This window comes from Paraburkholderia sp. RHO2, from assembly GCF_050955445.1.
Classification (GTDB): Bacteria; Actinomycetota; Actinomycetes; order Mycobacteriales; family Mycobacteriaceae; genus Prescottella; species Prescottella agglutinans_A.
Genome location: NZ_CP162617.1, coordinates 4,823,199 through 4,880,869 on the forward strand (window position 1 = coordinate 4,823,199; position 57,671 = coordinate 4,880,869).

The following is a 57,671-nucleotide window of genomic DNA, read 5'->3' on the forward strand; positions in this document are numbered from 1 at the left end:
CATCGGGATCGGTTGCGTCGCATGCCAGGTGGAAGCCACCGATCCCCTTGATCGCGACGATGCCACCCCGCGCGATCTCCAGCTGCACGCGCGCGAGGACGGCGTCGTCGCCGTCGATGCGAGCGCCGTCGGCCTCCGCGTGAATCCGGGGTCCGCAGTCACGGCAGCAGATCGGCTGTGCATGGTATCGGCGGTCGGTGGGGTCGGCGTACTCGCGTGCGCACCGCGGGCACATCGGGAACCGCGCCATCGTGGTGGCCGGCCGGTCGTACGGCAGGTCCGTGACGACCGTGAACCGGGGCCCACAGTTCGTGCAGTTCACGAACGGGTGCCGGTACCGCCGGTCCGCCGGGTCGGCCAGTTCCCGCGCGCAGTCGTCGCAGATCCCGACGTCGGGCGGGACGAGGGTCCGCGCCCCCGCGGTGTGCACGCTCGGCACGATCCGGAACGTGTCGTCGCCGCGGGGCCGCGACGGTTCCACGGTCACGTCCACCACCACCGCGAGCGGCGGTGCATCGCGACGCAACCCGATCACGAACTCCGCCAGCGCCTCCGGCCGACCCTCCACCTCGATGAACACGGACACCTCGTCGTTGCCGCAGTGCCCGGTGAGTCCCAACTGCTCGGCGAGCCGCGCGACGAACGGCCGGAAGCCGACGCCCTGCACCACCCCGCGGACGGTCACCCGGCGCCGCTGCAGCGTGGCCCGGTCGGTGAACGCCTCGGTCGTCACGGTGCCCCGCCTCCGCCGCCGTCGCCGCGCGGCTCCCGCGGACGGCCCATCAGTTCCAGACCGGCCATGGCCCGCTCGGCGCCCTCCCGGTCGACGCGCTCCACCGCGAACCCCATGTGGATCACGATCCAGTCGCCGGGTGCGAGCACGGTGTCCTCAAGCATCCCGATATTGACCTTGCGTTCCGTCCCCTCGACGTCGACCAGCGCGAGCTGGCCACCGTAGCCGTCGAGCATCCGGACCACCTGCCCCGGGATTCCCAGACACATCGCTCAGCCCTCCGTCCCGTCGATCGGGCCACCGACCGCCGCCGCGGCGGACCCGGTCCGGCACGCGGACAGCACCGCCAGCACCTCGTCCGCGGCCGCGTCCACCGCCGCGGCAACCGTTGCGGACAGCCCGATTCCCTCGTCGACGCATCCCGCCTGACAACCGACGACGAACGTGCGGGGGAGCTGTCCGCCGAGCGCGGCGAGGCTCGCGAACACCGCACCCGGATCCATGCCGTGCGCGTCGAGGCGTGGGGCCGGGCCCGGGTCGTCCGGATCGACCTCGAACACCCGGATGTCGCCCGGCCGGCCCCGGTCCGGGACCGCGTCGACGAGGACCAGCACGTCCCAGCCGTCGAGCAGGTCGTAGGCCAGGTGCATCCCGCGGATGCCGTAGTCGACCGCGCGGACGCCGTCGGGCAGCGGGGCGGACGCCCGCCCGGATACCAAGGAGCGCAGCACTTCGGGGCCGAACCCGTCGTCGCCGAGGAAGATGTTGCCGATTCCGGCAACCAGGATCCTCGGCGGCGACGACGCGGGCGGCGCGGGCGTCATCTCGTCACATCCGACGCATACGTAGGTACCGCTGCATGTCCGGGATCGACCGCACCCCGATCCACACACCGGCCGCCGCGATCGCCGCGAACAGCACGGTGGACACCATTCCGATTGCCCTCATGACCGATTCTCCTCTCGCTCGTCCGCCGCCGGTGGCCGCGAATCGAGTGGTTCCACTTCGTCGGGCGCGAAGTACAGGTAACGGCCGTACCAGTCGTGCAGTTCGGAGGCGGGATCGTCGACGAGCACGACACCCACGTGTGTGCCGCCGTCCACGTCGGCATGCACGGTGGCGACCCGGGCGACCTGGCCCGTGAAGAACAGGTCCTGCGCGTCGGCACGCCGGGACGGCCGCAGTCGCACCAGGCTGCCCTTCGCGATCCGGACGCCGTCGACGAGGACGCCGTCGGCGTCGGGCCGAACGCTGGTGTCGGCGGCCGGATCCCACCAGGGCACGTCGTCCGGCACCTCGGGGACCAGGCCGGGTGTGACGAACGTCGGGGGCGCCGGCAGTCCGGTATCGATGGCGCGCGGATCGCGCAGCGCGCCGTGCAGCTTCTCCATGTCCGACGCCGACATGTCGTCGCAGCGGTCGATGATCTGCGCCGCCAGCGGATCGGTCGCACGGGCCTGCGCCTTCTCCTCGTCCGTCAGCGTCATCACCCGCAGGGTGAGGATCTCGTCGATCTCGGTGGCGTCGAACAGGTCTCCGTCGCTCTCCTCGGCGACCCGCGGATGGTCGTACAGGATGATCGGCGACGCCAGGACGACGTCGCTCGTACCGGGTGCGCTCGGGTCCCCGGCCAGGACCGGGTAGCAGCGGTGCTGCCGGCACCCGGCCGCGGCGGCCGCGAAGCGGTCGGGCGGTTCCAGCAGCGACGTGAAGCGGGTGCCGCGGGCCACGAGGAGCAGATGCGCGCCGATGAGCGAGTGGCGGATCGCCGTGTCCTTCACAGGAACACCCGGGGCTCCGACCTCCTCGAGGACGGTCTCGTTGCGCACGTCGACGCTCAACCGCACCGCGTCGCCGATGCGCGACACCGCCAGCTCGACCCGGCCGTGCACCGGGAACCGGGTCCGCACCAGACGGCCGGACGGCCCGAGCTCCTCGACGTCCGTGCCGCCTGGCACCCGGACGTCCCGGCCGATGCCGCCCTGCAGGTCCGCCACCTTGAACGCCCCGAGCGGGACCTCCACCTCCACGGCCTCGTCCCAGCTCACCCACGTCCGCCCGTCGGTGACAAGTTCGGGAACTGCCTCGAATCCACCCCCGCGGGCCGCCTCGACGGTCCGGACCTGCAACTGCAGGAACCGCAGCACCGGCTCGACGACACCACCGTCACGGTCGAGCACGCACTCGACGCGCATCGTGGCGTCCTCCCCCACCCCGCGGTCGTCGGCGCCGACCGGCCCGAGCACACCGAACTGCCAGCGCGACTGGTTCTTCCGCGACGTCGAACGGTACGGGTACAGCAGGTAGCCCTCGTACAGGACGGCGTCGGCCACCGCCCGCAGCCGGGTCAGGTCGTCGAGGCCGGTCACGTCGCCACCTCCCCCGCGGCGTCGAGCAGTGCGGTCACGGCCTGGTCGATGCCCGGTATCCCGCGGGCGGCCTTGAAGCGCATCAGCGCGGCGATGGTGTCGTGATCCAGACGCAGCCAGCCCGTCGACGGGAAGTTCTGCCGCACCGTCTCGCGCCACACCTCGACCGGCAGGTCGAACTGCGCCTCGCGGTCCCACGGTACCTGCTCGACGCCGAATCCCTTGGTGCCCTTGGTGAATACCGTGCCGCTGAACAGGAAGCTCAGCGGGACCTTGGCGTCCGCGCCGCCTTCCAGCGCGTGCAGGTACTTCGACGCCGTGACCTCGAAGTCGTACGTGCACGGCATCACCAGTTCGGTCACGCACTCGCCGGTGAATCCCGGCACCATCGCGGTGCAGTGCAGCCACGGGAACGTCGAGAGGGTCGACCCCCACCGATCGCGGGGCCCGAACAGGTCGAGCAGCCCGGCCTCCTCGGAGTCCGAGTAGCGGCGGCGGCGCGGTTCGATACGGATCTGGCATCGCAGGGCGAGGGCGTGCACCGTGGCAGCGGTGGACTCGGCGATCCGCACGCGGGCGATCAGGTTGGGTGTCACTGCGAACGGTTCGGGACCGACGGAGAGCACGGAGAAGTCGAGCGCGGTCACCTCACACCTCCGGTCCGCTCGTCACGGGCACGCTGCGCCGCTCGATGCGCTCGAAGAAGCTGTCGAGTTCGCGGTGCGCATCCCGCCCGCCGTCGAACCCGCGCCAGCACCGCCGCAGCCGCCCGACCAGTTCGTAACAGGCGTCGATCGGCAGGAGGTGGCACTCGGCACCGGACGGACCGGTCTTCGGCACGCGGATCAGTAACGCCTCGACGTCGGCGACGGCGGTGCCGAGGGCCGGGTTGGCCTGCCGCACCGCGTCCCACGCCTCGATGGACAGTTCCGACTCGGTCGCGCCGGCAGGTCCGGGATAGAACGCGACCGTGCGACCCTGCTCGGAGTTCCGGAAGAAGAACGCGAGCCCCACCGGGATCTCGAGCCCGTCCCACTGTCCCGGTCCCAGCCGGAAGTCCGGGAACGACAGGTACCGGTCGGGTACGGCACGGTACTTCAGTTCCGCGTCAGGTTCGGTGAACAGCAGGTAGCACGGCCGGCACACGCACATCAGTTGTCGCCCGGCCATGTTCACGACGTGCGGATGCTCGTCCGCGATCGGCAGCGCGCACATCTCGCACCGTTCCCCGGCGATCGGCTGCGGCCGGGTCGCCGCGATACGCCGAAGCACCCCCAGCGCCGGACCGGTGGGGGTGCCGTGGTTCGACGGCGCGTTCACCCCGTCACCGCCGTCGGCACCGCCACCGAGAGGACCCCGTCGCGCACCAGGACCGGAAGCGGGTCGAGGTGATCGCCCGACGTCTCCACCGCAGCCCCCGCGCGGCGGACGTCGTAGTGGGCGCGGCAGGTGGGGCAGCGCACCACCGCGTCCCCCACAGCGCCGCCGGCCCGGCGCTGCATCACCGCCCCGGCCATCGAGTTCCCACACGCGGGACACCGGTCGCGGTACGCGAAGATCTCGTCCCCGATCCGGCACACCAGCAGCGCCAGACCGCCCACGGTGAATCCGCCCACCTCACCGGGCCCCAGTTCCTCGAATTCCGGTGCAGAAACCCATGTTCCGGGTTGCTGGCTAGTATCGTGCACGTGCGACATCAGCGAGTCGACGCTGAACACACCCGGCGTCGCCGCGGTGGTCTCGGCGGGGTCGGTCTCCACCTCGATCGCGGTGGTCTCGGGCGCCGCGGCCTGCACCGCCCCCTCCACCGCGAACTGCAGGGTCACCACCGACGACGGGCACCCGTGACAACTGCCCAGGAGCCGCAGCCGCACGACACCGTCGTCCGACACCTCGACCAGTTCGACGTCACCGCCGTGCGAGCCCAGGTAGGGGCGGACGTTGTCGAGCGCGGTCCGCACCCGGGTCTCGACGTCGTGCGGGTGCAGCCCGCTCACCAGCAGCATGCTCGACACCAACTCGTCGCGGGCCAGTTCGTCGACCATCCCGGGGGTGCGCGCGGCCACGGCGACGACCCGCCCCAGCGCCTCACCGTAGAGGTCGATCACCTCGCGGACCAACTGCTCGGCCCGCTCCCGGGCCACCGGTCCGCCGGCCGAGGCGGCATCGAGCAGCGCCTCGATCCGATCGCCGGCTCCCCGCCAGCGATCGGATTCGGACGTCTCGCTTCGTGTCTCGTCGTGTACCGACGCCATCCGTCACCTCACTCCCCGGTCATGGACTGTGTGGGCGAGTGGACCTGCTCGAGGGTCTGGCCGTCCCCGAGGTACATGTGGACACCGCACGGCAGGCAGGGATCGAAACTGCGGACCGTGCGCATGATGTCGATGCCCTTGAAGGTGTCGCGGTCGTTCTCCTCGAAGATGTGCAGATCCGTCACCGCGTCCTCGTAGGGACCCGGAACACCCTCGGCGTCACGTGGACTCGCGTTCCACGGCGTCGGCGGGTACGGGTGGTAGTTCGCGATCTTGCCGTCGCGGATCACCATGTGGTGCGAGAGCACCCCGCGCACGGCCTCGGTGAACCCGCACCCGATGCCCTCGTCGGGGACCTCGAACGCCTCCCACGTCTTGTTCCGGCCGGCGCGGATCTCGGTGAGCGCCTTCTTCGCGAAGTGCAGCGCCATCGCCGCCGCGTAGGCCTGGAAGTACGTCCGGGCGCGGTTGCGCTCGATCGTGTTGCTCCACTGCGGGATCTTCCACTCGAGACTGACCGGTCCCTTCAGCGCCGTCTTCGGGAAATCGATCTTGACGCTGTGCCCGGTGGCCTTCACCTCGTCGGTCTCGACCAGCCCCGCGAGCGCGGTGGACCACATGCGGGCCAGGGCCCCGCCGCCGGTGTCGAGGGCCAGATTGTCCTTGCCGTCGAACCATCGCGGCGACATCACCCAGCTGTACTTGTCCTCGAGGTCGCGCTTCTGCGGCTTGGGGTTGGTGTGCTGGTTCCACGGGTGCCGCCGGTCCACCGGATTGCCCAGCGGGTCGGTGGTCACGAACATCTCCTGCTCGGACCAGTCGTCGTAGTACGACGAACCCAGCATGATCCGGATCCCCAGGTTGATGTCCACCAGATCCGTCGTCACCAGCTTGTTGTCGACGACGACACCCGGGGTGACGAACATCTTCCGACCCCAGTCGGTCATGTCCTTGTACTCGAAGTTGCACGCTTCCGGGTCCTGGAACGTACCCCAGCAGCCCAGCATCACTCGCCGCTCGCCCACGTGCTCGTAACCGGGCAACGCCGTGTAGAAGAAGTCGAAGAGGTCGTCGTGCATGGGGACGACCTTCTTCATGAACTCGATGTAGCGCATCAGCCGCGTCGTGTAGTCGGTGATGAGCTCGACCGTCGCGACGGTGCCGACCCCACCCGGGTAGAGCGTCGACGGGTGAACGTGCCGCCCCTCCATGAGGCAGAACATCTCGCGGGTGAGGCGACTGACCTGGAGCGCCTCGCGGTAGAAGTCGCCGGTGAACGGGTTGAGCGCCCGCATGATGTCGGCAATCGTCTTGTATCCGTGAGCGTCCGCGTGCGGCGCCGCAGTCTTCTCCGCCTGCGCGAGGACGCCCGGGTTGGTCTCCGAGACCATCTTCTCGCAGTAGTCGACGGCGACCAGGTTCTCCTGGAAGATGTTGTGGTCGAACATGTATTCGGCGGCCTCGCCGAGATTCATGAGCCACTCGCCCAGGTGCGGCGGCTTGACCCCGTAGGCCATGTTCTGCGTGTAACACGAACACGTCGCGTGGTTGTCTCCGCAGATCCCGCAGATGCGGCTGGTGATGAAGTGCGCGTCGCGCGGGTCCTTGCCCTTCATGAAGAGCGAGTAGCCCCGGAAGATCGACGACGTGCTGTGGCATTCGGCGACCGTCTTGTTCTTGAAGTCGACCTTGGTGTAGATCCCGAGGCTGCCGACGATACGGGTGATGGGATCCCAGGCCATCTCGACGAGGCCCTTGTCGTCGACTGCCCCCCGTTTCGGCTCGGGCACTGTGGAAGTCATCGAGAACCCTCTCTTCTCTCGGCAATCGCCTGTCGTCGGTCTCGCGCTACCAGGTGCGCACGGCGCCCGTCCTCAGCAGGCGCCCGGGTACACGCCAGCTGGGCTCCTTGTCGAGCGTCCGTCCCGTGATTCCGCGCAGTGTGCGGATCATCGTCCCGTACACCTCGACCGCCGTGCTCGACAGTTTGCCGCCCGGCGGCTCGTCCATGAACGGCATGAACTTGTCGGGAAATCCGGGCATGGTGCAGCCGATGCAGATGCCTCCGACGTTGGGGCATCCACCGATGCCGTTCATCCAACCCCGCTTGGGCACATTGCATTTCACGACAGGACCCCAGCAACCGAGTTTCACGATGCACTTGGGTGAGCCGTACTCGGTAGCGAAGTCGGCCTGCTCGTAGTAGCCCGCACGGTCACACCCCTCGTGCACGGTCTGCCCGAACAGCCACTGCGGTCGGAGCATTTCGTCGAGTGGGATCATCGGCGCCTGATCGGTTACCTGGTACAGCAGATACGTCAGGGTTTCCGAGAGATTGTCCGGCTGGATCGGGCACCCGGGCACGCACACGATCGGCAGGCCCGCCTTCGATTTCCAGTCCCACCCGAGGTAGTCGGGCACGCCCATCGCACCGGTGGGATTGCCGGCCATCGCGTGGATCCCACCGTACGTTGCGCATGTGCCGGCGGCGACGATCGCGGTCGCCTTGGGCGCCAGGCGATCCAGCCATTCGCTCGTCGTGACGGGCTGTCCGGTGTCCGGATTGTTCCCGAACCCGCACCAGTAGCCCTCGTCGTGCAGTTTCTCGTTCGGGATCGATCCCTCGACCACCAGAACGAACGGTTCGAGTTCGCCACGGTCTGCTTTCCAGAACCATTCGAGGAAGTCGTCGGCCCCGCCCTGCGGACCGCATTCGAAATCGATCAGCGGCCAGTGCACGGCCACCTTCGGCAGTCCGGGAAGCGCCCCGAGCGCGATCTCCTCCACACTCGGCTGAGTCGCCGCGGTCAACGAGACCGAATCGCCGTCGCAGCTGAGTCCCGCATTGATCCACAGGACGTGGATGACACCCTCGTCCGTTTCGTCAGATTTGGCGTGTTCCGGCTTCTTCGCAGCTTTCGTCGGTGTCGACATAGCAGCCACTCCCCGGGGCTCCAACGCCCCTGCGTCACCGGAGTCGACCCTCGGCCCACTTGCGTGACGCCCACCACAATTAAGGCGCGACGACGGTGGGTCTGTCAACGCCGGACGATCATCCCGCGCGGCGCTCGGCCACCCACCGATACCACTCCCCGAGCCCCTCTCCGCTGGTCGCCGACAGATTGATCACGCGCACATCAGGATTCACCGATCGAGCGTTGCGTTCACACGCCTCCGTATCGAATTCGACATAAGGGAGGAGGTCGGTCTTGTTGACGATCACGAGATCGGCCACCGCGAAGATGTGCGGGTACTTGAGCGGCTTGTCGTCCCCCTCGGTCACGGAGATGAGGACAACCTTGCCTTGCTCTCCGAGGTCGAACAGTGCAGGGCACACGAGGTTTCCGACATTCTCCACGAACACCAGCGAGTCGTTCGCGGGGCTCAACGCATCCAGCGCACTCCGCATCATCTCGGCGTCGAGATGGCATCCCGACCCCGTATTGACTTGCACCACAGCACATCCCGTCGACCTGATCCGATCGGCGTCGAGCAGTGTCTCCTGGTCTCCCTCGATCACCGACACCGGACTCGAGTCCTGCAGGTCCCGCACGGTGCGCTCGAGCAGTGTCGTCTTGCCCGATCCGGGCGAACTCATGAGGTTGAAGGCCCGCACCCCACGTTCGGCCAGCCACGACCGGTTCTCCGCGGCCAACCGGTCGTTCTTGTCCAGGATCTTCTGTTCGAGCGTCACGGTCTCGGTCGCGACGGGCGCATGGTCGTGCCCGTGCCCGTGTTCGTGAGTGTGCCCATGACCGTGTTCGTGAGTGTGCCCGTGGCCGTGGTCGTGCTGGTGTTCGTGCTCGGAGGCCCCGTCTGCCGGAACCGTGATCCGAGCCCCGGCCGGCTCGTCGACCTTGCCGCATCCACAGGTCGCGCACATCGCTCAACCCACCTCCATCGACATGATCCGCAGTTCACGACCCGAGAGGACCTCGACGTCGGCGCTGCCGCACGGACACAGAAGCACCAGGTCGAGCAGGGGAAAGTCCTCGCCACAGCCGCGGCAGTGCGCGCGGCCGGGCGGCTCCTCGATGTCGAGACGAGCCCCCTCCGCGACGGTGCCCTCCGTGACCAATTCGAAGCAGAACTGCATCGCGTCGGGCACCACCGCGCACAGTCGGCCCACCTGCAGTCGGATGCTGTGCACGCTGCGTCCGGCGGCACGTTCGCACACCGCGTCGACGACGCTCTGGGTGATCGCCATTTCGTGCATCACGGGTGTCCGTTCGGACGGAGGCTGTCGATCACACGATAGGACGCCCCCGCGACGGGGAACAGGGGATTCGGCGAAGTGCCGTCAGCTCGCGTCGTGCTCGTGGAAGTGCGTCGCGCCGATCGTGTGCAGCAGTTCGTGCACGGTGTCGTCGACCAGGCGGTAGCGCACGGTGCGCCCCGACCGCTCGGCGGCCACCCACCCCTGCTGCCGCAGCAACCGCAGTGCGTGCGAGACCGCCGTCCCGGTCATCCCCAGGGCCGCCGCCAGGTCCGTGACGCAGATGTCCGGCGCGTGGTGCAGGCACAGCAGGAGGCGCAGACGATTGGGGTCCGACAGTAGTTCGAAACGGCCCGCCCACGCCGCGATGTCCGGCGCGACGAGCGCCTGCGCGGCTCGGCGCACGTGGTCCGGGTCGATGGCCGGAGTCGGGGGCACGGCACCAGTGTAGGTCCGGGACCGGCCGTAACCTGCCGAATCGGACCCCGCGGTGGCGCGATTTACCGTGTAGGGGTGGTGATGCAGCAGGCAATCAATCCCGTCGACGGCGTCGGCATCGCGTATCGGGTGATCGGCGACGGCCCGCCCCTGGTGCTCGCGCACGGGACCGCGCTCTCGAGCGCGATCTGGCGGGCGTTCGGCTACGTCAAGGCCCTGCGCGACGAGTACCAACTGGTCCTGCCCGACATGCGCGGTCACGGCCGCAGCGACACTCCGCACGATCCGGCGTCGTACGCGATGGATCTCGTCGTCGGCGACGTCCTCGCGGTGCTCGACGACCTGGGTCACGAGCGCGCCCACTACCTGGGCTACTCGTTCGGCGGCCGCGTCGGGCTCTCGCTCGCGGTCTCCGCGCCCGACCGGCTGTGCACCCTCACCGTCGGCGGCGGCAGCGGCCGCCCGCAGGCCGGTTCGTTCGACAAGCTCTTCTTCCCGGGCTGCATCGACGTCCTCGACCACGAGGGCATGACGGCGTTCCTCGACCGGTGGAACGCGCATCGTGCGTGGCCCCTGGATCCGGCGACCCGGGCAGCGTTCGACGCCAACGACACCCGCGCCCTCGTCGCGTACCTGCGTCGTTCCGAGGAGGAGCCTGGTGTGCCCGACGCGGCGCTCGAGGCACTGGACGTCCCGACGATGCTGTTCGTCGGGTCGGAGGACCGGCCCCGGTACTCGGACACGCAGAAGCTGGCGTCGCTGATTCCGGGTTCCCGGCTCGCCGTCATCCCCGGTTTCGACCACGCCACCACCGTCGCGGCATCGCCCGAGGTCCTGGCGGTGGTGAGGCCGTTCCTGGAGGAGCATCGAGTGTCTTGACGTCCTCCTCGGCCTGGAGGCCGGGGATTCCTACCAGCGCCGTCGGCGCTCTCGGTGGGTTCCTGTTTCACAGAGTCGTGCTCCCCACTCACGCGGGGAGGCTGACCGTCTCTCCGCAGGCGTTTCGTCTCTCCGCCCGTCCGGCGGCGAGAATGCTCCCCGTACCGGGGACATGAGCTGATCAGCGCGTGAACGCACCCTCGAGACGGTTGCGCGAGCCCGGGTGGATCAGGCGCGCCGCGCTCACCAATCCACGCTCGGACCAGGTTCGGCGGCGGATCAGCAGGCACGGTTCGCCGCGGTCGATCCGGAGCAGGCGGCATTCCTCCGGGCTGGCGAGGACGGCCTCGACGACGTGCTCACCGCGCACGAGGGGCGCGACGCGGCTGAGGTAGTCGTTCGGCGTGATCGTGGTGAAGTCCTGGTCGAGGTAGTCGGGCGCCTCGGCGGGATTGACCAGACGGTCCTCCACCTGGATCGGCGTGTCGTCCTCGTAGTGCACGAGCACCGAGTGAAACACCCTGGCGCCGACAGCATCCCGAAGGAAGACCTGCGAATGATCGGTCTCCTCCTCGCGAACGAAGACTACCTCGGTGCGGTGCCGGTGCCCACGCTCCTGGATCTCGTCGGCGATGTTCTTCACCTCGAACAGCGGTGACGGGGTCTTGGTGCTGGCGACGAACGTTCCGATACCCATCATCCTCACGATGAGGCCGTCACTCGTCAGCTCGCGCAGCGCGCGGTTGATCGTCATCCGGGACAGACCCAGCGCATTGACGAACTGGTTCTCGGACGGCAACTGGTCGCCCTCGGACCAACGGCCCGAACGGATCTGCTCCGCGACCAGCTTCTTGACCCGTTCGTACGCGGGCACGGACTCGCCGCCGGCCTCGCCGAACAGCGCGGCAAGTTCCGCGTCGACGTCAACCACTGCCATCCGCTGCCCCTGTTCCTCGAAATCCTGCCGCTCCGATGGTCGACTCGGCCCACGAAGTCTACCGACCAGTGACCTCGGCCCGGACGGCGAGCGGTTGCCGATCGGGATCGAGGAGAACGTGTCGGTGAACGAACGCCCCGACAAGCCGAATGTACTTGCTGCACAACATTCCGTCATCGAGGACGTCGCCGCTCATGTCACCGGTCCCGACTGCCCGCACCACCTGCCGACCGGCTCCCGCGAACCACCCGGTGCAACTGGCGCTCCAGACCGAGTTCCGACCATGCCGCGAGACGTCGAGGAAAGGGGTTGGCGGAGTGGTCGTCGAGACATTCCAAACACATAAGCCGAAGTAATGACCTCGATCACTAATGCGAGCTTGCCGCGGGCGACAGGCACGACCCAGCATGGATTGCGCATGATCCGTACGAAAGGCAGATGAATGACTTCAGAGCTGGCGGCGGTCGCCTTCGATGCGACTGCAATTGCAGAGATTATCGACCTGGATCGGTATCCGATCGATCGCCTCGATTCCGAGGAAGGGCGCCGACTGATCGAGCGTTGCCGGAATGATCTGCGGACTCGCGGCGCATGCCAGCTCGACGGATTCATTCGACCGAATGCCGTCGAAATCCTCGTCGCGGAGGCGCTCGAAAAGTCAGCGGACGCCTACCGGACCGACGACACACACAACGTGTACTTCGAGGACATTCCCGAGGACGCGGCGGCGGACGACCCGCGAGGGATGCTCCAGCACTCCTCGAAGCTCACGATCGCGTGGGACCAGATCGCCGAGGAATCCGCCCTGCAAACGGTCTACAACTGGGATCCGCTGACCGATTTCATCGGACAGGCGTTGGAAATGCCCAGCTTCTACCGCTACGACGACGCACTGGGCGCCTGCTCGGTGGCGCTCTTCGAGCAGGGCGACGAACTGGGCTGGCATTTCGACCGATCCCATTTCGCAGTGACTCTCATGCTCCAGCCCACCGACGAGGGCGGAGAGTACGAGTACTTCCACATGCTCCGATCCCCCGAATCGGAGAACTACGCGGCAGTGGCGGAGCGGCTGAACGGATCCCGATCCGGCGTGATCACCCTGCCGAACGAGCCGGGCACCCTCAGCTTCTTCCGTGGTCGATACTCCATGCACCGCGTCACTCCGGTGGCGGGCGAGAAGACCCGCGTCAATGCCGTCCTCGCCTATTCCGAGAAGTCGGACGACAAGCTGAACAGCATCACCCAGAAACTCTTCTACGGACGCACAACGTAACCGCGCGACAGCGCCAGGGGCCGGAGGCATGCGAGCGAATCGCGCAAACATGCCGCCGGCCCCTGGCGCTTTTCATCGCCGACTGCGCGCCGTCGAGGAACATGCTCTCGCTCAGGATCGTGGGCTACTCGACCGGCTCGGACCGGGAGGTCGACGCGCTCGACTCCGCCGTCGCAGACGGGCTGTGGGCGATGAGCAGGCGATCGGCTGTATCGTGCACAGCGACCGCGGATCGCAGTCGTTCCCGCAGGTTCGCCCAAGTGTCGGTTCGGACCGCGATCGCCTCCGGGCCGAACAGGCCTATCACCGACGCCCTACCAGGCCCGCCTAGTTGACCCGTCGAATACGAGACCAGCTTGACCACACCAGCCACTCGGGCTGCGCAACCGAACCTGCCACCCGATCGCTCAGCCGCCCGGTTCGACTCGCCCCATCGAATACCGAACGGTATCCAGATCAAAGTCAGGTCCACCCGGCAAGCGGGCCTAGCTGCGCCGAAGGCCGGTCGGAAGCCGCTCCCCTTGACATCAGCTTGTATAGACCGGAATATACAAGCCGCGCTCATGGAACGTGAGCCAGCGCACAACAGCTGCGGACGCCGGATGCGGACGACAACAGAGTCGCTCGACAGCCTCGTACCGCGGGCAGTGCTCTCACCGCCCGATCACTAGGAGCACCCGATGGACATCACCTCACCCGGCGGCGAGGCACGCGCGATCAGCGCCCCGGCGTCGCCGAGCGTGCTCCGCGTGGACAACCCCACGGTTGACGGGGCCAACTGGGCGCAGTTCCGCGAGCCCGAGGCCGAGGGCCGGATGCTCCACCCCGCCGGGCGGGAATGCGGACGCTTCCACATGCTCCGATCCCGGAATCGGGGAACCACGAGGTGGTGGCGGAGCGACTGAACGGGTCTCCAACCGGCGCGATCACCCCGCAGAACGAACCGGGCACCCTCGGTTCTTCCAGGATCGGCACTCCAAGCATCACGTCACTCCGGTGGCAGGCGAGAAGACGCGAGCCAATACAGTTCTCGCCTGTTCCGAAAAGCCGGACGACAAGCTGAACGACATCAACCAGAAGCTTTTCTACTGAGACGCAATGTAATTGCGCGACAGCGCAATGCCGCTGGAGCATGCCAGCGAGTGGGGCAATCATGACTCCGGCCCCCTTCGTTTCTCGTCGACATGATCGCGCCGGAGTTTGCAGTGCTTCTGAATTGATCAAGTCGGCATGACGAACACGGACGAAAAAGGGAATTTCCAGTGCACTACACCAACCCAGGCCATAACTTGACCGGAAAAGATCTGACAGCTCTCACGGAAAATTCCATGAGCCCGTTCGAACTGGATGCGGCCTCCCTTGATCTCATGGAACGGTCGTGGAAGACGGCGACGAGTGCAGCTGAACGTCGGCAGGTCTACGGTCGGACGACCGGAGTCGGCGCCAACCGAGAGGTGCAGATCGACCAAGCACTCGAGCAGGATCTCCGGCTGCTACGCAGTCACGCGACGGGTGCCGGGCCCTATCTCTCCCATGACACCGTCCGCGCTGCGATGATCGTGCGGCTGAACCAATTGCTGGCCGGCGGCTCGGGCATGCACCCGGACATCGTCGAGGCGATCTCGAAGTCGCTCAGCCACGACGACCTGCCGCGAGTACACGCTTCGAGCGCCATCGGAACCGCGGATCTCAGTCAGTTCGCCGAGATCGCGCTGGGGCTGATGGGCGAGGCCGACCTCGAGAGCGGTCGACGGGACCCGATCTGGCGCCCCCACCCCGGCGACGCTCTGGCGCTGATCTCGACAAATGCCATGGGCGTCGCCCGCGGTATCGCTGCCTGCCAGGCGATGGAGCGCTACATCGCGCATTACGAGGCTGTCGCCGCGTTGTCGCTGATCGCGACCCGCGGTTCGACCGAGGCGTTCGACGAGTTCGTCCATGCGTCGCGCCCGCAACCACACCAGGCGTCGACGGCCGCAAGGATCCGGGCTCTCGTCGCAGGCCACCAGTGGACCCCACGGCGGGTGCAGGATTCGTACGGGTTCCGCGCCCTCCCGCAGGTTCTCGGCCCCGCGCGGCATGCGCTCGAATCCTATTCGGCTGCACTGGATATCGAGTTGAACTCGGCAGCCGAGAACCCGGTGGTCAGTGTCGATCGGGACGATGTCTTCCACAACGCGAACTTCCACGTGCAGGCCCTGGCCCTCGCATGCGACCACTCCAAACTCGCCCTCTTCGGCGTCGCGAATCTGTCGATGCGGCGACTGGCGAACCTCACCGAGCCCTCGTTCACAGGCCTGGATCCGTTTCTGGCGGTCGGGCCGGCCGGCAGCAGCGGCGTCATGCTGCTCGAGTACATCGCGGCAGCGTCCCTGGCGAGGTCTCGGAATTCGGCGACCCCGGCAACGCTCGGAACAGTCACCATCTCACGCGGGACCGAGGACCACGCGAGCTTCCACTCGCAGGCTGTCGAACAATTGCAGGACTGCATTCAGTCTGCAAACGAGATGCTCGGGTGCGAACTCGTCGCCGCGGTGAGGGCACTTCGCATCCTCGATGTTTCGCTCGATCCGGAAACCCCGCTCGGCACCTACCTCCAGCGAGTATCGAGCGTTCTCGATCCGAACAGCCTCGACCGTCCACTCACCCAAGACCTCGAGAGCGCGGTCAACTTCCTCACCCAGTCTCATGGACTGAAAGGCATTTGATATGTCCGAAAACTCAGTGATCACCGAACCCAGCGACGCGCCCGCCCAACCAACCGCGCTCGACCAAATTCCGTTCAGCCGATTCCACGCCAAGATCACCGCGATGACACTCGGCGCCAATTTCTCCGACGGCTACACGCTCGGAATCATCGGCGCGATCCTGCCCACGATCAGCACACAAATGGGACTGTCCTCGTTCTGGGAAGGGATGATCGCCAGCTCCGCCCTGATCGGCCTCTTCCTCGGCAGCATGATCCTGGGACGAGTCGGAGACATCATCGGGCGGCAACGCCTCTATGTCCTCAACTTCGTGCTGATCGCAGCGGTGTCGCTGCTGCAGCTGTGGACCCCCAACGTGTTGATACTGTTCGCCCTGCGCGTTCTCATCGGCTTCGGACTCGGTGCCGACTACGCAGTCGGACCCACCCTGATGTCGGAGTTCGCGCCGCGCAAGCAACGCGGAGCCATGCTCGCCTCGCTCACCGTCGCGTGGACCGTCGGCTACGTCGCCGCCAACGTGATCGCAACCTACCTCAACACCGGCGACGACTCGTGGCGCTGGCTCCTGGCCAGCGGCGCGATCCCCGCCGTGATCGTGCTGGTCGTTCGAATCGGCACCCCCGAATCACCCGGATGGCTGATCAGCAAGGGACGAGTCGACGAAGCACGCGCAATCGTCCGCCGCTGCTTCGGAGTGGAACTGGATACCACCACAGTCGCGCAGCAAGAGGAATTCACCGCGTACAAGGAACTCTTCAGCCCGACCTACCGGAAGCGCACCTGGTTCGCCGTTCTGTTCTACAGCGCTCTCGTGCTCCCGTACTTCGCGATCTACACGTTCGTTCCCACGATCCTGTCCGGGCTCAACGTCGAGGACGCCGATCTCCAGTACCTGATCCTCAACATCTTCCTCCTCGTCGGAGGCATCGCCGGAATCTGGTTCGTCGCCAAGATGCCCCGTCGCTCGTTCACCATCTGGTCGTTCGGTGTCCTCGCCGTCTCCCTCGTGGCACTGGGCGCGCTGAGCGACATGTCGGTCACGGCAATGATGATTCCGTTCGTCATCTACACGTTCGTGATGTCGGCCGCCTCGAACATCACGCAGGTCTATCCCGCCGAGCTCTTCCCCACGAGCCTCAGGGCCTCCGGCGTCGGATTGGCCAACGGGCTCAGCCGGATCGCCTCGGCCGCCGGCACCTTCATCCTCCCTGTCAGCCTCACGAACTGGGGAATCTCCGCCACGATGTACTGGCTCGCCGGGGTACTGCTCCTCGGCATGCTGATCTCCATCCGATGGGCACCCGAGACCAGATCGCAGCACCTGGTCTGAGCGCCGGGAAATGAGATTACTGTTGCCGCACTTCGCGATCCGCGCGGAGTGCGGCAACTGTCATTGCCGGAAAGTCAGTCCAGTGCAGATATGCGAGTCGAATAGAAGCAATTCATGAGTAGGCCACCGTGGACGTCGATCGAATTTCGACACTTCCTCGCATTGGCCGAGGTGGGTCGGGCGGGTTCGTTCACGGCCGCTGCCAATGCACTCGGTTATACCCAATCCGCGGTCAGTCAGCAGATAAAGAAGCTCGAGTCCGTGGTGGGGCGACGCCTCGTCGATCGTCCCACCACCACTCTCCAATCGGTCACGTTGACCGATGAGGGAAAGATTCTGCTGGAACACGCGAAAGCGATCCAGGCACGACTCGAAACAGCGTGGGCCGATGTCAACGCGCTGTCCGAGGGCGCCGTCGGAACCCTGCGAGTCGGCAGCTACGAGAGCGTCGGCACGAAGATCCTCCCGCACACCCTGAAGCTGTTCAAGGAAACCTGGCCCCGTATAGACGTCGTGCTCGAGGAGCACGACGACGACGAGATCCTCCTCCAGCGGGTCGAGGGCGGCGAGTTGGATCTGACGTTCATGGTCTTTCCCCTGACACCGGGTCCATTCGAATCCGCTGAGCTGCTTGTCGATCCGTACGTTCTCGTCGTACCTGACAGTTCACCGATCGCGACCGGGGAAGTCCCGATGCAACTCGACCGGATATCCGACATTCCCCTCATCGCCTACGGAAAACTGCGCGGGATCCATGACATCGCCTCGCGACTGGGGCGGCCCAGCCTGAATGATCACGTGGTCTTCCGCAGCAACGACAACGGCACGATCCTGGGCATGGTCGCGGAGGGTTTGGGCGCGGCAGTCATGCCGCGGCTGTCGGTGGACGTCAACCAGTCCGGATTCCGGATCGTCGACTTGATCCGGGTCAGCCCCAGGATCATCGGGATCGCGTGGCATCGGGGTCGCAGGATCACTCCCGTCATGCAGTCATTCATCTCGGCTGCGACGAGCAGTGCAGGTCTGCTCGCCTCATAGGGACGCCGGTTCCGCGTCATCACGCACTCCGATCGTCGAATCGATCTGCAGGCGAGCGCAATACGTGTCCGAGCGCGAAACAGTCACCGTGCCCGGGGTGGACACGCGTGTCGCACGGAAGGCCCCGGAGGGCTTCGTGAACCGGGGTGGGGACTCGAGGCTGCCCTCGCCCGCCGGTCGGCCGGCGTCTCCAGGGCATCACCGGCGATCAGGACGCCCAGACGCGCGACGTACAGGGACACCGCCCCGGCCGTAGGGGAAGGGGTGTGCACCACCTGGATCTCTTCGCCGGCCACCGCAATACGCTGTCCGTCGTCGAGCCGCCAGTAGCGGTGGTCACCGTGAAACGTCTGCCACAGGGCGTGGTCGGCCGGATGCAACAGAACCGGGGCGTACAAGCCGCACGCGACATCGACCGCCAGACGGTGGTCCGGATGCGCGTTCGTCCCCGTTCCAGCCGTGGAACGGGGACGAACACGGTTGTGTACCTTGTTATCGGCTCACTACACCCCAGCGCCTTCGAGGAGATCGGTGCGGTACTTCCGGGCGCGGTCGAGGATCGCCTCGGCCGCACGCAGACGCGGAAGGTAGCTTCCGTCGATGCTGTCGGGGCGGTTGGCGAGAAGTTCCCTGGCGCGCTGGACCTCCTCCGTGCTGGGCGCGAACCCGGTATTGATCATCCGAATGTGATCCGGCTTCACACAGAGCATGCCGCCCATCCCGTTTGCCACGGAACGGCGGCAGTAGTTGCGCAGTCCGTCCGCGTCGGATGCGAGAGACGGCCCGTCGATCGGAGCGGGGAGCCCGGCCGATCGGCTGGCCAGGACGAGGTGGGACCGCGCCCCCATGACGGTGGCGGAGTCGTCCGTCGCCGCCGTGTCGTGACGGAAGTCGCCGCTGCCGAATGCCAAGCGGGTCAACGAGTTCGCGCGCGCGATCGAGACCGCGTTCAGAACCCCCGTCGCGGACTCGATCAGAGCGATCACACCACCAGCGAAGTCGCCGAGCCCGGCCGAGGTCGCGTCGACCTCGGCCGGGTCCTCGGCCTTCGCCAGTACAACCCCGAGAATCCCCGGGCAGTGCGCCGCGAAGTCGAGGTCCACTTGCCAATCCGCAGTGGTGGCTGGATTCACCCGGATCCAGGCCTTCCCACCCCTCGCTGCCCAATCGTGGATCTCGTCGCGGGCACGCGGCCTGTCTCCGGGCACGACGCCGTCTTCGAGATCGAGGATGACGGCGTCGGGGCCATACCCTCGAACCTGGTCTTCCAGTCCGTGCGTGCGGGTTCCGGGCACCAGCAGCCACGAACGCGCGTCACGCGGAGCGACCGCCCCGACGGACTCACTGATGTTGCGGCAGTTCAGGGTAGTGATGACTTTTCCTCTCGTGGATGGAGCACAGGTCAGTTTCTGCGGATCAGCCGACCATCCGCCGCAGCTGACGCGACGCGACGGACAGCGCCGCCAGGTCCCGTCGGCCGGATGCGGCGATCTCCGCGAGCGCCTCGCGAGCCCGGCGCAGACGGGACTCGTTGCGTTCCTGCCAATCCGCGATCATCCGCTCGCTGTCGTCGCCCGGAGCCCTCTGCGCGAGGACGTCCAGGGTGAGGGCGCGCACGCTGTCGTACAGCTCGTCGCGCAGAGCCAGGCGCGCGAGCGCATCCCAGCGTCCCTCGTTGGGCAGATCGGAGACCCCGTTGAGCAGCGGGACGAGCCCCACCCGCTCGCACAGGCGGAAGTAGAGCTCACCGGCGACCGCCGTGTCGCACTCGGCCAGCTCCGCGATCTCGACGACGTCGAGCAGACCGAACCGGTCGAGCGCCAGTTCGACGTCCTGAACAAGGTCCTCCGGTGCGCCGCGCTCCGCGACCGCACGCGTGCGGTCCCGGAGGTTGGTGCGGTCGGCGCCCACCAGCCACTCTTCGAGATGCGCCGACGCGTCCTCGATCCGGTCCCGGAACCGCGCGATCTCCGCGCCCACCGCGAGCGGCTGCGGCCGCCGGTGCAGCATCCACCGCGACGCCCGGTCGAGCAACCGCCGCGTCACCGAGACAAGTTCGTCGGCGACCGCGCTCGGAACATCGGCTGTCGCGATTTTCGACCACAGTTCGGGCAGCCCGAACACCTCGCTGACCACACTGAACGCGCGGACGGCGTCATCGGGAGTGGCGCCCGCCTCCTCTGCGAGGCGGAAGACGTAGCTGATGCTGCCACGGTCGACGACCTGGTTCGTCAATGCGGTCGCGACGATCTCGCGGCGCAGTGGATGCCGGTCGATGGCGTCGGCGTGATCGCGCCGCAGCGGCTGCGGGAAGTACTCGCGCAGGATCGGCAGGAACACGTCGTGGTCGACGAGGTCGCCGGCCAGCAGGGCGCTCTTGAGCTCGAGCTTCACGTGCGCCATCAGCGTCGCCAACTCCGGCGCCGACAGCCCCGCCCCGGACCGGCCCAGCGCCGCGATCGCCTTGCGATCGGGCAGCACCTCGAGCCTGCGATCCAGCGCGCCGGCCGCCTCGAGCGCTGCGATCTGGCGTCCGTGTACCTCCAGCATCGAGGGTGCGGCGGCGATCGCCGTGCCGATCAACTCGTTCTGGGAGACGTTGTTCGCCAACACCAGTGCGGCGACCTCGTCGGTCATCTCGGCCAACAGGTGCGACCGCACCTCGGCATCGACGCTGCCGGCACCGACCAGATCGTCGAGCAGGATCTTGATGTTGACCTCGTGGTCGGAGCAGTCCACACCGGCCGAGTTGTCGAGCGCGTCGGTACCCACGCGGCCGCCCGCACGGGCGAACTCGATCCGCGCCGCCTGGGTCAGGCCGAGGTTGCCGCCTTCGCCGACGACTCGAGCGCGGAGATCGCATCCGTCCACCCGCACAGCGTCGTTTGCCTTGTCCCCCGCGTCGGCGTGGGATTCGGTCGAGGCCTTGACGTAGGTGCCGATGCCGCCGTTCCACAACAGGTCCACCGGAGCCCGGAGGATCGCCTGGATCAGTTCGGGCGGAGTCATCTCGGTGACTCCCGCGTCGAGTCCCAGGACCCGGCGGACCTCGTCGCCGATCGGGACGGACTTGGCGCCGCGCTCCCAGACACCGCCGCCCGGGCCGATCAGCGACCGGTCGTAGTCGGCCCACGACGATCGCGGCAGCGCGAACAGCCGCTCCCGCTCCGCGTACGACCGTTCCGGGTCGGGGTTCGGATCGAGGAACACGTGTCGGTGGTCGAACGCCGCCACGAGCCGAATGTGCCTGCTGCACAACATTCCGTTGCCGAAGACATCACCGCTCATGTCGCCGATGCCGGCAGCCGTGAAGTCCTCCCGCTGGCAGTCGACACCCAGTTCACGGAAGCGGCGCTTCACGCTCTCCCACGCGCCCCGCGCGGTGATGCCCATCGCCTTGTGGTCGTACCCCACCGACCCGCCGGACGCGAAGGCGTCCCCGAGCCAGAAGTCGTACTCGGCCGCGACCGCGTTCGCGATGTCGGAGAACGAGGCCGTCCCTTTGTCGGCGGCCACCACGAGGTAGGTGTCGTCACCGTCGTGGCGGAGGACCCCCGGCGCCGGCACAACCGCCCCGGTGCTTCGGTCGATGTTGTCGGTCAGGTCGAGCAGACCGCTGATGAACGTGCGGTAGCCGGCGACACCAGCCTCCCGCAGGGCCGCGCGGTCGGCTTCGGCGTCACCGGTCGGCGCGGGCGGGCGGCGCAGGACGAAGCCGCCCTTCGCGCCGACGGGCACGATCACCGCGTTCTTGACCGCCTGCGCCTTGACCAGGCCGAGCACCTCGGTGCGGAAGTCCTCCCGACGGTCCGACCAACGCAGCCCGCCGCGCGCGACCGACCCGAACCGCATGTGCACACCCGCCACGGCCGGCGAATACACGAAGATCTCGTGCCGGGGCCGCGGCTCGGGCAGTTCGCCGATGCCCTGCGAATCGAGCTTGAGGGCCAGCGCCGCACGAGTGGGCGTGGCGAAGTGGTTGGTGCGCACGGTGTTGCGGACGGCGCTCAGGAGGGCCCGGAAGATCCGATCCTCGTCGAGGCCCGACACCTGCTCGATCGAGGCCGACACCTCGGCGGCGTCGGCGTCGCCGCCGTCGTCCGACGGGGTCGCCGGATCGAATCGCGCCGCGAAGCACCGCACCAGTCCGGCCGCGATCTCCGGATAGCGACACAGCACGTCCGCCACATACGCACTGCTGTAAGGCAATCCGCCCTGACGCAGAAACTCGGCGTACGCGCGCAGTACCGAGACGTCACGCCAGTGCAGGCCCGCCCGGGCGACCAACTCGCCCAGCCGGTCCGCCTCGGCGGCACCCACCCACAGCGCCTCGACCGCTGCACCGAAGCGGTAGGCGAAGTCGTCGAACCCGTCCTCCGGCGCGATCGGGTACCGGACGGTGAACTCGTACACCCAGCACGGCAGGTCGGCCGGAGAGACCAACGCGTACGGACGTTCGTCGAGGACCTCGACGCCGAGGCTCTGCAGCAGCGGCATGAGATCCCCGAGCGATGCCGGGCGCCCGCCCACGTACAGGGACAGGCGGTGCGTGCCGCGCGCCGTCACCTCGGGAACGAGTCGGACGCCGACGCTCCCGTCGGCGAGCCCCGCGAGGATGTCGAGGTCGATGCGCGCACGCTCGGGGGTGATGTCCTGCTTGTATCCGGCGGGCAGGCCGGAGACGAATCGCACGAGATGCTCACGCGTCGCCGGGTCCGCGTCGGCGAGCACACGCTCGTCCCAACTGCGGAAGATTCGGGCGAGAGCGTCGTCGATCTCGCGGGGGTTCGGCATCGGATCGGTCTGGGTGGGGACGGTGTTCATCTGGGAACCTTCCGCCGGGTGCCACGCTGCACCCGACTGGTCGTTGTGTCCGTTCAACTGGTCGAACACTCGACATCAGGGGGCTGTATCGCTGGATGCCCCTTGACACGAGCTTGTATAGACAGGAATATACAAGTCATAGTTACAGAACGTGAGCCAGCGCACAACACCTACGACAGACCGGATGTGGACGACAACGGAGTCGCTCGACAGCCGCACATCGCAGCAGCGCCCTCACCGCCCGATCACTAGGAGTTACCCGATGGACATCACCTCACCCGGCCACGAGGCCCGCCCGGTCAGCGCCCCCCGTGGCGCCGAGCTGAACACCCTCGGGTGGCAGCAGGAGGGCGCGCTGCGCATGCTCATGAACAACCTCGACCCCGAGGTTGCCGAGCACCCCGACAACCTGGTGGTCTACGGCGGCACCGGCCGCGCCGCCCGCAGCTGGGCCGCGTTCGACGCCATCGTCGCCACCCTCAAGACGCTGAAGAACGACGAGACCATGCTGGTGCAGTCCGGCAAGCCGGTCGGCGTCTTCCGCACCAACGAGTGGGCACCGCGCGTGCTCCTCGCGAACTCCAACCTCGTCGGTGACTGGGCCAACTGGGAGCAGTTCCGCAAGCTCGAGGACGAGGGCCTGATGATGTACGGCCAGATGACCGCCGGGTCCTGGATCTACATCGGCACCCAGGGCATCCTCCAGGGCACCTACGAGACCTTCGGCGCGATCGCACGCAAGCGCTTCGACGGCACCCTGGCCGGCACCATCACCCTCACCGCCGGCATGGGCGGCATGGGCGGCGCGCAGCCCCTCGCGGTCACCATGAACGACGGTGTCGCGATCTGTGTCGACTGCGACGTCACCCGCATCGACCGCCGCATCGCGCACAAGTACCTCGACACCAAGGCCGACAGCATCGAGCACGCGCTGCAGCTGGCGACCGAGGCCCGCGACGCCCGCAAGCCGCTGTCGATCGGCCTGGTCGGCAACGCCGCCGAGATCTTCCCGGCGCTGCTGGAGATGGACGCCCCGATCGACATCGTCACCGACCAGACGTCGGCGCACGACCCGCTGTCCTACCTGCCGCTCGGCGTCGACTTCGCCGACATGAAGGCGATGGCCGAGAAGGACCCGGCCCAGTTCACCGAGGATTCCCGCAAGTCGATGGCCGCGCACGTCGAGGCGATGGTCGGCTTCATGGACAAGGGCGCCGAGGTCTTCGACTACGGCAACTCGATCCGCGACGAGGCCCGCAAGGCCGGCTACGACCGCGCGTTCGCGTTCCCCGGCTTCGTCCCGGCCTACATCCGTCCGCTGTTCGAGGAGGGCCTCGGCCCGTTCCGTTGGGCCGCGCTGTCGGGCGACCCGAAGGACATCGCCGCGACCGACAAGGCGATCCTCGAGCTCTTCCCGGAGAACGAGCACCTCAAGCGCTGGATCGAGATGGCCGGCGAGAAGGTCGCCTTCGAGGGCCTGCCCGCCCGCATCTGCTGGCTCGGCTACGGCGAGCGCCACAAGGCCGGCCTGAAGTTCAACGAGATGGTCGCCAACGGCGAGCTGTCCGCCCCGATCGCGATCGGCCGTGACCACCTCGACTCCGGCTCCGTCGCCTCGCCGTACCGCGAGACCGAGGCGATGAAGGACGGCTCGGACATGATCGCCGACTGGCCGCTGCTCAATGCCCTCGTCAACACCGCTTCCGGCGCCTCCTGGGTGTCGATCCACCACGGTGGCGGCGTCGGCATGGGCCGCTCGATCCACGCCGGTCAGGTGTGCATCGCCGACGGCACCGAGCTGGCCGCGAAGAAGATCGAGGCCGTGCTCACCAACGACCCGGGCATGGGCGTCATCCGGCACGCCGACGCCGGCTACGAGCACGCCATCGACACCGCGCGTGAGCGCGGCGTGCGCATCCCGATGTCCGAGAACAACTGAACCTCACACCTGAACAAGGGCTCACGACGACCAGCGTGAGCCCGAACCGGCGGCACTGACGTCGGCTCCGCGACGAGCGGCAACGCGCAGGACGATCCCCCCTGCGTGTTGCCGCTCGTCGTCGTTTCCGGGTCCGGGAACGACGGGGAACCGCCCCTGGACAAACGGCGGGGTGTGATGCCATAGTCATCGCATGCCACTAGATGGCAATCGACTTCCACTAGATGAAATCTAGCGATTCCCCCTCTCGTTCATCCAGGAGTTACCCATGACCGCTCAGACCCTCGACGACGCGATCGACCTGTCCGAATTCCGCAGCACCGTGCGCGCATTCGCGAATGCGGAGATCCTTCCGGGCGCCGCCGAGCGCGACGAGTCCAAGGAGTTCCCCGCGCACCTGATCCGACGCCTCGCCGAGCAGGACCTGATGGGCATCTCCGTGCCGGAGGAGTACGGCGGCCTGGGCCTGTCGACGCGCGCCCAGCTCGTCGCGATCGAGGAGGTCGCCCGCGCCGACGCCGCGCTCACGTCGATCTACACCGCCCACTACCTCGGCCTTGAGCCGATCCTCGTCGGCGGCACCGAGGAGCAGAAGAAGCGCTGGCTGCCCGGCCTGGCCTCCGGTGAGGTCCTCGCCGGCTTCGCGCTCACCGAGCCCGACGCGGGCTCGGACATCGCCTCGATGCGCACGGTGGCGCGCCGCGAGGACGACGGCTGGCACCTGTCCGGTTCCAAGACCTTCATCTCCAACGCGCGCGAGGCCGACCTGGTCGTGCTGTTCGCCAAGACCGACCCGTCCGCCGGCTTCCGTGGCATCACTGCCTTCGCGGTCCCGAAGGGCACGCCCGGGATCAGCTACTCGGAGCCGCAGGACAAGATGGGCATCCGCTCGGCGCCCACCTACACCGTGTACCTCGACGACGTGGTGCTGCCGCACGACGCTGTGATCGGCACGGAGGGACGCGGCGGCAACATCGCGCTCACCGCACTCAACCGCGCCCGCATCGACGTCGCCGCGATGGCCAACGGAATCGCCCTGCGCGCGTGGGAACTCGGCCGCGAGTACGCCTCCGAGCGCAAGCAGTTCGGCCACCCCATCGCCGAGTTCCAGGCCATCCAGCTGCTGCTCGGCGAGTGCGATGCCAAGCTGGTGTCGTCGCGCGTGACCGCCGACTGGGCCTCCGACGTCAAGGACGCCGGACAGGACCTGCGCCGTGCCGCCTCGATCTCGAAGTACGTCGCGACGGAGGCCTGCTTCTCGATCGTCGACAACGTCGTCCAGATCCACGGCGGCGCCGGGTTCATGCGCGAGTCCGAGATCGAGCGCCTCTACCGCGACTGCCGGATCCTGCGCATCTTCGAGGGCACCTCGCAGATCCAGCTGCTGACGATCGCCGGCAACGCCCCGTCGATCCGGTCCACCGAGTACTGAGAGTCGAGGCAGCGATGACCACCCCCGCACTCCCCCCGCTCGACGGCGTCCGCGTCGTCGACCTGTCCCGCGTGCTCGCCGGACCGTTCTGCACCGCCCTGCTCGCCGACGCTGGCGCCGACGTCGTGAAGGTCGAGTCGAAGGCCGGCGAGGATTCTCGGCACCTCGGCCCGTTCCGGGACGGCGAGAGCATCTACTTCAACGTGCTCAACCGCGGCAAGCGCTCGATCGCCCTCGACCTCAAGGATCCCGAGGACCGAGAGTCGTTGCTGCAGTTGATCGCCGACGCCGACGTCGTCGTCGAGAACTTCCGCCCCGGCGTCACCACCCGGCTGGGCATCGACTACGAGGCGGCTCGGGCCCGCAATCCGCGGATCGTCTACGCGTCGATCTCCGGCTTCGGCCAGCACGGTCCGATGGCGGGCGCCGCGGCCTACGACCTGGTGGTGCAGGCGCTGTCCGGCGTCATGAGCATCACCGGCACCGAGGAGTCCGGCCCGACGCGTCTCGGAGAGTCGTTCGGCGACACCGTCGCAGGGCTGTTCGCCGCGTGGGGCATCAGCACCGCGCTGCTGGCCGCCCGCACGACCGGCCAGGGCCAGCACCTGGACGTCGCAATGTTCGACAGCATGCTCGCGATGCTGCCCACCGCGCACAGCCAGCTGCAGGCCACGGGCGTGACGCCGGCGCGGGTCGGCAACCGCCACCCGGTCTCGACGCCGTTCGGCACCTACCGCGCCGACAACGGGCTCTTCGTGCTCGCGATCGCGACCCAGCAGGGATTCGAGAAGCTGGCACGGACGATGGAGCGCGAGGACCTGATCACCGATCCGCGGTTCGTCGACGACACCCTCCGCACCGAGAACGAGCCGGCGGTGCGCAAGGAGATCGAGGCGTGGGCCGCGGGCCGAACCGTCGCGCAGGTCCTCGAACTGCTGGACGCGGCCGGCCTGGCCGGCTCCGAGGTGTGGAACGTCGAGCAGGCGCTCGGTTCGGAGCAGGCCCGGTACCGCGGCGTCGTCGAGTCGTTCGAGCATCCGGCGGCCGGTACGGTGTCCTACGTCCGGCAGCCGGTCGTGTTCGGCGACAGCACACGTCCGGCGGTCCGCCGCAGCCCGCTGCTCGACGAGCACCACGACGAGATTCTCGGCGAGGCGCGGGCGCGATAGATTCACCGCACGGTCGACCGTTCGGTCGACGCCCTCGGCATGGGAGACACGCATGGCCCCCGGTGACGTGACACGCAGTGTCAGTCGCACCTTCGAACTGCTCGGCGCGATCATCGAGCACGGCGGGCTGACCCTCGCCGACGCGGCGAAGACGACCGATCTCGCGACCAGCACGGCGCTGCGGCTGATCCGCAGTCTGGAGCAGACCGAGTTCGTCCTGCGCGGCGAGGACAACGTCTACCGGGTCGGTCCGCGACTGTTGCAGATCGGCGCGAAGGCCATCGCGGACAACCAGCTGCTCCTCCGCGCGCAACCGGCCATGGTCGAGATCGCCGAGATCACCCGGGAGTCGACGTACCTGTCGGCTCCCGGGCCTCGCGGTACGGCGTTGTACATGGGGCAGATCGAGGGCACCCACGCCATCCGGCACATGGGATGGGTGGGCCAGACGGTGCCGCTGCGGGGAACCGCTGTCGGCGCGGCCCTGCTCGGCGAGGTGGGCGCGGACGGCTACGCCATCGCCCACGACACCATCGAGGACCATTCCACCGGCGTCGCCGCCCCGATCTACGACGCGATCGGCAGGATCGTCGGCGCCCTGAGCGTCGTCGGACCCACGTTCCGACTCGACGACGACGTCTGCGCCCAGCACGGGCAGGTGCTCGTCGAGCGCTGCGCGCGCCTGTCCGCCGAGCTGGGCGGCACCGCCCCCTCGGCAGCCGGCGACGGCCGGAACTGAGAAGGTTTGGTGCCGCGGTCTCGTATTCGAGAAAATGACGCGGCACTCCGGCCGATCGGCCGGGGCCGAAAGGGGACGTTTCGATGTCGACGAGTCGGATCAAGTCCGCGGAGCGGGTGCTCGACGTGCTCGACCTGCTGGCCCGGCGGGGCATGCCCATGGCGGCGACGGAGATCTCGAGCGCGCTCGACCTGCCCAAGAGCACCACGCACCACCTGCTCAACGTGATGCGGGACCGGCGCTTCGTCTCCTACTGGCCCGATCAGCGGGCGTGGACGCTCGGCGTCTCCGCGTTCGAGGTGGGCGCGTCGTACATGCGCTCCGGTCCGCTGCACCGCGAGGGGCAGCGTCACATGGTGGCGCTCACCCAGGCCGCGGACGAGACGTCGCACCTGGCGGTGCTGCAGGGCACCGACGTGATCTACCTGGACAAGCGTGAGCCGCTGAAGCCGGGCGTCCGGCTGGTGACGGAGGTGGGCACGCGCCTGCCGGCCCATCTCACGGCTGTCGGACGCGCGATCCTCGCTCGCCTCGATCCCGAACAGCTCAGCGCGCTGTACGCCGGCTACAGCTGGCCGACGCGCACCGGCGAGGGCCCCACGTCGCTCGACGAGCTGCGGGCCCTGCTGAAGGCGGACCGCGAACTGGGGTACGCGGTGGAGCGCGATTCGACCACCAACGGCGTCACCTGCATCGCCTGCCCCGTGGTGACACGGGAGGGACGTCCCGTCGCCGCGCTGGGCGTCGCCTACCTGACCGGTGCGCGTTCCGACGCGGAGATCGGCGAGCTGGCCCAGCTGGTCGCGGAGGCGGCCGCGCACTTCTCCGACAGCCTGAGCGATCGCATGGTCGAGGCGTCGACGGAGTCCTGAGCCCGCCGTCCGGCACGCCGTTTCCCGGCAAACCTCAACCCGACTCTTGTCTTACATACGAGACTATGGTCTCGTATACGAGACCACTTCCTGCGTCACGGCCGCCGCTCCCCCTCCGGCGGCCGAACCGTTCACGCCCCGGAGCTCCCATGACCCTCACCGCCCAGTCCACCGTTGCCGACTTCGTCGACGTCGGTCTCGGACCCGTCACCATCCAGGACGTCGTCGACGTCGCGCGCCGCGGCCACGGTGTGCGCCTCACCGACGACGCCCTCGCCGAGATCGCCCGCTCGCGCAGTCGGATCGAGGACCTCGCCGCCGACCCGCGGCCGGTGTACGGCGTCTCGACGGGCTTCGGCGCGCTCGCCACCCGCCACATTCCACAGGAGCTGCGGACCCAGTTGCAGCGCAGCCTGGTCCGATCGCACGCGGCCGGATCCGGACCCGAGGTGGAGCGCGAGGTCGTGCGGGCGCTGATGCTGCTGCGCCTGTCCACGCTCGCGACCGGACGCACGGGTGTGCGCCCCGAGGTGGCGCAGGCCTACGCCGACCTGCTCACCACCGGCATCACTCCGGTGGTCCACGAGTTCGGCAGCCTCGGCTGCTCCGGCGACCTCGCACCGCTCGCACACGTCGCGCTCGCCGTCACCGGCGAGGGCACGGTCCGCACCGCCGACGGCCGACTGCTCGACGCCTCCGTCGCGCTGGCCGAGCACGGCCTCAGCCCCGTCGTCCTCGCCGAGAAGGAGGGGCTGGCCCTCATCAACGGAACCGACGGCATGCTGGGCCAGCTCGCGCTGGCCGTCACCGATCTCGACCACCTGCTCAAGCTGGCCGACGTCGCCGCCGCGATGAGCGTCGAGGGCCTGCTGGGCACCGACCGCGTGTTCGCGGCGGACCTGCAGGCGCTGCGCCCGCATCCCGGCCAGGCCGCCGCGGCCGCCAACATGGCTCGGCTGCTGGCCGATTCGCCGATCGTCGCGAGCCACGCCGGTCCCGACGACACCCGCGTGCAGGACGCCTACTCGCTGCGCTGCGCGCCGCAGGTCGCGGGCGGCGCGCGCGACACCGTCGAGCACGCCCGCACGGTGGCGCTGCGCGAACTCGCTGCTGCCGTAGACAATCCCGTCGTCACGCTCGACGGACGGGTGGAGTCCAACGGCAACTTCCACGGGGCTCCGGTCGCGTATGTCCTCGACTTCCTCGCGATCGTCGCGGCCGACGTCGCGAGCATCAGCGAGCGCCGCACCGACCGGTTCCTCGACGTCGCCCGCAGCCACGGCCTGCCGCCGTTCCTCGCCGACGACCCCGGCGTGGACAGCGGCCTGATGATCGCGCAGTACACTCAGGCCGCGATTGTCTCCGAGCTCAAGCGGCTGGCGGCGCCGGCCAGTGTCGACTCGATTCCGTCCTCCGCGATGCAGGAGGACCACGTCTCGATGGGCTGGTCCGGCGCCCGGAAGCTGCGCCGCGCGGTGGACGGACTCACCCGGGTTCTCGCCATCGAGATCCTCACCGCGGCACGCGGAATCGACCTGCGCGCCCCGCTGCAGCCCGCGCCGGGAACGGGCGCGGTGGTCCGCGCCGTCCGCGAGCGCGTGGCGGGCCCCGGCATCGACCGGTTCCTCTCGCCGGAGATCGAGCAGGTGGTCGCGCTCGCGGCGTCGGGCGCGCTGGTCGCCGCCGCGGAGCACGCGATCGGGGCCCTGCAGTGACCCGTCCGATCGCCCTGCCCCGACCCCGGCCCGAGATCGACGCGCTGCCCACGTATTCGAGGGCCTCGGGCGCGGCGACGGTCCGCTGGCGCGCGTCGAGCAACGAATCCACCATCGCCCCCTCCCCCGCCGTCGTCGAGGCGATCGCCCGCGTCGGCGCCCACGGGCACCTGTACCCGACGCTGTTCGCCGACGACCTGGTCGCCGCCCTCGCCGAGCGACTGTCCGTGCCCGCGGACGCGGTGCTGACGGGCGCCGGGTCGCTGGCCCTCCTGCAGCAGGTCCTCACGGCGTTCACCGGACCCGGCACCGAGGTGGTGCACGCGTGGCGCAGCTACGAGGCGTACCCGATTCTCATCGGAATCGCGGGCGCCACAGCCGTTCCCGTCCCCCTCGACGGGCAGCACCGGCACGATGTCGACGCCATGATCGCGGCGGTGACACCCCGCACCCGCGCGGTGCTGGTGTGCAACCCGAACAACCCGACGGGCACCGAACTCACCGAGAGCGAGGTGCGACGGTTGCTGGACGGCGTGCCGTCGCACGTGCTGGTGGTCCTCGACGAGGCCTACCGCGAGTTCGCCACCGAGGGCGTCGACGGCGTGGCACTGTTGCGGGAGTACCCGAATGTCGTGGTGCTGCGGACGTTCTCGAAGGCGTACGGTCTGGCCGGTCTGCGGGTGGGCTACGCGATCGCGGACTCCGCCGTCGCCGCCCCGCTGCACGCCGCCGCGCCGCCGTTCGGTCTGAGTTCGGTCGCGGAGGCCGCGGCATGCGCTGCGCTCGCCGACTCCGGGCACACCGACCGGATCGTGGAGTCGGTACACTCGGGACGCCGACACCTCCGATCGGGACTCGCCGCCCGGGGAATCGAAACCCCTTCCAGCGGAGGAAACTTCGTCTGGATTCCGGTGGGCGAGCGGGCCACGGCACTCGACGCGGCCTGCGTGGCGCACGGAGTGTCTGTCCGCACGTTCCCCGGCGAGGGCGTGCGGGTGACCGTCGGCGACCGCGACGCCGAGGAGGCGGTCCTCGCCGCCGTCGAGGAATTCACCGGGTAACCCACCGCTCACCGACCACGACGTCCGACCGATACCACGAAGGAACACCGCATGTCCCTCACCGCACTGGCCGACGCCCTCGGCTCGAGTCGACTCGTGACCGATCCCGACGTCATGGCCGCGTACACCCGGGACGAGGCGCACCTCGCGGAGCCCGGCCGCCCCCTCGCCGTGTTGATCGCGGACAGCACCGACGATGTCGCGGCGGCCATGAAATGGGCCACCGCCCATCGGGTTCCGGTGGTCCCCCGCGGCGCGGGCAGCGGTCTGGCGGGCGGCGCCACCGCGATCGACGGCTGCCTCGTGGTGTCCACCGCGGCGATGCGTCGCATCGTCGAACTGAACGCGGCCGACCAGCTCGCGGTGGTGCAGGCCGGTGTGGTGAACGCCGATCTCGACCGGGCGGCCGCCGAGCACGGGCTGATGTACGCCCCCGATCCGAGCAGCTTCCAGATCTCCACGATCGGCGGGAACATCGCCACCAACGCCGGTGGGCTGCGCTGCGTCAAGTACGGCGTCACCAGGGACTCGGTACTCGGCCTCGAGGTGGTGCTGGTCGACGGCCGCGTCCTGCGGACCGGCCATCGGACCGTCAAGGGCGTCGCCGGCTACGACCTCACCGGTCTGCTGGTGGGCTCGGAGGGCACCCTGGGCATCGTCACGAGCGCGACCGTCCGCCTGCGCCCGCGGCCGCGCCGGGAGCCGGCGACGATCGTCGGCAGCTTCGGCTCGCTGCGCGCGGCCGCGGACGCCGTCGCCGCCGTGGTGCGCGCCGGGATCGGACCGAGCCTGCTGGAACTGATCGACCGCGCCACGCTGACGGCCATCGACGAGTGGAAGCGCATCGGCCTCGAGTCCGGCACCGAGGCGATGCTCATCGCGCAGGCCGACGGGCCGGACGCCGACGAGGCCGCCGCGGCGATCGAACGGCACTTCACCGCCGCGGGCGCCGACTTCGTCGCGGTCTCCCAGGACCCCGCCGAGTCGGCGCAACTGCTCGAGATCCGCCGGCTGGCGTACCCGGCGGCCGAGCGACTCGGCCAGTGCCTGGTCGAGGACGTCGGCGTGCCGCGCTCGCGGCTGCCCGAGATGGTCGAATCGATCGAGGAGATCTCGCGACGCCACGGGGTGACGGTCATGACGGTCGCGCACGCCGGCGACGGCAACGTGCACCCGACGTTCGTGTTCGATCGGCTCGCGGACGGCTCGGTCCCGAACGCCGTGTGGGCCGCCGCCGACGAGGTGTTCCGACGCGCTCTCGAACTCGGTGGCACCCTGACAGGTGAGCACGGCGTCGGCGTGCTGAAGCGGCGCTGGATGGCGCTGGAAGTGGGAGAGGCGGGTTTGGACATCCATCGCGCGGTGAAGGCCGCGTTCGATCCGTTCGGTCTGATGAACCCGGGGAAGGGCTTCTGACCGCGACCAGGCGAAACAATCCGGAGACAAGCCGAATGTTGACAGACCTGTATATACAGGCCTATACATTTTGCACTGATATGGCGTGATCCAGCGCACAAGCACGAAGAAGGTGGGCATCACCCCCGGATGTCGACCCCGCCGCACGGTGGGATCAACGCAGAAAGAACAGGCTTCATGACACACGACGGCAGCACATCCGAGGTGCTCCTCACCCCCGAGCGACGCACCATCGACGTCGTCCCCGACAACGAGCGCCACGGCACTCCTCGTAGCCAGTTCACGCTGTGGTTCGGCGCGAACATGCAGATCACGGCTGTCGTCGACGGCGCGCTGGCCGTCGTCTTCGGCGCCGACGCGCTGTGGGCCATCCTGGGCCTGCTGATCGGCAACGTCTTCGGCGGCGCCGTCATGGCGCTCCACTCGGCGCAGGGCCCCCGTATGGGTCTGCCGCAGATGATCTCGAGCCGCGCCCAGTTCGGCGTCAAGGGTGCGGTCATCCCGCTCATCCTCGTGATCTTGATGTACCTCGGCTTCGCCGCCACCGGTTCGGTCCTGGCCGGCCAGGCCGTCAGCAAGGTGCTCGGCATCGACAACGCCACGGTCGGCATCGTGATCTTCGGGTTGCTCACGGCGTTCGTCGCCGTCACCGGCTACAAGATGATCCACGTCGTCGGCCGCATCGCGACCATCGTCGGCGTCATCGGCTTCACGTACCTCGCCGTCCGACTGTTCCTGGAGTACGACGTCGCGAACTACGTCGGCACCGTCGACTTCGACATGGTGACCTTCCTGCTGGCGATCTCCCTCGGCGCCGGATGGCAGCTCACGTTCGGCCCCTACGTGGCCGACTACTCCCGCTACCTGCCGCGTGAGACCAGCGAGCGCACCACGTTCTGGTCGACCTTCCTCGGCAGCGTCGTCGGATCGCAGTGGTCGATGACGTTCGGCGCGCTCACCGCCGCCGTCGCGGGTGACGCGTTCCTCGGTAACCAGGTCGGCTTCATGGGCGACCTCGCCGGCCCCGCGATCATCGCGTTCCTGATCTACCTGGTGATCGTGGTCGGCAAGCTGACCGTCAACGTCCTCAACGCGTACGGCGGATTCATGTCGATCCTCACCACCGTCACCGCATTCGACGGCCGGTCGCAGATCTCGACCAAGGCCCGCACGGCGTACATCCTGGGCTTCACCGTCGTCTCGATGTTCATCGCGATCGCGGCGAGCGCCGACTTCCTGGCCAACTTCAAGAACTTCGTCCTGGTGCTGCTCATGGTGTTCACGCCGTGGAGCGCGATCAACCTGATCGACTACTACCTGATCTCGAAGGAACGCATCGACATCCCGGCGCTCTACGACCCGAAGGGCCGCTACGGAGCCTGGAACGTCCCGGCGCTGATCGTCTACTTCGTCGGCGTGGTCGCCCAGATCCCGTTCCTGGCGCAGAAGATGTACACCGGCCCGTTCACCGACATGCTCGGCGGCGCGGACATCTCGTGGATCGTCGGCATCGTGTTCACCGGCCTGATCTACTACCCGGTCGCCAAGCGGACGAACAACCCGCCCGCCGAGATGATCTACCCCGCCCACACCGCGATGGTCGACAGCCGGGTCTGAGCCCGGGCACCGACCACCGCACCCTCCACGACAGTCACCTAGGAGCCTCACGTGACCACGACCGGTCCCCGGACCACCGCACTGACGAACATCGGAACCCTCGTCACCAACGACCCCGCTCTGGGTGAGGGGGCGCTGGGTGTCCGACACGACGCAGCGGTCGTCTTCGAGGACGGCGTGGTCGCGTGGGTCGGTGACTCCGCGGACGCCCCGGCGGCCGACACCGGCCACGATCTCGGCGGCCGCGCCGTGCTGCCCGGCTTCGTCGAGAGCCACTCACACCTGGTGTTCGCGGGCGAGCGGGCCGAGGAGTTCGCCGCTCGCATGTCGGGCGAGAAGTACGCGGCCGGCGGCATCCGCACCACCATCGAGGCGACGCGGGCCGCGAGCGACGAGCAGCTGGCCGCGAACGTGCGCCGCCTGCTCGACGAATCGCTGCGTTCGGGCAGCACCACCGTCGAGATCAAGAGCGGTTACGGCCAGAGCACCCGGGACGAGCTGCGCAGTGTCCAGGTCGCGGGCCGGTTCACCGACGAGGTCACGCTGCTGGCCGCGCATGTCCCGCCGCCCGAGTACGCGGGCCGCGGCGACGAGTACGTCGCAATGGCCATCGACGAGATGATCCCGGCGTGCGCCCCGCACGCGAAGTGGATCGACGTGTTCTGCGAGCGCGGCGCGTTCACCCTCGAGCAGTCCCGCGCCGTCCTCACCGCCGGCGTCGCGCATGGCCTGATCCCCCGTGTGCACGGCAACCAGCTCGGTGAGGGGCCCGGCGTGCAGCTGGCCGTCGAGATGGGCGCGGCCTCGGTGGACCACGTCACCTACGTCACCGACGCCGACATCGACGCGCTCGCCGGCAGCAACACTGTCGCGACACTGCTCCCGGGCGCGGACTTCTCCACCCGCAACCAGTACCCCGGCGCCCGCGCGCTGATCGACGCCGGTGTCACGGTCGCGTTGGGTGCGGACTGCAACCCCGGCACGTGCTACACCACCAGCCTGCCGTTCTGCATCGCCATCGCTGTCCGCGACATGCACATGACGCCGGCCGAGGCCGTGTGGGCGGCTACCGCGGGCGGTGCGAAGGCGCTGCGCCGCGACGACGTGGGCAGCCTGCGGATCGGCGCCCGGGCCGACGCGATCGCCCTCGACGCGCCGTCGTACCTGCACCTCGCCTACCGTCCGGGCGTGCCGCTGATCCGCGAGGTGTTCAAGGACGGCGTCCTCGCGACGACCACGAACTGATCGAGGGAACAGGCATCTGACATGACGAACCACATCGACGTCGACATCGCGCCCCGGCCGTGGTCGGGCCGCACCGACGGCACCGGATCCGAGCACCTCCGCTGGCACCAGGCCGTCACGCCGTACCGCCCGGGCACGGGCGCCGGCACGGTCCTGATCGGATTCGCGAGCGACGAGGGTGTGCGCCGCAACAAGGGACGCCAGGGTGCCTCCGCCGGCCCCGACGCGCTCCGCAAGGCGCTGTCCTCGATGGCTCTGGAGAACGAGACGACGCTGTTCGACGCGGGCACCGTCGCCGTGACCGGCGACCGGCTCGAGGCCGGCCAGGAGGCGCTCGGCGCCGCCGTGACGACCGCGCTCGATGCCGGACGACTGGCAGTCGTCCTCGGCGGTGGCCACGAAGTGGCCTACGGCACCTACCTGGGCGTCGCCGGATCGCAGCTGCGACAGCAGCATCCGCGTCTCGGCATCCTCAACCTCGACGCCCACTTCGACCTGCGCAGCGACCCGATCCCGAGTTCCGGCACGCCGTTCCGGCAGATCGCCGAGGACGAGGATGCCGCGGGCACGAGCCACCGCTACGACGTGATCGGGATCAGCCAGCCGAGCAACACCAACGCCTTGTTCGAGACCGCGCACCGACTCGGCGTGCGGTACCTGTTGGACGAGCACTGCGGCGTGGTCGATCGCGAGCGGGTCGACGAGTTCGTCAACACGTTCCTCGACGACGTCGACCTGGTGTACCTGACGATCGACCTGGACGTCCTGCCCGCCGCCGTCGCCCCCGGCGTGAGCGCACCCGCGGCCTACGGTGTCCCGGTCGAGATCATCCAGCGGGTGTGCGATCTGGTGAGCGTGAGCGGCAAGCTCGCGGTTGTCGACGTCGCCGAGCTGAACCCGGCGCTCGATGTCGACAATCGGACCGCGCGAACCGCGGCACGGCTCATCCACCGCATCGTCGCCGGGCACGTTCCGCCGACGGCCTGACTCAGGACTGTCACCGCTCGAGTCGATATTCCCCCTCCCCTGTAGCCGGCGCCCTCTTCCTGGGTGCCGGCTACAGCGGTTCCAGGGAGCTGTGCGGTTGTCGGTCGTGCCGTCGTCGCGGTCAAGCCGCGTGCGGTCCGGCGCGATAGTTGGAGGGAATGGGTTTCTTGTAGGGGTCGACAGAGCTGGGTGGTGTGAACCACGGCTGTCGGTCTGCGCCTATCTGCACTTCCCAGTGGCTGTGGTGGAGAAGCCTGTGGTGGTAGCGGCAGAGTAGGACGAGGTTGTCGAGGTCGGTGGGTCCGCCGTCGGCCCAGTGCTTTACGTGGTGACCTTCACAGTGAGCGGGCGGCGCTCCGCATCCGGGGAAGGCGCAGCCGTGGTCGCGGGCGATCAGGGCTCGTCGCTGCTTCTTGGACACGGTTCGGCTGGCGCGGCCCAGGTTGAGGGGAACTCCGTCGTCCATGACGATCGGGGTGAGGTGGCAGTCGCAGGCGATGCGTCTTGCGGTCGCGATGGTCAGTGGCCCCATGTGTGGCATGCGTGCGATCGCCGAACAGGTCCGACTCTCCGTCCGAGTCGATGAGCTCGTGATCGGTCTCGGTGTGCGCGAGGTCTTGCGCATTCACATGCAGTGACAGGTGGGGTCGTTCGCCGCCTTCGATGGGTGCGTCGCCGGAGTCGAGGTAGCGGCGCAGGATCTCGGCGAACGCGTCGGCGCGCCGCTGAGCCGGGTTGCGGACGTCGGCTTGGGCGTCCACCGGGTTGCGCGGTTTGGTCAGCGAGGACAGCGCCGTCAGCAGCATTTCGCCGGTCACGGCATCGAGATCGCCTTTGACTGCAACCCGCCCGTTCAACGTCTTCGACGCGTGGAATTCGTTGCGGTCGGCATCCTCGCTCGGCGGGAGTTCGTCGGATTCGAAGATCCGCTCGAGCCGGGCGATGCAGGTGCGGACGGCCATGGTGGTCGCGGCCGGCCCGGCGGCGTTGTCCAGCAACACTTTCCGGCACGAATCGAGTGCCCCGTTCGGCATGCCGCGCGGCGGTGTCTCGCAGAACTTGCCGACCAGCGCTGCGTGGTCGCCGGAAACGGTGCCGGCGTTGAACGCGTCGGCGATCTGGGGTTGCCGATCGAGCATGCGGCCCAGTGCGAGGATCCGTGCGGCGGCCGGCACTTCCAGCAGGGTGTTGGCGGCCAACCACTGTTTGATGCTGCGAAACCCGAGGGCGTCGAACGAGACTGCGCGCTTGTCGACTTCGGCGACCATCGCGACCCGCAACGCTTCCAAGCGTTCGATCTCGCGGGAGACGTCGATGGTGTTCTGCAGCAACGAGTTCTCGGCGAGAAGACGCACGTCGTCGGGCCGCAGCGCGGTGGCTGCGATGCCCGAACTGTTGAGTCCCCCCGGATTCATACCGCAAAGTCTAGTTCGAACTTATGTTCGAGTCAATGGTTTTCTCGTGCGTCAGACTTTCCGGCAGGGGCCCGGCGTTTACGATCCGCGGCAAAGGCCGGAAGGGGTGGGCGCATGGCGAGGTCACGGCGAACGAAGATCCCGGTCGAGGTGAAGATGCGGGTGGTGCTGGCGGTGCTGTCCGGGGAGATGTCCGGTGCCGAGGCCGCCCGCCGGCACGGGGTGCCGGACATGTCGGTATCGAAGTGGAAGCAGCAGTTCCTCGACGTCGGCCGACAACGGCTCGAGGAACAACCCTCCGACCCGGCCGAGCAACGTCGAAAACCGGTCTGCAACGGTTCCTGAGCGACATAGCCCTACTCGTGTCGCTGGCGTTGGCTCACTTGGTGAAGGAGTGAGAGGCCGCCGGCGGGAGCGGTTTGATCCTTGGTGGTCAGCCTGGCGTATCCCATTGCGAGTGCTGCCGCCGGAACGGCTGTCACCGCAAGCATCATCGCTACTCCGCCCACCGTCACGAAGGCCAGAATGGCGCCGACAGTGAGCGCAGCCACCGCGCCCCACACCACGCTTCGCTGCGGGACAACCACCGGCACCGCACACAGGACCGCCGGAGCCAGCAATGCCGCGACATACCCGGAACCGCCGCGGTCGATCAGGGACTCGCCGCATCTGGCCGGGTCGTAACCCGGATCGATCTCGCAGCCCGTGAATTCTGACATTGGCCAGGACGCCAATGTTGTCGCGATCAACCCGAGACTGCCCACCCCGAGAGCAAGAAGCAACCATACGAGCCTGATGTTCCGCATAGGAGGAGCGTGCCAGCGGACCACGATCAGTCGATGCTGACACTCCGCCGCGTCGATATCCACCCGAACTGTCGCGACTTCCGGCCAGAGTCTTGACGCAAGACAGGCTTTCTTGTCAGACAGACCATCCCACCGAATTCCTGGACGCGCCCGTCGGCCGCCGTCGATCGCGCGACGATGTTCGCCGCGCGATCGACGGGGCTCTCGTCGGGGGTCCTAGAGCCAGCGCGGGGGCTGCAGCTCGGTACCGGCGGTGAGCCCGCTCGCGCCGCGGCCGGAGGCCCACCGGACCACGGCCGCGAGCGGACCGGCGACCGTGTCGATGATCGGTGGACCGTCCTCCACGACGACGAACCGGCGGTCGCCGACCTCGAGGACCAGGCCCGCGCCCTCCCCCTTGCGTCGCCACATCCCGACGATGTCGTCGAGCAGGGAGTCGAGCACCACGTCCGGGAAGTCCTCGAAACGCCCACCGTTGCCGAGGTCGACGGCGTGGATCCACACCTCACGGCTGCGCATCCAGGCCGTCTCCGACGCCGGGACCATCCGCCCCTGCGCGGTCCTCACCTCGGCGCCCCACGCATCGGCGGGCAAATTCCGCCACTTCTCGTCGAGCCGGTTCGCGGTGTGGGTGAACAGGTTTCGCAACGATCCGACGCTGAGCGTGGCGCCCTCGTCGATCTCCCGGGCCCGGGCCTCCATCGACTCGTACATCGGCGTCTCCACGCCCGTCGCCGCCCAGTCCACGAGTCGGCACAGCGCCGCGCCGTTGTAGGCAACGTGCGCCACGAGGTGCCGTCTGGTCCACCCGTCGAGCAGGCTGGGCCCGTCGAACTCTTCGTCCGCCAGCACCGCGAGCCGCTGCGCGAAGTACGCGGTGCCTTCCCGCGCGATGTCCAGCCGCCCGGCCAGGTCCAGATCGTTGAAAGCCACGAGCGCTCCTACTCGACGACGGTCTTGTTGCGCACCGAACCGAGTCCCTCGATGCTCACCTCGACCGTATCGCCGTTGCCGATGTAGCGCGCAGGCTTGCGCGCATGGCCCACACCGCCCGTGGTCCCGGTGATGATGACGTCACCGGGCTGCAGGGTGACGATGTGCGAGATGTACTCGACGAGCTTCGCCGGGGTGAACACCAGGTCGTCGGTGGTGGCCGACTGCATGAGCTCGCCTTCGAGCCGGGTCTCGATCCTCGTGCCGAGCCGGTAGTCGGTGTCGAGGACCGGGCCGAAGCCGCTGGTCTTCTCGAACGTCTTGCCCTGGTCCCACTGCAGCGTGCGGTACTGGTAGTCGCGCATCGTGTAGTCGTTGATCACCGAGTAGCCGGCGATGTACGCGTCCGCGTCGGCCTCGGACACCTGATACGCCGGCGTGCCGATGACGACGGCCAGCTCGGCCTCCCAGTCCAGCTGCGACGCCGCGTACGCGGGCACGATCACGTCGTCGTACGCGCCGGTCAGCGCCTCCTTGAACTTCGAGAACAGAGTCGGGTACTCGGGCAGCTCCCGCCCCATCTCCTTGATGTGGGTGCCGTAGTTGAGACCCACGCACACGATCTTCCCGGGGTTCGGCACCACCGGAGCGTAGTCGGCATCGGCCAGGTCGACGACAGCGCCCGACGCCTCCTCGGCGACCGTCTTCCAGTCGGGGTCGTTCAGCAGCGCCGACAGATCCCGGTATCCGTCGACGACGGTCGCGGAGGTGTCGGAGTCGACGCGGACAGCCGCGGTACCGCCGTCGAGGCGCAGAGTGGCGAGACGCATGAGGGGTCAGGCTCCTTCGGAGATATGGGTGCGATGAAAGTGCAGGCGCTCCACGATCGGAGCATCCGAGAAGGCGAACAGGTCTATGCCGCCGCCGGTTTCGAGGTTCCACGGCACCCACGAGGGAACGACGATCATGTCGCCCTTCGCGACGTCGTGGGCCCGGTCACCGAGGTGGAAGCGACCTTCACCCTCGAAGACCTGGAAAACCGTTCCACCGACGTCCCGGCGGGTGCGGGTCGAGGCGCCCGGGCGCAGCCGGTGGAACTCGGCGCGGATCGTCGGCATCACGTCGCCGCCCGTCGTCGGGTTGGTGTACCGCACGGCGGCGTGGCCGGGTTCGGTCGTGGCCGGGTACCCCTCGTCCTCGAGCGCGAGTTGCTCGTGCAGCGCGGCGTCGGTGTGCTCCCAGCGGTAGCAGGCGATGGGCGAACTGATCCGAGCGTCGACGCCGACCAGCGGCCGCAGGCCCGGATGTGCCCAGAGTCGCTCCGAGCGTGAGATGTCCGGCGTCGACATGTCGGTCACCCCGTCGGCACCGAACTCGAAGAACCCGGTGTCGGTGTAGTTCACGAACGGGATGTCGAGTCCGTCGATCCACGCCATCGGATGATCGGTCTCGTTGTGGTGACCGTGGAAGGCCCAGCCGGGTGTCAGCAGGAAGTCCCCACGGCGCATCGCCACCGGGTCACCGTCGACGACCGTCCACACGCCCTCTCCCTCGACGACGAAACGGAATGCGTTCTGCGAGTGCCGGTGTTCCGGCGCGGTTTCACGTGGACCCAGGTACTGGATCGCCGCCCACAGGGTCGGTGTCACGTACGGGACGCCGCCCAGTCCCGGGTTGGCCAGCGCGATCGCCCGGCGCTCGCCGCCGCGCCCGACGGGTACGAGGTCACCGGCTCGCTGGGCCAGCGGGTACAGCGTGGACCACTTCCACACGAAGGGAACAGCTTTCGACGTGGGCGCCAGCGGCATCAGATCACCGAGCTGCGTCCACAGCGGATTCAGATTCTCGGTCGCGAAGTCGGCGTAGAGCTGGTCCAGGGCGGGATCGGGTGTTTCTGCGGCAGTCATCGACTCTCCTCGTGAGCACTCGCGTTCGACATCCGCATCAACGTACGGAGGCGCCACCACGGAACCCCACCCAATTCTGCTCTGCGGAACTTGCGCCGATTACTGCGCAAAGCGGCCTGCGGGGCTGCGCTTCGCGCATAGTTCCGACGTCTTCGCCCTGCCTACCGTGCCTGCACCCCCACCGAACCGCCGGCCGACGACACGGCCGGTGCCCTGTCCCCCCGCAGAGGAGAACGACATGTCCACCCCGACGATGAGCTACGACGAGCTGCTCGAGGCCCGCCGCGCCAGCGGCGTCGCGATGTTCAACGACAACCGGATGAAGCTCGGCATCTTCGGCTCGAACGTCAGCCACGGGCTCATGGCGACGCACGCCGAGACCACGTACGAACTGACGTGGGAGCACGGCAAGAAGATCGCGCAGCTGGCCGACCGCCTCGGCTTCGAGGCGATGCTGCCGGTCGCCCGATACCGCGGCATGGGCGGCGAGACGAACTTCAACGGCTCCAACTACGAGACCCACGCGTGGGCGGCCGGCATCGCCGAGGCGACCGAGAACATCATGGTGTTCACCACGATTCACGTGCCGACCAAGCACCCGATCGTGGCTGCGAAGGAGTCGGTCACCGTCGACCACATCTCCGGTGGCCGGCACGGACTCAACATGACCATGGGTTGGTACAAGGCCGAGATGGAGATGTTCGGCGGCACCCAGCGTGAGCACGACGTCCGGTACCGCTACGGATCCGAGTGGATCGAGGTCGTCAAGCGGATGTGGACCGAGGGTGAGGGTGTGAACTTCACCGGCGAGTTCTTCGAGATCAAGGACGCGTTCTCCTCCCCCAAGCCGATCCAGCAGCCGTACCCCGTGCTGGTGAACGCCGGCAACTCCCCCGCCGGTCTCGAATTCTGCGCCCGTGAATGCGATTTCAACTTCATCGCGTTCTCCGACCCCGCCGAGGCGAAGGACACCGCGTCCCGGGTGCGCGGCATCGCCCGCGAGCAGGGCAGCGATCTCGGCATCCTCAGCTACGGGAACATCATCTGCCGCGACACCGAGAAGGAGACCAAGCAGCTTCTCGACCACATCCTCGAGCAGGGCGACTGGGACGTCGCCCGGCAGGTGTCCGGTGGCCTGGGTTCCGAGAGCGGCTCCTTCGACAAGATCAAGGCCATGCAGGAGCGGTTCATCCTCGGCTACGGCGGCTACCCGCTCATCGGCACGCCCGAGCAGATCGTCGACCAGCTCCTCGAGCTCGAGCAGGCCGGCGTCGGCGGCATGATGGTCGGCTTCCTCGACTACGTCCAGGAACTGGAGTACTTCGGCGAGCGGGTGCTGCCGCTCATGCGCGAAGCCGGCCTGCGTCAGTGACCCGAAAGCGGTTGTGACATGAAGCTTCTCACCGTCTACGGGAGCCCCACACCCCCGGGCAAGCTCGCTCGCGCGCTCGGCCTGATCGAGGACGACGTGCGGGCGCGGCATCCGGGGTGGACCGTCGACCGGCTGGTCCCCGAACCCACCGCGGATCCCGTCGTCGCGCTGTGGGGCGACGACGCCGTCGAGCGCGTGCATGCAGCGGACGCGGTGGTCCTCGCCTCGCCGGTGTTCCGCGGGTCGTTCACCGGCACGCTGAAGCTGTTGATCGACGCCTTGCCCAACGACTCCCTGCGGTCCAAGCCGGTCGGGATCCTCACCGTGGCGGCCGCCCCGCACCATTTCCTCTCCGCGGAGCGGCACCTGCGCGACGTCCTGGCCTGGTTCGGCGCCCTCACCGCCCCCAACGGCGCGTTCTTCGTGGACCGCACGTTCGCCTCCGACGACGTCCCGGTCGAGGCCCGTGCCGACCTGCGCGAGTTCGTCGAACAGGTGACCGTGCTGGCCGAGAGACTCCCCGGGCACCACTTCGGTCCCGACCCCCTCCACGTCCGATTCACCCGGTCGAAGGCGTCCGACGCCTCGGCCCCGGCGACAAGGAAGACCACATGACGACGATCGAGTCGGCACTGCGAGCCGACACCGCCCGCAACTACATCGGCGGCCGCTGGGTGCCGTCGAGCACCACCGGCACGTCGCACTCACCCGCGACCGGGGAACCGCTGGGCACCTTCTACGAGACCGACATCGACCAGGTGCACGACGCGATCCGGATCGCCAAGGACACGTTCGCCACCCACTCCTGGCGGCGCGACCGGCACCTGCGCGCCAAGGTGCTCGAGGAGATGGCGGACCGGATCGAGGCGGCGTCCGGTGAACTCGCGATGCTGCTCGCGCGCGAGAACGGAAAGATCCTCCCGGAGGCGGACTTCGAGCTCAGCCTGACCCCGTCGAAGCTGCGGTACTACGCGGCGCAGGCCCTCACCGATTCCGGCCGCGGCGGGCGGGTGCGCGACGGCGTCTACTCGATGCTGCTGTCCGAGCCGATCGGCGTCGCCGGGGTGATCGTGCCGTGGAACTCGCCGGTGGTGCTGTCGGTGCGGTCCTTCGCGCCGGCACTCGCGGCCGGATGCACGGTGGTGATGAAGATGGCCGCACAGACCGCACTCGTGAACGCGCGGCTGGCCGAACTGCTGGCCGACTGCCCGTCCCTGCCGGACGGCGTGCTCAACATCTTCACCGAGTCCGGCAGCGACGGCGCGAAACTACTGGTGTCCTCGCCGGATGTGAACGCCGTCAGCTACACCGGCAGCACCGCGGTGGGTCGGCAGATCATGGCCGCCGGCGGCGCCACCCTCAAGCGCCTGTCGCTCGAGCTCGGCGGCAAAACACCGATGATCGTGTTCGACGACGCCGACCTCGATGCGGCGGTCGGCACAATCGTCGCCGGAATCACCACGTTCACGGGACAGTTCTGCATGACCGGCAGCCGGATTCTCGTGCAGCGCTCGATCGCGGACCGGGTCCGGGAAGCGCTCGTTCCGGCCCTCGAGAAGGTGCACGTGGGCCCGGGTGACGCCGACACCTCACACATGGGTCCGATGATCGACGTCACCTCCCGTGACCGGCTCGAGGCGCTGCTCGCCGAGCACGCCGACGACGCGGAGGTCCTGGTCCGCGGCGGGCGGCCCGACGATCCGGGGCTCGCCCGGGGCGCCTACTTCCGGCCCGCACTGCTGGCGGTCGACGACGTGAACTCGCCACTCGTGCAGCGCGAGCTGTTCGGCCCGGTCGCGACGTTCGAGGTCTTCGACACCGAGGACGACGCCGTCCGCATGGCGAACGCGACCGAGTACGGGCTCGCCGCATCGGTGTGGACCCGCGACGGCGCGCGCGGGCTGCGCATGGCCGACGCATTGGACGCGGGAACCGTGTGGACCAACGGGTGGGCCGTTGTGGTCGACCAGTTCGAGGAGGGCGGCTACAAGCAGAGCGGCCTCGGCCGACTCAACGGTCACCGGGCCCTCGAGGAGTTCCAGGAGTACAAGCACGTGGTTCAGGTGATCTGAGCCGCACGGGTGGGGCGTCGACACACCGCGCGGCGCCCCACCCGATCACCCGCAGCACCGCCGCAGTATCACCCGCGGCACCGCCGCAGTATCACCCGCGGCACCGCCGCAGCGTGTCCGACGGGGACTCCCCGTACGTCTCCCGGTACAGCGAGGAGAACCGGCCGAGGTTGTAGAAGCCCCACGACGTCGCGACGTCGGTGACCGTGACGTCGGGTGACGATGGGTGCAGCAGATCGTCGCGAACGCCTCGCATTCGGACATCCCGGATGTACTGGATCGGCGTGCGATCGAGGTGCCGGAGGAACTGATTCTGCAGCGTCCGTGCGCTGGCGCCGGCCACCGCGGTCAGGTCCGCCAGGGTCGGCAAGCTCCGGGCGTGTTCGTGGACATGGTCGAGGGCGCGCTGCAGCGCATCGGGAACGTTCTGCCGGGATGGTTGGTCGAGGAATTCGTGGTGCGGTCCGCCCGCAGCCATGAGGAGATTCGTCAGCATCAAGGATTCCAGATGGCGGCGAGAATTGTCGTACCGAGTGAGAATTCCTTCGTCATCCCATTCGGAACGCATGAATTCGACGCATCGAAGCAATCCCCTGCCCGAATTCGAGCTCAAATCGACCACGAGGTCGAAATCGACGGGCGCAGCGATTCGAGTCTGCGTCAAGTTCTCGAGATGACTCTCCAGATCCGACCGTGGCACCCGCAGCGCGAACTGCGCGGTGTCGGAATCCCATTCGATCGTCTGCGCATGATGGGGCACCAGCATCGCCGCACCCGCCATGGCGGCGGTCTCGCCACGGACCGAATCGCCGCGCGAGACGCGACTGCCACCGAGCAGAGTGATATTCACGTGGTACCAGCGTTCACTGGGCGGCAGCGTAATTACCGCTCCCACACCATAAGTCAGATAACCTAGCGTGATCGCCCCGTTCTGCACGGCGTTCAGGCGCGCATCGAGCCGACTCGCTCCGCGCGGCTCGAGCACGTGTGGTTCGTACACCTCCGACACCACCGTCTGGGCAAGATCGACGTCGTCGGTGCGTAATCGTCCGTGCTGACGGAGTGGCTCGAACGCCGAGGCTGGCAGGGGCATTCCGACCTCCACGAGAATCGTTCCGAACGAGGGATTCCCGACAAGCGCCGGCAATAGCGTCGATAATAGCCACGACATGGATCGAAATCGACCCCCCGCGAAAACAATTGGAGGGGCGGTCGTTCTCAGCCTATGTGCGCGATCTCGACCTCGATGTCTCGGACGGCCGATCGCAATTCCCCGATCAGACGGCCGTCGAGATGCTGCCGGTACCGCGCGGTCGGCACGGCCGCAGTCAGGGCCGCGATTGCGCGCCGCTCACCGTTGCGCAGCGCGACACCCAGCGCGGCCACGCCGACTTCGGTCCGCTCGACGTTGACGGCGAACCCGACCGCCCGCGCAGCCTCGAGTTCGCCACGAAATGCCTCCAGCTCTCGGGGGGACGGTCGGCGATCCACGTCGTAGACAGGCTCCGACGAATCGAGGTGGTCACCGTCGGCCGGCCGCAGATAGAGCTGTTCCAGCGTCTGACGGGGTAGCTCCGCCAAAAGGATCCGCCCGCCCGCGGTACGTTCCGCGGGAAGCACCTGTCCCTGCCGGTCACCGACCCGCAACATCGATTCCGCCTCTGCGGAGTACAGGAACCGGACCTGCGACCCGACCCGGATCAGCAGGTTGATCGTCTCCCCGGTCAGCGTCGACAGCACGTCCATGTGTGGCCGGCATATGTCGGACAATTCTCGGGTCCAATCGTGCTGCGCGGGACCCACCCCCATGGCCGGACCCGGATGATAGAGGCGTCTCTCGTCCTGGACCGCGAACCCGCGGTAGACCAGCATCGCGAGCAATCGGTGCGCGGTGGACGGCGCGGTCCCGAGCTCTTCGGCGGCATCCTTGAGACGAAGGGCACCCACGTCGCGGAGCATCTGCAACAGGCGTAGGGCGTTGTCGACCGATTCGAGGGCGTACGACGGCCGAGTGATCGTCTTCGCCGGCTTCCTGGCAGGCGAGTCCTTCCGCATGCCGGAACTCTATCGTCGGGCGGGGCATGCACTCACCCGACCGGACGAGGCGGCCCCAGTCCCGGTCAGGGGCGGCGCATCACCGTCTCGATGAGGTCGTAGCCGAGTTCGGGATGAATCGCGCCGGTGCTGTCGAGCCCGCCCCCGAACCACGACTGATCGGCTTCGGGGTGCGGGCCGACAACGCCCACACGCCCCGACCCGTACGGCGCGACGAGTGCGGCGGGCTGCCCGCCCTCGTAGGTGGCGAGAAGGTCCACGGACGCCCCCGGCTCGAGCCAGAAGGCCGGGCCGTCCTGGAAGTACACCGTCTGCGTCGCACCCCGCCATCGCACGTTGATGCGGGCGGGCGCGGTCGTCTTGACGGTCGCGTTGGTGGCGGTGATGTACTGCCACGTGTCGCCGGGCAGCAGGTCGAACCCCGGCGTGGCCCCCGCCAGGTAGCCGCCCAGGCAGAATCCGAGGTAGTTCCCGCCGCCGGCAACCCACTGTCGAATGACGGCGGCGTACGGACTCATCGCGCTCCACCCCTTCGAGAGACTCGGGCCGCCCGGTTGCGCGTAGACCGCGGCCTCGGCGAGGGTGGCCGCCGTGATCTTCTTCTTCTCCTTCGGACCGACGTAGGCCGTGCGGAAGCCGCGCGGGGAATTCCGCAGCAGCGTCGCGACCGCTTCCGGACAGCCCGGCAGGGACGCCGGCCCGCGGTAGACCAGCGCCAAGGGTGCCGGCTCCGACGCCGACGCCGGGGCGGGAACCGCGGCCAGCGCGAGGGCCGTGCCCGCACCCATCAGGAATCCCCGTCGATTCAGCATCTGCATCCTCTCGCCCTCGCCCTCACGGACGCGTCTCGGTCGTCGGCAGCCGACGATCGGTGACTGCCATCACAATTTGACCAGAAAAGGGGATGAATTGCGGGGTGAATCGAATGCCACTTTCCAGACATATCGGACACCCCCTGAAGTTGCGCAGCTGCGCCCGCCGACACGCATGTAATTCGCACACTCACCCCGGCGCTCAAGCGACGAAATGTGCCTGACCTGGTCGAACAATCGTTTGATTCACCAAACAGACTGTCGTGCAGTGACTCTCGACACACGCCCAAACCCGGCGAAATGCGTGGTTTCGCAGCCGATTACGCCGGAATCGGCGCGAGTAACGTTCGGATCTCGGGCGCTGATCGAGTTGGTAACGACCGCGGGCCCTGGTGGTTGCACTGGCAGCCCGGGATATCCGATGAGGAGTGGGGATCGATGTACCGCATGGCCACCACGGAACCGGCCGGCACGCAGGCACTGTCAGGAGTGGGGGCTCCCCGACGTCGCCTGAATCACGTCTTCGAGGACGCGTGCGACCGGACGCCGTCCGCGACCGCGCTCGAGTGCGGTGCGGAGCTGTTCACCTATGCCGAACTCGACGCGCACGCAAACCGGCTGGCACACATGCTGATCGACCACGGAATCGGGTTCGGCGCACGCGTGGCCATCCTCCTGCAGCGCTCGCCGGAGACCTACGTCGCACTGCTGGCGACACTGAAGGCCGGCGCCGCGTTCGTCCCCATCGACCCGGGCGCACCGCGCGACCGCATCGACTACATCACTTCGAACGCCGACGTCGATCTTGTCCTGACCGGCGAGGCGTTCGCCGAGACGCTTGCACCTCTCGAGCTACCTCGTATCGAAATAGACTCCGCTGCAGAGCTTTTGCAGACGTATCCCGACTACCGTCCGCGTCTCGACGTCGACGCGACGGTGGACCCGACCGCCTACGTGATCTACACCTCGGGTTCGACCGGTCAGCCGAAGGGCGTCGAGATCATGCAGTCGAGCATCTGCAACTTCCTCGACGTCGTCCCCGACGTGTACGACGTGCGGCCGACCGACCGCGTCTACCAGGGCATGACGATCTCGTTCGACTTCTCGATCGAGGAGATCTGGCCCACCTGGGCGCGGGGCGCGACACTGGTCGCCGGCCCGACCGACTCCGGGCGCCTGGGCGCCGAACTCGCGGACTTCCTCGACGAGCAGCGGATCACGGTGCTGTACTGCGTTCCCACGCTGCTGGCCACCCTCCCCCACGACCTCCCCGCGCTGCGCAGCATTCTCGTCGGTGGTGAGGCCTGCCCCGGCGAACTGGTCGAACGCTGGAGTCGACCGGGGCGCCGCATCCTCAACACGTACGGACCCACCGAGGCCACCGTCACCGCCACGTGGACCGAACTACTGCCCGGACGTCCCGTCACGATCGGTATTCCGCTACCGACCTACTCGGTGATCATCCTCGACGAGAACCGATTACCCGTCGCCGACGGAGAGGTCGGAGAGATCTGCATCGGCGGTCCCGGCCTCGCCCGCGGCTACGTCGGGCGCCCGGAACAGACGGCGGATCGCTTCATCGATCACGCCGACGCCCCCGCCGGCGGAAAGCTCTATCGCACCGGCGATCTGGGTCGAATCACCCCGGACGGCGAGATCGAGTACCTCGGCCGGGCGGACAGCGAGATCAAGATCCGCGGCCATCGGGTGGATCTCGGAGAGATCGAGAGCATCCTGCTCGAGGATGCCGAGATCGCCAGCGCCGTCGTGGCACTCGCCGACGTGTCCGGCAACCAGGAGTTGGCCTCGTACGTCGTGCTGCGGTCCGGTGCCGCCCGCGCCGCACATCTCGCGGAGGACGGCGGCGACGCACTGATCGCACGACTCCTCGAGGTCCTGCACCTGCGCCTGCCCGAGTACATGGTCCCGGCCTTCGTCGACATCGTCGACGAGCTGCCGACCATGCCCAGCGGCAAGGTGGACCGGTCGCGGCTGCCCGCGCCCGGCCCGCGCCGTACCCTCCATGCGGCGGGGCCCGTCGTGGCGCCGCGAACCGAGCGCGAGCACCGCATCCGCGCCGTGTGGGCGGCGACCCTCGGTGTCGACGTCGACGCGCTGTCCGTCGAGGCGGACTTCTTCACCGAGCTCGGCGGGCACTCGCTGGCGGCCGCGAAACTCGTCTCCGCTTTGCGGGAATCGGAAGCAGACACCGTCAGCCTGCGAGACGTCTACACCACCCCGACGGTCCGCGGCCTGGCCGCCGTGCTCGACGCGGCACCGCAGTTCGACACCGCCGCGATCACGGACGCCCGTCCGATGCCGCTGTCGCACAGTGGTCTTCGGATCGCCCTCGCCGGTGCCGTCCAGGGCCTCGCGCTGCTCGGCATGCTGTTGGTCGTCACACTGCCGGTCTCCGTCGTCTACAGCATCCACGGTGGCCATCCGAACTTCTCGATGCTCCGTGACCTGCTGATCGCGACCGTCCCGACGTATCTGGGGGTGCGGTGGGTCCTGCCCGTGCTCCTGGTGCGGCCGCTGTCGTGGGGGATCGACCCTGGGCGGTATCCGCTGTGGGGGGCAACGTACCTGCGGCTGTGGATGATCGATCGAATGCTGGCGCTCTCGCCGGCACCGGTGCTCGCCGGCTCGCCGTTGATGGCGCCGTTCCTGCGCGCACTCGGCGCCCGCGTCGGGCAGGACGCGCAGATCGGCACCAGCTCGATCCCCTTCCCGGCGATGGTCCGGATCGGCGAGGGGGTGTCGGTCGGCTACAACGCGGATCTGCAGTCCTGGCGCGTCGAGTCCGGTTGGATCGTCGTCGAGCCGATCGTCGTCGAGGATCGCGCCTTCGTCGGCGCGAACTGTGTCCTCGAACCCGGCTCCTACATGGAATCCGGTGCGATGCTGGCGGACCAGTCGGTGCTCGACCAAGGGTGCCGGGTTCCCGCCGGCGAACGCTGGGCCGGTTCCCCACCGCTCCCCGTGACCGAACTCGAACCCGCGGTCGAGGCGATGGCCGCGGCGCCGGCGCCACGCCGCTGGTCCTTCGGACTGCGCGCACTCGCCGTACTGGGTCTCGTGACGCTCGAGTTCATCGCTATCGCGACGCTGGTCCCCAGCCTCGTCCTCGTCTGGTACGTGCTGCTCGAGTGGGGAATGATCTGGGCCTTCTTCGCCACCCTCCTGTCGGGTTCGGTCTACGTCCTCAGCGTGTGCGCCGCGGTCGCGCTCGGCAAGAAGCTGATGCTGGACGCTCCTCCGGTGGGGATCCACAATGCGCGGTCCAGCCTCGGTATCCGGAAGTGGATGACGGACAAGCTCTTCCTGATGAGCCTGACCTATACGGGCTCGCTGTACGCGACCCTGTACACGGGACCGTGGCTGCGCCTGCTCGGCGCCAAGGTCGGCCGCGGCGCCGAGGTGTCGACCGCCGCCCACATCGATCCCGACCTGCTCACCATCGGCGCCGAGAGCTTCGTCGCCGACATGGCGAGTGTCGGCGGTTCGTCGTTCTGCAATGGATGGATCGCGTTCGACCGCACCACCGTCGGCGATCGCGCGTTCGTCGGCAACGCGGCCTTCGTCCCGGCCGGCACCCACACCGGCGACCGGTCGCTCGTCGGGGTCCTGACCGTGCCCGACCGGAACGGGGTCCCCGCCGACTCGTCGTGGCTGGGTTCCCCCGCCATCAACCTCCCGGTACGGCAGGACAGCGGCAGCTACGCCGAGTCGGACACGTTCCGGCCGAGCCGGTCGGTCGTGGCGCACCGCCTGTTCATCGAGTACTTCCGGGTCACGCTCCCGGCCACACTGATCGGTGTCAGCCTCTTCTTCTACCTCCTCGTGCTGTCGCTCACGGCACGGTCGGCCGGGCTCTGGGTCACCGTCCTCGTCGCGCCGCTGGTCGCACTGGCCACCGCGATCGGCGTGGTGCTCTACGCCTCCGCCGTGAAGCGGAACATGGTAGGCACCTACCGGCCACGGGTGGAGCCGTTGTGGGCCAAGTTCGTCCGGCGGTCGGAGTTCGCCACCGGAATCTACGAGGCCGCCGCCGTGCCCGTGCTGCTCGATCAGCTCAAGGGCACGCCGTTCCTGCCGATCGCGCTGCGCGGCTTCGGTGCGGACATCGGTCGCCGCACGTGGATCGGAACCACGTACCTCACCGAGTTCGACCTCGTCCGGATCGGCGACGACGCCGCGATCGGCTCGAACTCGTCGATGCAGACGCACCTGTTCGAGGACCGTGTGATGAAGATGTCCGTCGTCACCGTCGACGACGCCGCGACGGTGGGCACCCGCGCGATCGTCCTCTACGACGCGACGGTCGGCCCGGGCGCCGAACTGGGTCCGCTGTCCCTGCTCATGAAGGGCGAGGAACTGCCGGCGAACACCCGGTGGCGCGGAATCCCGGCCGAGGCGGTCCGATGAGGAACGGCAGCCGACCCCTGGCCCTCGTCTACCGTGGCCGCGCGACCCTGCCCGGGTGCGCCGAGTCCGTCGCGGACCTGTTGCGGGCGAGCCGCTGGAACTTCGACGTGCGTTACGTCGGTCCGCGCGAGGCACTGCCGCTCACCGACGAGGTGCTCGCCCACGCCACGCTGTACGCGCAGCCCGGCGGTGCTACCTTGGGTCCCGCGTGGCGGCGAATGCGTAAGCACAGCAAGCGTGTTCGTCGGTTCGTGGCCGACGGGGGACGGTACGTCGGCTTCTGCCTCGGCGGTTATCTGGCGGGGGCCACCCCCGGTTTCGACCTGTTGCCGGGCGACACCGACCAGTACATCGTCACCGACCGCGCTACGGTCGCCTCGACCCGGCCGACGCTGGTCGAGGTGGACTGGCGTCACGACCGCCGCAGCCTCTACTTCCAGGACGGTGCCACGTTCCACGTGCGCCCACAGACCCCGGACCTGGACGTGATCGCCACCTACCCGAACGGTGAAATCGCGGCCTTGGCAGTTCCTTTCGGTGCCGGCCGGGTTGCGGTCGTCGGCCCGCATCCCGAGGCCGACGGAGACTGGTTCGCCGACTCGGGCCTTCGCCCACCTGCCAACGACTCGCAGATCGCGGGACTCGAACTGATCGATGCGGTGATGAGCTGACATGAGAACCACACCTGATACGACGATCGACCGGAGCACGCCCACCACCGCGACCCCGAGCGCGCGCCGGCTGATCGGGATCGACGCGGCGCGCGGGCTGGCCGTGCTCGGCATGATCGCCGTCCACTCCCTCATGGCCTACGACGCCGACGGCGACCCGACGTGGACGTTCAGCCTTGCCGCCGGACGCGCGTCCGCGATCTTCGCGGTGCTCGCCGGTGTCGGCATCGCGTTCATGTCCCGGCGACAGCAGCAGAAGGCCGGCCTCGAAGCGACGGCCCTCTCGTGGTCGCTCGTCGCCCGGGCCGTGATGATCGCGCTCATCGGGCTGTCCCTCGGCTTCACCGACCCCGATTACGGCGTGGTCATCCTGGGCTACTACGCCGTGATGTTCCTGCTCGCGATCCCGCTGATCCGGCTGAGCACACGTGCGCTCGTGTTCACCGCAGTCGCGCTTGCGATCGGCGCGCCGCTGCTCAGCCAGGCGATACGACCGCATCTTCCGGAGGGGCTCGACACCCAGCTCTCGTTCGATGCGGCCCTGCACCAACCCCTGAACTTCGTGTGCGACGTGCTGTTCACCGGGGAGTTCCCCGCCGTCGTGTGGATGACGTACGTGTGCGTCGGACTCGTCGTCGGCCGCCTGGTACTCACGAGGTGGCAGACCGCGCTCGGGCTGGTCGCGACCGGGGTGGCCCTCATGCTGACGTCGAAGATGGTGTCGTGGCTGGTCCTCTACCCGTTCGGCGGCCTCGACCACATCCGGTCCGCCGAAGCCCCCGACGCCGACGGAATCGTCGACGAAATCCTCGCGTTCGGCGGTGACGGAACGACCCCGACGAGCACGTGGTGGTGGCTTGGCGTCGCGGGGCCGCACACGGGCACGCCCTTCGATCTGATGGCGACAGTGGGCAGTTCGCTGCTGGCCATCGGCGCATTGCTGCTCCTCGGCCACGTCACGGCGCCCGTCTGGTCCACCGTCGTCCGCGTCGTTCTGGCACCGCTCGCCGCGATCGGCAGCCTGTCACTGACGGTCTACGTCAGCCACATCCTGTTCGTGAACTCCGACTTCGACGTGTACAGCCCGGTCTCCGGATATGTGCGGCAGGTCGTCTGCATCACGGCCCTCGCGCTGGTGTGGCGCGCGACCGCCGGCCGTGGACCACTCGAGGGGCTGGTCCGGTTCGTCACCACCCGGGTCGACCGGTTCGTGCGGCAGCACGACAGGACGGCCGGCCGGCACGCCGCCTAGTAGGCGCGCCGCGCCGGCCCCGAGGTGGTGGGCATCTCCGGCGCACGGGTCGCACCGGCCATCCGGAGGGCGATCTCGACGTACTTCCGGGCGACGACCTCCGGGCTGTGGATGCCCTCCGCGTGGTACCAGCGGGGAATCGCTTGGCACATGCCGAGAATCGCCCGGGTGGTCTCCGCGGGATCGTCCACGTCGAAGTCCCCGGCCGCGGTGCCGTCGTGCACGATGTCGAGCACCAGCCCCTCGACGCCCTTGCGCACCGCGCGGTACCGCTCCCAGTTCTCCGGGCCCAGGTACCGCGCCTCGCCCTCGAGGGCGGCCAGCCGCGCGCGGTTCGTCATCTGCAGCACGATCGTGAAGATCACGTTCGTCAGCCGCTGAACCGGATCGCCGTCGCCCGCGGCGTTCGCGGCGAGGGCGCGCGAGCGCAGGTCGCTGATGGAGAGTTCGAGGAGCGCGATGAGCAGCCCCTCCTTGCTCTGATGGTGGTAGTACAGCGACGGGACAGTCACGCCGACCCGACGGGCGATCTCCCGGACCGACGCGCCGTGGAAGCCGGACTCGTAGAACGCGTCCAACGACGCCGACAGGATGGGGGTCAGTTCCAACCGCTCGACACTGCGCCAGTCGGACGGATCATCCGCCCCTTCGGCCGCGCCCGCCGACAACTTCGTCACCTGACCCCACATCTATCGTTCACGCTTGCTGACGGTCCGAGACTACTCGGACTGGATTCGCCTCCGGCCCGACTCCGATGCCGCACGACGGTGCGTCTCCGCCCTCCGCCGTGAAGCGTCACTGCCCCAACCAGTCGCGCAGCACGGCGGCGCCGTCCGCCCCGACCGGTCGCGGCGGGGTCGGTATCGCCGGGACGCTCCGCGAGAACCTCGGCGCCGGCGCGGCCTGCGTGACGCCGTCCACGTCGAGCAGGGCACCCCGCTCTCGGAGGTAGGAGTCCCCGGCGACCTCGTCGAAGGACAGCACCGGCGTCACGCACGCATCGGTGCCGTCGAACACCGCCGCCCAGTGATCGCGGTCCGCAGAACCGAACACCTCGGCGAACCGTTCCCGCAACGTCGGCCACCCGGAGCGGTCGTGCTGGTCCGGCAGCTCCGCGTCGGCGAGGCCGAGGCCGTCGAGCAGCGCCGCATAGAACTGCGGCTCGATCGCACCGACGGCCACCGCCCGCCCGTCGGCACAGGCGTACGTGTCGTAGAACGGCGCACCACCGTCGAGCAGATTCGTCCCCGCGCTCGACGACCACTGCCCGAAACCGCGCATCGCCCACATCATCTGGGACAGGACGCTCACCCCGTCGAGCATGCTCGCGTCGACCACCTGCCCGCGGCCCGAGCGCTGTCGCTCGAACAACGCCGAGAGGATGCCCACCAACAGGAACATCGAGCCGCCGCCGAAATCGCCCACCAGGTTCAACGGCGGCACGGGCCGCTCGCCCGGCCGCCCGATCGCGTTCAGCACGCCGGTCAGCGAAATGTAGTTGATGTCGTGGCCGGCCCGCGCGGCCATGGGCCCGGTCTGTCCCCAGCCCGTCATCCGGGCATAGACCAGCCCCGGATTGACCGCGGCGCACTGCTCGGGCCCGAGCCCGAGGCGCTCGGCGACCCCGGGCCGGTACCCCTCGATCAGCACGTCGGCCTTCGCGATCAGGCGCAGCACCACGTCACGGTCGGCGCCGTTCTTCAGGTCGGCGGCCAGCGAACGCCGGTTGCGCAGCAGATGATCCGGATGGCCGTCCAGTACGTCGACGGCGCTCGAAGCCGGTCGCTCGATGCGAACGACGTCGGCGCCCAGGTCGCCGAGGATCATCGCGGCGTGCGGTCCGGGCCCGATGCCGGCGAGTTCGACCACCCGCAGCCCGTCGAGCGGCCCGGTCACGTGAGGCTCCTCATCCGCGCGGGACGCCGGTCCAGGACCGCGCCGACGTGTGGACAATCCGGTTCGGTGGTGGCCACAGTGGGCTCCTTCGGTTGGGCAGGTGCAGCGCCACAATCCATACCAGAGTTCACTTAGCGTTCGCTAGATACAAGAGGGCATTGACCCACCCTGCCAGCTGTGGTAGCTATTTAGCGATCGTTAAGTAAGCCGCCTCGGAGGAACACCCATGACGAAGGCCGTCATCGTCGACGCCGTCCGCCTCGCGTCCGGCAAGGGGAAGCCGGGCGGCGCCCTCTCCGGCACTCACCCGGTCGAGATGCTCGCGGAGGTCCTGCGCGCAGTGGTCGACCGCAACGACCTCGATCCCGCCCTGGTCGACGACGTCATCGGCGGCTGCGTCCAGCAGGTCGGCGAGCAGGCGCTCAACATCACCCGCACCGCACTGCTGTCGGCAGGCTTCCCGGAGTCGGTGCCCGCCACGACAATCGACCGGCAATGCGGATCGAGCCAGCAGGCCGCACACTTCGCCGCCCAGGGCGTCATGGCCGGCGCCTACGACATCGCCATCGCGTGCGGCGTCGAGTCCATGAGTCGCATCCCGATGGGCACCTCCCCCGTCGGCCAGGACACAGCCGGACCGGGCATTGCCGAGCGATACCCGGAAGGACTTGTCCACCAGGGCATCTCGGCAGAACTGATCGCCGCGAAGTGGAAGCTGGACCGCGAGACCCTCGACGCGTACTCGGCCGAATCGCACCGCCGCGCGGCCACCGCGGTCGAGTCCGGATTCTTCGACGCGGAGATCGTGCCGATCGCGGTCACCACGGACGCGGGCGAGGCGATCGACCACACCGCGGACG

The 57,671-nt window shown here is 68.4% G+C and carries 52 protein-coding genes and 2 pseudogenes (2 of these 54 cut by a window edge); 25 read left to right on the plus strand and 29 right to left on the minus strand.

Annotated features, from left to right (window positions below; genetic code table 11):
* The 13 genes from hypF to ABTV10_RS22530 all read right to left on the minus strand — a co-directional run.
* Positions 1–733, minus strand: partial view of a carbamoyltransferase HypF gene (gene hypF / locus ABTV10_RS22470; RefSeq protein WP_499030600.1) — the 5' portion only. Its footprint begins 1,637 nt before the window's first position; 733 of the gene's 2,370 nt are visible here — the first part of the coding sequence; the start codon lies at positions 731–733; its stop codon lies off the left edge, out of view.
* Complete coding sequence (locus ABTV10_RS22475) at positions 730–1,002, minus strand: HypC/HybG/HupF family hydrogenase formation chaperone (RefSeq protein WP_499030602.1); 273 nt, start codon at positions 1,000–1,002, stop codon at positions 730–732. Before ABTV10_RS22475 ends, hypF begins: the two co-directional genes overlap by 4 nt.
* 3 nt (positions 1,003–1,005) lie before the next feature.
* Positions 1,006–1,557 carry a hydrogenase maturation protease gene (locus ABTV10_RS22480; protein ID WP_499030604.1) on the minus strand — a complete coding sequence of 184 codons (552 nt, stop codon included), beginning with the start codon at positions 1,555–1,557 and terminating at the stop codon, positions 1,006–1,008.
* A gap of 4 nt (positions 1,558–1,561) precedes the next feature.
* Positions 1,562–1,681 carry a DUF6893 family small protein gene (locus ABTV10_RS22485; protein ID WP_433607715.1) on the minus strand — a complete coding sequence of 40 codons (120 nt, stop codon included), beginning with the start codon at positions 1,679–1,681 and terminating at the stop codon, positions 1,562–1,564.
* A complete protein-coding gene (locus tag ABTV10_RS22490; RefSeq protein WP_499030606.1) occupies positions 1,678–3,102 on the minus strand; it encodes a hypothetical protein in 1,425 nt (474 codons plus the stop codon). Before ABTV10_RS22490 ends, ABTV10_RS22485 begins: the two co-directional genes overlap by 4 nt.
* Entirely contained in the window at positions 3,099–3,749 is a 651-nt protein-coding gene (locus ABTV10_RS22495; RefSeq protein WP_499030609.1) for a DUF6084 family protein, read from the minus strand. The genes ABTV10_RS22490 and ABTV10_RS22495 overlap by 4 nt, the downstream gene beginning before the upstream one ends.
* A gap of 1 nt (position 3,750) precedes the next feature.
* Complete coding sequence (locus tag ABTV10_RS22500; RefSeq protein WP_499030612.1) at positions 3,751–4,422, minus strand: DUF5947 family protein; 672 nt, start codon at positions 4,420–4,422, stop codon at positions 3,751–3,753.
* Positions 4,419–5,357, minus strand: coding sequence for a NifU family protein (locus tag ABTV10_RS22505; RefSeq protein ID WP_499030614.1), 939 nt, complete (start codon positions 5,355–5,357; stop codon positions 4,419–4,421). The genes ABTV10_RS22500 and ABTV10_RS22505 overlap by 4 nt, the downstream gene beginning before the upstream one ends.
* Positions 5,358–5,365: 8 nt before the next feature.
* A complete protein-coding gene (locus ABTV10_RS22510) occupies positions 5,366–7,159 on the minus strand; it encodes a nickel-dependent hydrogenase large subunit (protein WP_499030616.1) in 1,794 nt (597 codons plus the stop codon).
* Between the two features lie 46 nt (positions 7,160–7,205).
* Positions 7,206–8,291, minus strand: a complete 1,086-nt coding sequence (locus tag ABTV10_RS22515) for an NADH-quinone oxidoreductase subunit B family protein (RefSeq protein ID WP_433607727.1) — start codon at positions 8,289–8,291, stop codon at positions 7,206–7,208.
* A gap of 118 nt (positions 8,292–8,409) precedes the next feature.
* Complete coding sequence (hypB, locus tag ABTV10_RS22520; RefSeq protein WP_499030618.1) at positions 8,410–9,240, minus strand: hydrogenase nickel incorporation protein HypB; 831 nt, start codon at positions 9,238–9,240, stop codon at positions 8,410–8,412.
* Between the two features lie 3 nt (positions 9,241–9,243).
* Positions 9,244–9,573, minus strand: coding sequence for a hydrogenase maturation nickel metallochaperone HypA/HybF (locus tag ABTV10_RS22525; protein ID WP_499030620.1), 330 nt, complete (start codon positions 9,571–9,573; stop codon positions 9,244–9,246).
* 84 nt (positions 9,574–9,657) lie between these two features.
* Entirely contained in the window at positions 9,658–10,011 is a 354-nt protein-coding gene (locus ABTV10_RS22530) for an ArsR/SmtB family transcription factor (RefSeq protein WP_433607733.1), read from the minus strand.
* 81 nt (positions 10,012–10,092) lie between these two features.
* Here ABTV10_RS22530 and ABTV10_RS22535 point away from each other — a divergent pair, with 81 nt between their 5' ends.
* Complete coding sequence (locus ABTV10_RS22535; RefSeq protein ID WP_499035231.1) at positions 10,093–10,890, plus strand: alpha/beta fold hydrolase; 798 nt, start codon at positions 10,093–10,095, stop codon at positions 10,888–10,890.
* A 181-nt stretch (positions 10,891–11,071) separates the two neighbouring features.
* Here ABTV10_RS22535 and hutC read toward each other — a convergent pair whose 3' ends face one another.
* Complete coding sequence (hutC, locus tag ABTV10_RS22540; RefSeq protein ID WP_499030622.1) at positions 11,072–11,827, minus strand: histidine utilization transcriptional repressor HutC; 756 nt, start codon at positions 11,825–11,827, stop codon at positions 11,072–11,074.
* 58 nt (positions 11,828–11,885) lie between these two features.
* Positions 11,886–12,236: an NAD-glutamate dehydrogenase domain-containing protein gene (locus ABTV10_RS22545; protein WP_499030624.1), complete on the minus strand. Its 351-nt coding sequence runs from the start codon at positions 12,234–12,236 to the stop codon at positions 11,886–11,888.
* A gap of 33 nt (positions 12,237–12,269) precedes the next feature.
* Between ABTV10_RS22545 and ABTV10_RS22550 the strand changes: the two genes are divergently transcribed.
* The 5 genes from ABTV10_RS22550 (at position 12,270) to ABTV10_RS22570 (ending at position 18,176) form a co-directional block, all read left to right on the plus strand.
* Positions 12,270–13,100, plus strand: coding sequence for a HalD/BesD family halogenase (locus tag ABTV10_RS22550; protein ID WP_499030626.1), 831 nt, complete (start codon positions 12,270–12,272; stop codon positions 13,098–13,100).
* Between the two features lie 680 nt (positions 13,101–13,780).
* Positions 13,781–14,005 carry a hypothetical protein gene (locus tag ABTV10_RS22555; RefSeq protein ID WP_499030629.1) on the plus strand — a complete coding sequence of 75 codons (225 nt, stop codon included), beginning with the start codon at positions 13,781–13,783 and terminating at the stop codon, positions 14,003–14,005.
* A gap of 357 nt (positions 14,006–14,362) precedes the next feature.
* The gene (locus ABTV10_RS22560) at positions 14,363–15,808 is read left to right on the plus strand and encodes an aromatic amino acid ammonia-lyase (RefSeq protein ID WP_499030631.1); all 1,446 of its coding nucleotides are present in this window, start codon (positions 14,363–14,365) and stop codon (positions 15,806–15,808) included.
* A 1-nt stretch (position 15,809) separates the two neighbouring features.
* Positions 15,810–17,138: an MFS transporter gene (locus ABTV10_RS22565; protein WP_499030633.1), complete on the plus strand. Its 1,329-nt coding sequence runs from the start codon at positions 15,810–15,812 to the stop codon at positions 17,136–17,138.
* Positions 17,139–17,252: 114 nt separating this feature from the next.
* A complete protein-coding gene (locus tag ABTV10_RS22570; protein WP_499030635.1) occupies positions 17,253–18,176 on the plus strand; it encodes a LysR family transcriptional regulator in 924 nt (307 codons plus the stop codon).
* Positions 18,177–18,259: 83 nt separating this feature from the next.
* On the opposite strand, the pseudogene ABTV10_RS22575 reads toward ABTV10_RS22570, so the two are convergent.
* From ABTV10_RS22575 to ABTV10_RS22585, 3 genes and pseudogenes are all read right to left on the minus strand, one after another.
* Positions 18,260–18,610, minus strand: a pseudogene (locus ABTV10_RS22575) (MBL fold metallo-hydrolase); the annotation flags it as partial.
* Positions 18,611–18,679: 69 nt separating this feature from the next.
* On the minus strand, positions 18,680–19,471 hold the full coding sequence (locus tag ABTV10_RS22580; protein ID WP_499030637.1) for an HpcH/HpaI aldolase/citrate lyase family protein: 792 nt from the start codon (positions 19,469–19,471) through the stop codon (positions 18,680–18,682).
* 121 nt (positions 19,472–19,592) lie between these two features.
* On the minus strand, positions 19,593–23,000 hold the full coding sequence (locus ABTV10_RS22585; protein WP_499030639.1) for an NAD-glutamate dehydrogenase domain-containing protein: 3,408 nt from the start codon (positions 22,998–23,000) through the stop codon (positions 19,593–19,595).
* Between the two features lie 262 nt (positions 23,001–23,262).
* Between ABTV10_RS22585 and hutU the strand changes: the two genes are divergently transcribed.
* The 11 genes from hutU (at position 23,263) to hutG (ending at position 37,192) form a co-directional block, all read left to right on the plus strand.
* On the plus strand, positions 23,263–24,939 hold the full coding sequence (hutU, locus tag ABTV10_RS22590) for a urocanate hydratase (protein ID WP_433607761.1): 1,677 nt from the start codon (positions 23,263–23,265) through the stop codon (positions 24,937–24,939).
* Between the two features lie 268 nt (positions 24,940–25,207).
* Positions 25,208–26,371, plus strand: coding sequence for an acyl-CoA dehydrogenase family protein (locus ABTV10_RS22595; RefSeq protein WP_433607763.1), 1,164 nt, complete (start codon positions 25,208–25,210; stop codon positions 26,369–26,371).
* A 14-nt stretch (positions 26,372–26,385) separates the two neighbouring features.
* The gene (locus tag ABTV10_RS22600) at positions 26,386–27,540 is read left to right on the plus strand and encodes a CaiB/BaiF CoA transferase family protein (protein WP_499030642.1); all 1,155 of its coding nucleotides are present in this window, start codon (positions 26,386–26,388) and stop codon (positions 27,538–27,540) included.
* Between the two features lie 52 nt (positions 27,541–27,592).
* Positions 27,593–28,279: an IclR family transcriptional regulator gene (locus tag ABTV10_RS22605; protein WP_499030644.1), complete on the plus strand. Its 687-nt coding sequence runs from the start codon at positions 27,593–27,595 to the stop codon at positions 28,277–28,279.
* 83 nt (positions 28,280–28,362) lie between these two features.
* Entirely contained in the window at positions 28,363–29,151 is a 789-nt protein-coding gene (locus ABTV10_RS22610) for an IclR family transcriptional regulator (RefSeq protein ID WP_433607769.1), read from the plus strand.
* A 149-nt stretch (positions 29,152–29,300) separates the two neighbouring features.
* The gene (hutH, locus tag ABTV10_RS22615; RefSeq protein ID WP_499030646.1) at positions 29,301–30,866 is read left to right on the plus strand and encodes a histidine ammonia-lyase; all 1,566 of its coding nucleotides are present in this window, start codon (positions 29,301–29,303) and stop codon (positions 30,864–30,866) included.
* The gene (locus ABTV10_RS22620) at positions 30,863–31,927 is read left to right on the plus strand and encodes a histidinol-phosphate transaminase (protein WP_499030649.1); all 1,065 of its coding nucleotides are present in this window, start codon (positions 30,863–30,865) and stop codon (positions 31,925–31,927) included. The genes hutH and ABTV10_RS22620 overlap by 4 nt, the downstream gene beginning before the upstream one ends.
* 51 nt (positions 31,928–31,978) lie before the next feature.
* The gene (locus ABTV10_RS22625; RefSeq protein ID WP_499030651.1) at positions 31,979–33,343 is read left to right on the plus strand and encodes an FAD-binding oxidoreductase; all 1,365 of its coding nucleotides are present in this window, start codon (positions 31,979–31,981) and stop codon (positions 33,341–33,343) included.
* Positions 33,344–33,520: 177 nt separating this feature from the next.
* Complete coding sequence (locus ABTV10_RS22630; protein ID WP_433607777.1) at positions 33,521–34,960, plus strand: purine-cytosine permease family protein; 1,440 nt, start codon at positions 33,521–33,523, stop codon at positions 34,958–34,960.
* 51 nt (positions 34,961–35,011) lie between these two features.
* A complete protein-coding gene (hutI, locus tag ABTV10_RS22635; protein ID WP_433607779.1) occupies positions 35,012–36,205 on the plus strand; it encodes an imidazolonepropionase in 1,194 nt (397 codons plus the stop codon).
* Between the two features lie 21 nt (positions 36,206–36,226).
* Positions 36,227–37,192: a formimidoylglutamase gene (gene hutG, locus ABTV10_RS22640; protein ID WP_499030654.1), complete on the plus strand. Its 966-nt coding sequence runs from the start codon at positions 36,227–36,229 to the stop codon at positions 37,190–37,192.
* 121 nt (positions 37,193–37,313) lie between these two features.
* Here hutG and ABTV10_RS22645 read toward each other — a convergent pair whose 3' ends face one another.
* Together ABTV10_RS22645 and ABTV10_RS22650 are read right to left on the minus strand one after the other, a co-directional pair.
* Positions 37,314–37,817, minus strand: coding sequence for an HNH endonuclease signature motif containing protein (locus ABTV10_RS22645; RefSeq protein WP_499035232.1), 504 nt, complete (start codon positions 37,815–37,817; stop codon positions 37,314–37,316).
* A pseudogene (locus tag ABTV10_RS22650) lies at positions 37,810–38,607 on the minus strand (DUF222 domain-containing protein); the annotation flags it as partial. The pseudogene ABTV10_RS22650 and the gene ABTV10_RS22645, both read right to left, overlap by 8 nt.
* Positions 38,608–38,721: 114 nt before the next feature.
* Between ABTV10_RS22650 and ABTV10_RS22655 the strand changes: the two are divergent.
* Complete coding sequence (locus ABTV10_RS22655) at positions 38,722–38,952, plus strand: transposase (protein ID WP_499030656.1); 231 nt, start codon at positions 38,722–38,724, stop codon at positions 38,950–38,952.
* A gap of 11 nt (positions 38,953–38,963) precedes the next feature.
* Here ABTV10_RS22655 and ABTV10_RS22660 read toward each other — a convergent pair whose 3' ends face one another.
* The 4 genes from ABTV10_RS22660 to ABTV10_RS22675 all read right to left on the minus strand — a co-directional run bounded on the left by ABTV10_RS22660 (position 38,964) and on the right by ABTV10_RS22675 (position 42,253).
* Positions 38,964–39,413 (minus strand): hypothetical protein, encoded by a 450-nt coding sequence (locus tag ABTV10_RS22660; RefSeq protein ID WP_499030658.1) that lies wholly within the window; start codon positions 39,411–39,413, stop codon positions 38,964–38,966.
* Positions 39,414–39,629: 216 nt separating this feature from the next.
* Positions 39,630–40,346 carry a maleylpyruvate isomerase family mycothiol-dependent enzyme gene (locus ABTV10_RS22665; protein ID WP_433607787.1) on the minus strand — a complete coding sequence of 239 codons (717 nt, stop codon included), beginning with the start codon at positions 40,344–40,346 and terminating at the stop codon, positions 39,630–39,632.
* An 8-nt stretch (positions 40,347–40,354) separates the two neighbouring features.
* Complete coding sequence (locus ABTV10_RS22670) at positions 40,355–41,176, minus strand: fumarylacetoacetate hydrolase family protein (RefSeq protein ID WP_499030661.1); 822 nt, start codon at positions 41,174–41,176, stop codon at positions 40,355–40,357.
* Between the two features lie 6 nt (positions 41,177–41,182).
* On the minus strand, positions 41,183–42,253 hold the full coding sequence (locus ABTV10_RS22675; protein ID WP_499030664.1) for a cupin domain-containing protein: 1,071 nt from the start codon (positions 42,251–42,253) through the stop codon (positions 41,183–41,185).
* A gap of 238 nt (positions 42,254–42,491) precedes the next feature.
* Here ABTV10_RS22675 and ABTV10_RS22680 point away from each other — a divergent pair, with 238 nt between their 5' ends.
* Genes ABTV10_RS22680 through ABTV10_RS22690 form a run of 3 tightly spaced genes read left to right on the plus strand, consistent with a single transcriptional unit; the run spans position 42,492 to position 45,697 of the window.
* Positions 42,492–43,625 carry an LLM class flavin-dependent oxidoreductase gene (locus ABTV10_RS22680; protein ID WP_433607793.1) on the plus strand — a complete coding sequence of 378 codons (1,134 nt, stop codon included), beginning with the start codon at positions 42,492–42,494 and terminating at the stop codon, positions 43,623–43,625.
* Positions 43,626–43,643: 18 nt separating this feature from the next.
* Positions 43,644–44,240: an NADPH-dependent FMN reductase gene (locus tag ABTV10_RS22685; RefSeq protein WP_499030666.1), complete on the plus strand. Its 597-nt coding sequence runs from the start codon at positions 43,644–43,646 to the stop codon at positions 44,238–44,240.
* Complete coding sequence (locus ABTV10_RS22690) at positions 44,237–45,697, plus strand: aldehyde dehydrogenase family protein (protein ID WP_433607797.1); 1,461 nt, start codon at positions 44,237–44,239, stop codon at positions 45,695–45,697. Before ABTV10_RS22685 ends, ABTV10_RS22690 begins: the two co-directional genes overlap by 4 nt.
* A 91-nt stretch (positions 45,698–45,788) precedes the next feature.
* On the opposite strand, the gene ABTV10_RS22695 is transcribed toward ABTV10_RS22690, so the two are convergent.
* The 3 genes from ABTV10_RS22695 to ABTV10_RS22705 all read right to left on the minus strand — a co-directional run bounded on the left by ABTV10_RS22695 (position 45,789) and on the right by ABTV10_RS22705 (position 48,564).
* Positions 45,789–46,790 (minus strand): AraC family transcriptional regulator, encoded by a 1,002-nt coding sequence (locus ABTV10_RS22695; protein WP_499030670.1) that lies wholly within the window; start codon positions 46,788–46,790, stop codon positions 45,789–45,791.
* A 125-nt stretch (positions 46,791–46,915) separates the two neighbouring features.
* The gene (locus ABTV10_RS22700; RefSeq protein ID WP_499030673.1) at positions 46,916–47,752 is read right to left on the minus strand and encodes an IclR family transcriptional regulator; all 837 of its coding nucleotides are present in this window, start codon (positions 47,750–47,752) and stop codon (positions 46,916–46,918) included.
* Positions 47,753–47,817: 65 nt separating this feature from the next.
* Positions 47,818–48,564 (minus strand): BPL-N domain-containing protein, encoded by a 747-nt coding sequence (locus ABTV10_RS22705; RefSeq protein ID WP_499030676.1) that lies wholly within the window; start codon positions 48,562–48,564, stop codon positions 47,818–47,820.
* A 447-nt stretch (positions 48,565–49,011) separates the two neighbouring features.
* Here ABTV10_RS22705 and ABTV10_RS22710 point away from each other — a divergent pair, with 447 nt between their 5' ends.
* Genes ABTV10_RS22710 through ABTV10_RS22720 form a run of 3 tightly spaced genes read left to right on the plus strand, consistent with a single transcriptional unit; the run spans position 49,012 to position 54,915 of the window.
* Positions 49,012–52,992, plus strand: coding sequence for a Pls/PosA family non-ribosomal peptide synthetase (locus ABTV10_RS22710; protein ID WP_499030679.1), 3,981 nt, complete (start codon positions 49,012–49,014; stop codon positions 52,990–52,992).
* Positions 52,989–53,663, plus strand: coding sequence for a BPL-N domain-containing protein (locus ABTV10_RS22715; RefSeq protein ID WP_499030682.1), 675 nt, complete (start codon positions 52,989–52,991; stop codon positions 53,661–53,663). Before ABTV10_RS22710 ends, ABTV10_RS22715 begins: the two co-directional genes overlap by 4 nt.
* Before the next feature lies 1 nt (position 53,664).
* Entirely contained in the window at positions 53,665–54,915 is a 1,251-nt protein-coding gene (locus tag ABTV10_RS22720; RefSeq protein WP_499030685.1) for a heparan-alpha-glucosaminide N-acetyltransferase domain-containing protein, read from the plus strand.
* Here the strand turns inward: ABTV10_RS22720 and ABTV10_RS22725 are convergent.
* Positions 54,912–55,592, minus strand: a complete 681-nt coding sequence (locus ABTV10_RS22725; RefSeq protein WP_499030687.1) for a TetR/AcrR family transcriptional regulator — start codon at positions 55,590–55,592, stop codon at positions 54,912–54,914. The two genes, ABTV10_RS22720 and ABTV10_RS22725, sit on opposite strands and share 4 nt — an antisense overlap.
* Positions 55,593–55,710: 118 nt before the next feature.
* Positions 55,711–56,811, minus strand: coding sequence for a CaiB/BaiF CoA transferase family protein (locus ABTV10_RS22730; protein ID WP_499030690.1), 1,101 nt, complete (start codon positions 56,809–56,811; stop codon positions 55,711–55,713).
* Positions 56,812–57,037: 226 nt separating this feature from the next.
* On the opposite strand from ABTV10_RS22730, the gene ABTV10_RS22735 reads away from it, so the two are divergent.
* Positions 57,038–57,671, plus strand: partial view of a thiolase family protein gene (locus ABTV10_RS22735; protein WP_499030692.1) — the 5' portion only. Its footprint extends 560 nt past the window's final position; only the first 634 of its 1,194 coding nucleotides appear in the window; the start codon lies at positions 57,038–57,040; the stop codon falls past the right edge of the window.

Coding starts and splice junctions, on each gene's coding strand:
- ABTV10_RS22675 (WP_499030664.1), bottom strand. CDS start 42,253: ATGACTGCCGCAGAAACACCCGATCCCGCCCTGGACCAGCTCTACGCC.
- ABTV10_RS22535 (WP_499035231.1), top strand. CDS start 10,093: ATGCAGCAGGCAATCAATCCCGTCGACGGCGTCGGCATCGCGTATCGG.
- ABTV10_RS22515 (WP_433607727.1), bottom strand. CDS start 8,291: ATGTCGACACCGACGAAAGCTGCGAAGAAGCCGGAACACGCCAAATCT.
- ABTV10_RS22670 (WP_499030661.1), bottom strand. CDS start 41,176: ATGCGTCTCGCCACTCTGCGCCTCGACGGCGGTACCGCGGCTGTCCGC.
- ABTV10_RS22695 (WP_499030670.1), bottom strand. CDS start 46,790: ATGCCCCTGCCAGCCTCGGCGTTCGAGCCACTCCGTCAGCACGGACGA.
- ABTV10_RS22525 (WP_499030620.1), bottom strand. CDS start 9,573: ATGCACGAAATGGCGATCACCCAGAGCGTCGTCGACGCGGTGTGCGAA.
- ABTV10_RS22565 (WP_499030633.1), top strand. CDS start 15,810: ATGTCCGAAAACTCAGTGATCACCGAACCCAGCGACGCGCCCGCCCAA.
- ABTV10_RS22655 (WP_499030656.1), top strand. CDS start 38,722: ATGGCGAGGTCACGGCGAACGAAGATCCCGGTCGAGGTGAAGATGCGG.
- ABTV10_RS22630 (WP_433607777.1), top strand. CDS start 33,521: ATGACACACGACGGCAGCACATCCGAGGTGCTCCTCACCCCCGAGCGA.
- ABTV10_RS22570 (WP_499030635.1), top strand. CDS start 17,253: ATGAGTAGGCCACCGTGGACGTCGATCGAATTTCGACACTTCCTCGCA.
- ABTV10_RS22475 (WP_499030602.1), bottom strand. CDS start 1,002: ATGTGTCTGGGAATCCCGGGGCAGGTGGTCCGGATGCTCGACGGCTAC.
- ABTV10_RS22625 (WP_499030651.1), top strand. CDS start 31,979: ATGTCCCTCACCGCACTGGCCGACGCCCTCGGCTCGAGTCGACTCGTG.
- hypB (WP_499030618.1), bottom strand. CDS start 9,240: ATGTGCGCGACCTGTGGATGCGGCAAGGTCGACGAGCCGGCCGGGGCT.
- ABTV10_RS22480 (WP_499030604.1), bottom strand. CDS start 1,557: ATGACGCCCGCGCCGCCCGCGTCGTCGCCGCCGAGGATCCTGGTTGCC.
- ABTV10_RS22645 (WP_499035232.1), bottom strand. CDS start 37,817: ATGCGCAAGACCTCGCGCACACCGAGACCGATCACGAGCTCATCGACT.
- ABTV10_RS22550 (WP_499030626.1), top strand. CDS start 12,270: ATGACTTCAGAGCTGGCGGCGGTCGCCTTCGATGCGACTGCAATTGCA.
- ABTV10_RS22505 (WP_499030614.1), bottom strand. CDS start 5,357: ATGGCGTCGGTACACGACGAGACACGAAGCGAGACGTCCGAATCCGAT.
- ABTV10_RS22595 (WP_433607763.1), top strand. CDS start 25,208: ATGACCGCTCAGACCCTCGACGACGCGATCGACCTGTCCGAATTCCGC.
- ABTV10_RS22680 (WP_433607793.1), top strand. CDS start 42,492: ATGTCCACCCCGACGATGAGCTACGACGAGCTGCTCGAGGCCCGCCGC.
- ABTV10_RS22705 (WP_499030676.1), bottom strand. CDS start 48,564: ATGCTGAATCGACGGGGATTCCTGATGGGTGCGGGCACGGCCCTCGCG.
- hutG (WP_499030654.1), top strand. CDS start 36,227: ATGACGAACCACATCGACGTCGACATCGCGCCCCGGCCGTGGTCGGGC.
- ABTV10_RS22555 (WP_499030629.1), top strand. CDS start 13,781: ATGGACATCACCTCACCCGGCGGCGAGGCACGCGCGATCAGCGCCCCG.
- hutH (WP_499030646.1), top strand. CDS start 29,301: ATGACCCTCACCGCCCAGTCCACCGTTGCCGACTTCGTCGACGTCGGT.
- ABTV10_RS22715 (WP_499030682.1), top strand. CDS start 52,989: ATGAGGAACGGCAGCCGACCCCTGGCCCTCGTCTACCGTGGCCGCGCG.
- hutC (WP_499030622.1), bottom strand. CDS start 11,827: ATGGCAGTGGTTGACGTCGACGCGGAACTTGCCGCGCTGTTCGGCGAG.
- ABTV10_RS22660 (WP_499030658.1), bottom strand. CDS start 39,413: ATGCGGAACATCAGGCTCGTATGGTTGCTTCTTGCTCTCGGGGTGGGC.
- ABTV10_RS22685 (WP_499030666.1), top strand. CDS start 43,644: ATGAAGCTTCTCACCGTCTACGGGAGCCCCACACCCCCGGGCAAGCTC.
- ABTV10_RS22690 (WP_433607797.1), top strand. CDS start 44,237: ATGACGACGATCGAGTCGGCACTGCGAGCCGACACCGCCCGCAACTAC.
- ABTV10_RS22720 (WP_499030685.1), top strand. CDS start 53,665: ATGAGAACCACACCTGATACGACGATCGACCGGAGCACGCCCACCACC.
- hutU (WP_433607761.1), top strand. CDS start 23,263: ATGGACATCACCTCACCCGGCCACGAGGCCCGCCCGGTCAGCGCCCCC.
- ABTV10_RS22605 (WP_499030644.1), top strand. CDS start 27,593: ATGGCCCCCGGTGACGTGACACGCAGTGTCAGTCGCACCTTCGAACTG.
- ABTV10_RS22510 (WP_499030616.1), bottom strand. CDS start 7,159: ATGACTTCCACAGTGCCCGAGCCGAAACGGGGGGCAGTCGACGACAAG.
- ABTV10_RS22600 (WP_499030642.1), top strand. CDS start 26,386: ATGACCACCCCCGCACTCCCCCCGCTCGACGGCGTCCGCGTCGTCGAC.
- ABTV10_RS22485 (WP_433607715.1), bottom strand. CDS start 1,681: ATGAGGGCAATCGGAATGGTGTCCACCGTGCTGTTCGCGGCGATCGCG.
- ABTV10_RS22585 (WP_499030639.1), bottom strand. CDS start 23,000: ATGAACACCGTCCCCACCCAGACCGATCCGATGCCGAACCCCCGCGAG.
- ABTV10_RS22700 (WP_499030673.1), bottom strand. CDS start 47,752: ATGCGGAAGGACTCGCCTGCCAGGAAGCCGGCGAAGACGATCACTCGG.
- ABTV10_RS22610 (WP_433607769.1), top strand. CDS start 28,363: ATGTCGACGAGTCGGATCAAGTCCGCGGAGCGGGTGCTCGACGTGCTC.
- ABTV10_RS22545 (WP_499030624.1), bottom strand. CDS start 12,236: ATGCTGGGTCGTGCCTGTCGCCCGCGGCAAGCTCGCATTAGTGATCGA.
- ABTV10_RS22710 (WP_499030679.1), top strand. CDS start 49,012: ATGGCCACCACGGAACCGGCCGGCACGCAGGCACTGTCAGGAGTGGGG.